Here is a 55,443-nt window from a genome sequence, read left to right as displayed (position 1 = left end):
GCCTGGTCATTGGCGGCCAGCGGATCGGTGGCGTGCGCGAACAGCCAGCTGCGCGGGCGGTCCAGTACATGCAGCAGCAGCAGTTCCGCCTCGTGGCGGGCGTCGATGCTGCCCAAGCGAGCACTGGCGTCGGCTACGACCTGACGCAGGGTGGGTTGGGCTTGAAAGGACATGCTGCAATTGTAGAGCCGAGCCTGTGCTCGGCTGCTTCTGGAGCAGCCGAGCACAGGCTCGGCTCTACAAAACCAGAATCGGTTCAGGTTCCGCAGGGCGGGATAAGGACGGACTATCGGCCCCAAGCAGCGGTCTGCCGAGATTTCCCTTGTCACACAGGCAATTGCAGGATGGCGATGGCCAGGTTCAGTGCCTGCTAAGGGTTCTTCGATAGACTCCATCTATCGAATGGATGCAATCAATGGATTGTTCTTATCGCGAGCGAATGGGTAACCTAGCTCCTGTCGATTCACCCACTCCCCTTCACCAAGAGGAAAAATGATGTCCCTCATCAATACCCAGATCCAGCCGTTCGAAGCCAACGCCTACCACAACGGCGAGTTCATCAAGGTTTCCGACGCCAGCCTGAAGGGCCAGTGGTCCGTCCTGATCTTCATGCCGGCCGCCTTCACCTTCAACTGCCCGACCGAGATCGAAGACGCAGCTGACCATTACGCCGAGTTCAAGAAGGCCGGTGCCGAGGTTTACATCGTCACCACCGATACCCACTTCTCGCACAAGGTGTGGCATGAGACCTCGCCGGCCGTCGGCAAGGCCCAGTTCCCGCTGGTCGGCGACCCGACCCACCAGCTGACCAACGCCTTCGGCGTGCACATTCCGGAAGAAGGCCTGGCCCTGCGCGGCACCTTCATCATCAATCCGGAAGGCGTGATCAAGACCCTGGAGATCCACTCCAACGAGATCGCCCGTGACGTTTCCGAAACCCTGCGCAAGCTGAAGGCTGCCCAGTTCACCGCCGCCAACCCGAACCAGGTGTGCCCGGCCAAGTGGAAGGAAGGCGAGAAGACCCTGACCCCGTCGCTGGACCTGGTCGGCAAGATCTAAGCCCTACCGCCCTGCCGTGTCCCCACGCCACGGCGCGCCCTTCATCCCCGTGCCGGCCCCCCCGCCGGCGTGGGGGTGAACCCAAGACAGCCAACGCTCGCCCGCCTTGGCCAGCCAGCCCCTTCCACGGTCGCTGTCTTGGGTTCACCCCTACCCCCAGCTGGTCCGCTACCTTCTATAGCGGTGCCACGCCCCCTGTTTGCCTGAAGCCAGGAGATGACCCGATGTTGGACGCCAACCTGCAGTCGCAGCTGAAGACCTATCTGGAACGCGTGACCCGCCCGATCCAGATCACCGCGCACGCCGACGATGGCGCCAAGTCGCAGGAAATGCTGGACCTGCTGCAGACCCTGGAGAGCCTGTCGGACAAGATCTCGCTGCAGGTGCTGCGCGATGGGCAGGGCCGCGTGCCGTCCTTCGACCTGGGCACCCCGGGCCAGGACATCCACCTGACCTTCGCCGGCCTGCCGATGGGCCACGAGTTCACCTCGCTGGTGCTGGCGCTGCTCCAGGTGGGCGGTCATCCGTCCAAGGCCACCGCCGAGCTGATCGAGCAGGTGCAGAACCTGGAAGGTGAATACAAGTTCGAAACCTACTTCTCGCTGTCCTGCCAGAACTGCCCGGACGTGGTGCAGGCGCTGAACCTGGCCGCAGTGCTCAACCCGCGCATCCAGCACGTGGCCATCGATGGCGCCCTGTTCCAGGACGAAGTCGAGAAGCGTGAGATCATGTCGGTGCCGACCGTGTATCTCAACGGTGAAGTGTTCGACCAGGGCCGCATGACCCTGGAGCAGATCGTGGCCAAGCTGGACACCAATGCCGGCAAGCGCGATGCCGAGAAGATTGCCGCCAAGGACGCGTTCGACGTGCTGGTGGTGGGCGGTGGCCCGGCCGGTGCGGCAGCGGCGATCTACGCCGCGCGCAAGGGCATCCGCACCGGCATCGCCGCCGAGCGCTTTGGTGGACAGGTGCTGGACACCATGGCCATCGAGAACTTCATTTCGGTGAAGGAGACCGAGGGTCCGAAGCTGGCCACGGCGCTGGAACAGCACGTGCGCGAGTACGACGTGGACATCATGAACCTGCAGCGTGCCAGCGCGCTGGTGCCGGCCGGCGAAGACGGCCTGGTGCAGGTGCAGCTGGAGAACGGTGCGGTGCTCAAGTCCCGTTCGGTGATCCTGTCCACCGGCGCACGCTGGCGGCAGATGAACGTGCCGGGCGAAGACCAGTACCGCAACAAGGGCGTGGCTTACTGCCCGCACTGCGATGGCCCACTGTTCAAGGGCAAGCGCGTGGCGGTGATCGGCGGCGGCAATTCCGGCGTGGAAGCGGCCATCGATCTGGCCGGCATCGTGTCGCATGTAACCCTTCTGGAGTTCGATTCCAGCCTGCGTGCCGACGAAGTGCTGCAGAAGAAGCTGCGCAGCCTGGCCAACGTGACGGTGCTGACCAGCGCACAGACCACCGAAGTGCTGGGCGACGGCAGCAAGGTCACCGGCCTGGTGTACAAGGACCGCATCGGCGGCGATGCCCACCGCGTCGAGCTGGAAGGCATCTTCGTGCAGATCGGCCTGCTGCCCAACACCGAGTGGCTGAAGGATGTGGTGGCGCTGTCGCCGCGCGGCGAGATCGTCATCGATGAGCGCGGCCAGACCAACCTGCCGGGCGTGTTCGCCGCTGGCGATTGCACGACGGTGCCCTACAAGCAGATCATCATCGCCATGGGCGCCGGCTCGACCGCCGCACTGAGTGCGTTCGACCACCTGATCCGCTCGTCGGTGAGCAACAGCAGCGGTGCCGTTGCTGAAGCAGCCTGATCCACCGTTCCCAGATCACCGGGAACATTGTCTGCCTGTCGGGTAACCACGCCGTCAGCCGGTCCGTTACCCCTGGGGTGTAAGGATGAACCTACGTGATCTGAAGTACCTGGTAGCCCTGGCCGACCACAAGCATTTCGGCCGGGCTGCCGCCGCCTGCTTCGTCAGCCAGCCCACGCTGTCGACGCAGATCCGCAAGCTGGAAGAAGAGCTGGGCCTGCCGCTGGTGGAACGCGCACCGCGCAAGGTGATGCTGACCCCGGCCGGTCAGGAAGCGGCGGCACGGGCGCGGGTGATCGTGTCCGAAGTGGAACAGCTGAAGGAAGCGGCGCGACGCAGCCGCGATCCGGAAGCCGGCACGGTGCGCCTGGGCATCTTCCCGACCCTCGGCCCGTACCTGCTGCCGCATGTGATCCCGCGCATCCGCGAGCGCTTCCCGGAGCTGGAACTGCTGCTGGTCGAGGAAAAGAGCGACGTGCTGCTGGACCGCCTGCGCGAAGGCAAGCTGGATGCTGCGTTGCTGGCGCTGCCGGTGGTGGACGACCAGCTGCATGCCGAGTTCCTGTTCGAGGAGCCGTTCCTGCTGGCCGTCTCCGGGCGCCACCCGTTGGCCCGTCGCGAACATCTGGACGTGCAGGAGCTGGCGACGCAGAAGCTGCTGCTGCTGGAAGACGGGCATTGCCTGCGCGACCAGGCGCTGGAAGTGTGCCGCCTGTTCGGCGCCAATGAGAAGTCCGAATTCCGCGCCACCAGCCTGGAAACCCTGCGGCAGATGGTCGCCGCCGACGTCGGCATCACCCTGCTGCCAAGTCTGTCGGTGCAGCCGCCGGTGCCGCGCTCGAACAACATCCGCCTGCTCGATTTCACCGGCGAGGGCCGTCCCAGCCGCCGCATCGCCATGATCTGGCGTCGCAGCTCGGCCATGAACGACTTCCTGATGGAGCTGGCCGACCAGTTCAAGCGCCTGCCGCAGGCGCTGTTCACCTTGGATGCGCTGAACGCCACGTCCGATGCGGCATCCCTGCCCGGCCCGGCGCTGAACGGCTGAACCCCTGCAGCATCGGCCCGGAATCGGCAGGAGTCGATTCCGGCCGCATTTGTCCCCACAATACAGACAGGCGGCGCCAGCAGGTGCCGCCTTTTGCATGGCTTTCAACCAAGGAGCTTCACCATGAGTACCGCCAGCGGCCTGCCGCCGTCGATCACCGTTTCTACTTTCGACATGGACCGCCTGGACGCCATGCTCGAATCCCCCGCGCTGAGCCAGACGCCTGCCGCGCTCGCGCTTGCTGAAGAACTCAACCGGGCCACCGTGATGGCACCGGACCAGATTCCCGAAGGCATCGTCATGATGCATTCGCGCGTGGAATGCGAAGATGAAGTGTCGGGCGAAAAGCACGTCCTGACCCTGGTCTTCCCCCGCGAAGCCAACGTCGATGAAGGCAAGGTCTCCGTGCTGGCCCCGGTCGGCAGTGCCCTGCTCGGCCTTTCGATCGGCCAGAGCATCGACTGGAACGCGCCCGGTGGCCGGAAGCTGCGCCTGCGCGTGACCGCGGTCCATAACGACCGCCCCTGATTACCGCTGCGCACCGCGCGCGATTCGATTCCCTTGCACCAGGAGCCGCAATGAGTACCCCGTCCAAACTGTCCCAGCTGCGTGAACTGTCCGTGGTCGTCGCCGATACCGGTGACTACGAGGCGATCAAGCGCCTGCAGCCGGTGGACTGCACCACCAACCCGACCCTGGTGAAGAAGGCGCTGGACCTGCCGGTCTACGCCGAGCTGATCGAACGCGAACTGGCCTGGGGCCGCCAGCAGGGTGGCGACCGCGAAGCCGTGGTGCACGCGGTGGCCGACCGCCTGACCATCGGCGTCGGCGCGCTGCTGAGCACGCTGGTGCCGGGCCGGGTATCCACCGAGGTGGATGCCGACCTGGCTCACGACACCGCGGCCACCGTGGCCAAGGCCCGCCAGTTCATCCAGATGTACGCCGACGCCGGCGTGCCGCGCGAGAAGATCCTGATCAAGATCGCCGCGACCTGGGAAGGCGTGGAAGCCGCGCGCATCCTGCAGGCCGAAGGCATCGACTGCAACCTGACGCTGATCTTCAACCCGACCCAGGCGCTGGCCTGCAGCGAAGCCGGCGCGTTCCTGATCTCGCCGTTCGTCGGCCGCATCCTCGACTGGTACGTGGCCAACGGCCAGACCCCGGCCACCATCGACGAAGACCCGGGCGTGAAGTTCGTGCGCGGCGTGTACGCCGAATTCAAGCGTCGCGGTTCGCCGACGGTGGTGATGGGCGCCTCGTTCCGTTCGACCGCGCAGATCGAAGCACTGGCCGGCTGCGACCGCCTGACGATCTCGCCGGACCTGCTGGAGAAGCTGGACGCCGACCACGGCGAGCTGCCGCGCAAGCTGGTGGCCGGTGCAGCGGACGGCGCGGCGGTGACCCCGATCGACGCGGCGAAGTTCGCGGCGGACCTGGCGGCCGATCCGATGGCCACCGAGAAGCTGGCGACCGGCATCGAGGCGTTTGCCAAGGATCTGGAAGCACTGCGCGATCGGATCCGCGCGGCACTGTGAGGATTCCGGCCAACGGCTGAGCCCCTCGTGGCGGGGGGCTTGGTCGCGAAGAGCGGGTCATGTGGTTGGCAGGGTGGGTAGGCCGTGCAGGGGACGCTGCAAGTACGTCCCTGTAAGCTCTGTCGCCCCATCCATGCGGCTCACGCCCCTGCACGGCCTACCCACCCTGCCTTCGACAGTTTCCTGCGGCCGCCCGCCACGGAAGAAAGAAAGAAGAGCAACAGCGGGTCGCGCGCTTCGCTTGCTCGGAGCCGAGCATGGCTCGGCTCTACAAGGGCAATGCAGAACCAAACAAAAAGGACGCGGCGAACGCCGCGTCCTTTTTGTTTTCCATCAGTTCGTCAGTAACCAATGCTCTCGCCCACCGTCACCGGGAAACTGTCGAAGGTGGGACGGGCGCAGATGGCGGGACCGTCCACGGCATGGATGCCGTGGCCGAGCCCCCAAGGACGGGTTTACGGCGTGTCCCGCCATCTGTACCCGTCCCGCCAAACTCACAGCAAACCAGAGCCGCTTTGGCTTTGGCTTTGGCTTCTGCCCGCCGCAGGCGGACCACCGCGCGTCAGCGCGGCGCCTCCACATCCAATCCGATCGGGCAGCTCACGCCGGTGCCGCCGATGCCGCAATAGCCGTTCGGATTCTTCGCCAGGTACTGCTGGTGGTAGTCCTCGGCGTAGTAGTACGCCGGTGCCGGGTACACGATCTCGGTGGTGATCGGGCCGTAGCCGGCCGCATCCAGCTGCGCCTGGTAGGCCTCGCGACTGGCCAGCGCGGCCTTGTACTGGCCCTCGTCGGTGGCATGGATCGCCGAACGGTACTGGGTGCCGGTGTCGTTTCCCTGGCGCATGCCCTGCGTCGGGTCATGGCTTTCCCAGAACAGCTGCAGCAGCCGTTCCAAGCTCACCACCGCCGGGTCGAACACCACCTGCACCACTTCGGTGTGGCCGGTCAGGCCCGAGCAGACCTCTTCATAGGTCGGGTTCGGGGTGATGCCGCCGGCATAGCCCACCGAGGTGCTGTACACGCCCGGTTCGGTCCAGAACTTGCGCTCGGCGCCCCAGAAACAGCCCAGCGCGAAGCGGATCTGCTGCAGGCCGGCGAAGCGGTCCTTCAGCGGATGGCTGTTCACGAAGTGCTGGTTGCTGTGCAGCGGCAACGGCTGCTCGCGTCCCGGCAGCGCCTCTTCCGGGCGCGGCAGGCGCTGCTTGAAGGCCCCGATGCCGAGGATGCCCTGGCCAATTCCCAACATGATGCGCTCCTACGCCGGAAGGCCGGCTATGTCGTCTGCATCTGAAATGGGGGCGTCCGGCGCGTGGCCCAAGTCCAGCGCGGCCACGATGTCCTCGGCCTGCGGGCGTGCCGCATCGGGGATGCCGACCCGCAACACGCCAAACAGCGGCAGCTCGCCCATCCCGCCCAGCAACTGCTCTCCGAACACAAACGCGGGGATACCGGCGTCTTCCAGGGCGTGCTTGACCAGATGGGCGTCGAACAGATTGTCGGCCTTGTACACGATGTGCATGCGGCGGCTCCGTGGGACAGGGTTCCAGCATACGCCCGCCCCGTCCCGGTAGCGCCGGGCAATGCCCGGCGGGTTGCCGCCGCGCTCGCCGGGCGTGGCCCGGCGCTACCGATCCGGACCGGGCAACCCCGCCCGGTACGCGCTAGACTGTTGGTCTTTCTGCCCTTTTTCGCCCCAGACTCATGTCCGAGCACACCCCCGCCAGCCCCGAGACCCCCGCCGACAGCCACGAAAAGCGCGATTTCATCCGCCAGATCGTGCGCGAGGACCTGGCCAGCGGAAAGCACCAGGCGATCAAGACCCGCTTCCCGCCGGAACCGAACGGCTACCTGCACATCGGCCATGCCAAGTCGATCTGCCTGAACTTCGGCATCGCCGGCGAATTCAGCGGCGTCTGCAACCTGCGCTTCGACGACACCAACCCGGCCAAGGAAGATCCGGAGTACGTGGCCGCGATCCAGGACGACGTGCGCTGGCTGGGCTTCGAGTGGAACGAGCTGCGCCATGCTTCGGACTACTTCCAGGCCTATTACCTGGCCGCCGAGAAGCTGATCGAACAGGGCAAGGCCTATGTCTGCGACCTGTCGGCCGAGGAAGTGCGCGCCTACCGCGGCACTCTCACCGAGCCGGGCCGCCCGTCGCCGTGGCGCGACCGCAGCGTCGAGGAGAACCTCGACCTGTTCCGCCGCATGCGCGCCGGTGAATTCCCGGATGGCGCACGCACCCTGCGCGCGAAGATCGACATGGCCAGCGGCAACATCAACCTGCGCGATCCGGCGCTGTACCGCATCAAGCACGTCGAGCACCAGAACACCGGCAGCGCGTGGCCGATCTACCCGATGTACGACTTCGCCCACGCGCTGGGTGATTCGATCGAGGGCATCACCCACTCGCTGTGCACGCTGGAGTTCGAAGACCACCGCCCGCTGTACGACTGGTGCGTGGACAACGTCGATTTCGCCCATGACGATGCGCTGACCCAGCCGCTGGTCGATGCCGGCCTGCCGCGCGAAGCGGCCAAGCCGCGCCAGATCGAATTCTCGCGCCTGAACATCAACTACACGGTGATGAGCAAGCGCAAGCTGATGGCGCTGGTCACCGAACAGCTGGTGGACGGCTGGGACGACCCGCGCATGCCGACCTTGCAGGGCCTGCGCCGCCGTGGTTATACCCCGTCTGCGATGCGCCTGTTTGCCGAGCGCGTAGGCATCAGCAAGCAGAATTCGCTGATCGACTTCAGCGTGCTGGAAGGCGCGTTGCGCGAAGACCTAGACAGCGCCGCCCCACGCCGCATGGCGGTGGTCGATCCGGTCAAGCTGGTGCTGACCAACCTGCCGGAAGGCCACGAAGAGCTGCTGACCTTCAGCAACCACCCGAAGGACGAGAGCTTCGGCAGCCGCGAAGTGCCGTTCGCCCGCGAAGTGTGGATCGATCGCGAGGACTTCGCCGAAGTGCCGCCGAAGGGCTGGAAGCGCCTGGTGCCGGGTGGCGAAGTGCGCCTGCGCGGCGCCGGCATCATCCGCTGCGACGAAGTGATCAAGGATGCCGATGGCACCATCACCGAGCTGCGCGGCTGGCTGGATCCGGAATCGCGCCCGGGCATGGAAGGCGCCAACCGCAAGGTCAAGGGCACCATCCACTGGGTCAGCGCCGTGCATGGCGTGCCGGCCGAGATCCGCCTGTACGACCGCCTGTTCTCGGTGCCGAACCCGGACGACGAATCGGAAGGCAAGACCTACCGCGACTACCTCAATCCGGAATCGCGCCGCACCGTCACCGGCTATGTCGAGCCGGCCGCGGCCAGCGCCGCGCCGGAGCAGTCGTTCCAGTTCGAACGTACCGGCTACTTCGTTGCCGACCGCCGCGATCACAGCGAGGCCAAGCCGGTGTTCAACCGCAGCGTGACCCTGCGCGACACCTGGTCGGCCTGAGGACCTGCGCGGGCGCCTGGATGGCGCCCGCACGACCGCGACGATGATCACCGCCCTTTCCGTCCTGCTCTGGTTCATCTCGCAGCATCCGCTGCTGACGTTCTTTGCAGCGATGGTGCTGGCCGGGCTGGTCTCGTGGTGGCGGCGTTTTCCGGGCTACGCCATCGTGGTGTTCCCGCTGGCGATGCTCAACATGTTCCTCGGCCATTTCCTCAACGCCACCTTCCTCAACATGGTGGGCGAGCGCGGTGAAGCGGTGATCGTCAAGGCCGAGCGGACCAGCTCCACGCTCAACGAACAGTACATCTGGCGCTACGAGGGGGTGCTGCGTACCGCCGAGGGCCGCGATGTGGACGTGGTGTTCCACACCAACACCGCCTCGCTGTGGCCGCTGGAAAACGCCATCCGCATCCCGGCGCGCGACCAGCCGTTCGTGGTCAAGTACACGCCGGGTTTCCCGCGCAACTTCGTCATCCTCACCAACGAATCCCCGCACGGGCTGGCCCAGGCCCGGGCCAGCGCGCGCGAGCGGGTGGAGGTGGCGGCACGCAAGCTGCACTTCAGCCCGGGCAATGCCGAGTTCCGCGCCGACTATCGCCGCGAGCTGGAAAGCTGGCTGCGCGACCACGGCAACGATCCGCAGCAGCAACCCGACGCGCAGCGATATCGCGCCGAGCTCGACGCGCTCGACCATTAGATTTTCCAGGCCCTGCCTGGATGTTCCACCCCATCCACCGACAGGCCTGACATGACCACGACCTCCGCTGCCCTCCTCCCGCTGCTGCAGCAGGTCCTTCAGGACGCCGGCACCGCCAGCCGCGTCGACGGCAACGCGCTGCTGCTGGACAGCGGCCTGCGCCTGACCCCGCATGCAATGGCCGCACACGCGCGCGACAACGGTGGTTGGCAGACCTCCACCGTCATTGAAAGCCAGCATCCGCAGTTGTTCGCCGATGGCCTGTTCGAGTACCAGCACGCAAATGGTGCCGATGAGCAGGCATCGCTGTTGTCCGGCTTCCAGGCCTGGGCCCGGGTGGACCTGGTGACCCTGCAGACCGCGATCGGCGCCCAAGACGCGCAGGGCCTGCCGATGATGGGCCTGACCTATCCGGCCGGTGCTGACGGCCAGGAACTCGAACGCACCGTGGTGCTCGGTCCACTGGCGCATTACCGCGAGCATGAGATGGACACCGGCCCCCGCAGCGAAGACGATCATGGCTCCTGCCCCTGCTGCCTGTTCACGCGCAGCATTGATGCATTCGATGCGCTGCTGAAGACGCGTTCTTTCCTGGCCATCCGCCTGTTCGCCTCGCGCGATGCCGATGGCCTGTGCGAGGCCGATTGCCGGGTCAACGGCCACGACTTCGCCGCCGCCCTGCCCCTGCTGCGCGCCTACGCGGCCAGCTGGCCGCAGGCAGGGCTGGAATTCCGCAAGCAGTACGTGGTGGTCCGCACCGGCTCGCCAGGCTGACCCACGCCCACACCCGATACAGGCCGGTGCGGCTACACTGCGCGCCGGTTCCCCAAGCAACCGCACTTTTTTCCATCCCACACGAGGCACCCCCGCGATGCTGTACGCGCAAGTCCACCTGACCCTTCCCGCCTGGATCCACGACCAGATCGACCTGGATCGTCGATATCCGGGCGACGAGGCCAAGGTCGCGCTGGCGATCGAGCTGTCGCGGCTGAACGTCGAGCACGCCAGCGGCGGCCCGTTCGGTGCGGTGGTGTTCGGCCCGGACGACAAGGTCATCGCCGCTGGCGTGAACCGGGTGATGCCGCACGCGACTTCGCTGGCGCACGCCGAGAACATGGCCTACATGCTGGCCCAGCAGCGCCTGCAGACCCCGCGCCTGAACGCGGTGCTGTCGCCGGTCACCCTGGCCACCAGTTCGCAGCCATGCTGCCAGTGCTATGGCGCTACCGTGTGGGCCGGCATCGACCGCCTGCTGATCGGTGCCAGTGCGGCCGACGTCGAGGAACTGACCCCGTTCGATGAAGGCCCGCTGCCGGCCGACTGGGTCGGCGAGCTCAACAAGCGTGGCATCGAAGTGGTGCAGGGCCTGGACCGCGACGCCGCGCGCAGCGTGCTGCGAACCTATGGGGAAAGCGATGGCGCCCGTTACTGAGACCGGCATCGGCCTGCTGTGCCTGTGCCGGCAGGGCTTTGAACCCGAGCTGGCCGGCGAGCTGCAGTTCCGCGCCGGTGAAGCCGGTTTCGCTGGCTATGCGCGCACCCAGCGCAATGACGGCTATGTGCTTTTCATGTGCGACGACGCTGCAGCACTGGCGCCACGCCTGCGCTGGCGAGAACTGATCTTCGCGCGGCAGAAGCTGGTCGTGCTGGCCGAGCTGCCGCAGCTGGACCCGAGCGATCGCATCACCCCGATGCTGGAGGTGCTGGCCGATGCGCCGCGCTTCGGCGACCTGTGGGTGGAGCACCCCGATTCGGACGCTGGCAAGCCACTGTCCGGGCTGGCCCGTGCCTTCGGCAATGCACTGCGCCCGGCGCTGCGCAAGGCCGGCAAGCTCACTGATAAGCCAAACACCCGCCTGCCGCGCCTGCATGTGGTGTTCGTCGACGGTACCCATGCCTTCGTCTGCGTGGCCGACCCGGCCGACAGCGCGCCGTGGGCACTGGGCATCCCGCGCCTGAAGCTGCTGCCCGAGGCGCCTTCGCGTTCGGCACTGAAGCTGGACGAAGCACTGCTGACCCTGCTGGCGCCGGAAGAACGCGAAGCACTGGCCAAGCCCGGCATGCGTGCGGCCGACCTGGGCGCCGCCCCCGGCGGCTGGACCTGGGTACTGACCCGCCAGCACATGCACGTGCTGAGCATCGACAACGGCCCGCTGCGCCAGCACGTGCTGGACACCGGTCTGGTCGAGCACCTGCGCGCCGATGGTTTCCACTGGCACCCCGAACAGCCGCTGGACTGGATGGTCTGCGACATGGTCGAGCAGCCGCGCCGCGTGGCCGAACGCATGGCCACCTGGTTCCGCGAAGGCTGGTGCAGGCACGCCATCTTCAATCTGAAGCTGCCGATGAAGAAGCGCTGGGACGAAACCCGCCTGTGCCTGGACCTGTTCCAGGACCAGGCCGGCAAGCCGCTGGTGGTACGCGCCAAGCAGCTCTATCACGACCGTGAGGAGATCACGGTATTGGCCTCGCCGCTGCGCTGAGGAACATGCCCGCCGGGCATGGGCCCGGCGCTACCGAGGAAGGGAACCATGCGATACCACTCGCTCGCCATGTTGATCACCCTGCTGGCCGCCGCACCAGCGGTGGCCCAGCAATTGCCGCACACTCCTGCGCAGAGCCAGCCGCTGGGCCCCACCGGCGGCGCGATCCGCCAGCAACCGCTGGATGCGGGCCGGGTCAGCGGCAGCGTCGAGATTCCGCAGCAGGCCGGCGAGGCACAGGTGACCGTGCGTTCGCTGGAACCGAGCAGCGTGGTCGGCCAGTACCGCATCCACTTCGCCGCGCTGGATGTGAACGGCGACGGTTTCATCAGCCGCGAGGAAGCGCAGGCCAACCCGGCGCTGGCCGACGAATTCAATTCGCTGGACCGCAGGCATCGCGGCAAGCTGGACCGCACCGACCTGGCCGGCTGGCTGGTGGATTGAAAAAGGGGACGGAGGGGATTAAGTCGTATGTGCACAAACGACTTAATCCCCTCCGTCCCCTTTTTGCTTCAGACGCCGGCGGCGCGCTTCCAGAACGCCTGCACCAGCGGCGGCCATCGGCCGACGCAGCCCAGCGCACGGCCCCGGGCCAGGGTCAGGTGCATTTCGTCGTTGGAGAACAGGCGGTTGATCGCATCGAAGCTGTAGGCGGCGATGTGGTTGTCGCTGCGCCGTTCGCGTGCCCAGCGCTGCAGGCGCTGCGGCGACAGCCGCGGCTGGCCGCGGCGCTCGGCCGACGGCGCCAGCCACTGCTGCAGGGCAGCGACATCGCGCAACCCCAGGTTCACGCCCTGCCCGGCCAGCGGGTGCACCACATGCGCGGCATCGCCCAGCGCCAGCACGCGGCCGGCCACATAGTGACGGGCCAGCTGGCGGCGCAGCGGGAACGCCGCACGCGGCGAGGCCAGACGCAGTTCGCCCAGGCGCGCCGCGAAGGCGCGGGTCAGTTCGCGGTTGAAGCTGTCCTCGTCCAACGCCAGCACGCGAGCCGCTTCATCCTCGGGCAGGGTCCAGACGATCGAGCTGCGGCGCTCGGCCACCGGCAGCAGCGCCAGCGGCCCGCCCGGCAGGAAACGCTGCCAGGCCGTGGCCTGGTTGGGAAGATCGCTGTCCACGTAGGCCACCACGCCACGCTGGTGGTAGTCATGCTTTTCAACCTCGATCCCGGCCAGCTGGCGCAGGGTCGACTCGGCACCGTCGGCGGCCACCGCCAACGCCGCTTCCAGGCGGCGACCGTCATCCAGGCGCAGGCGCACGCCATCCTCGTCCTGCTCCAGCGCGTCCACCCGTGCCGGGCAGTGCAGCTGCACGCCCGCCGCCGGCAGCGCCGCCCACAGGCGGTCCTGCAGCAGGCCGTTCTCGACGATGTAGCCCAGTTCGCGACGGCCGAAGCGATCGGCATCGAACAGCAGATCTTCGCCACCGGCCGCATCCCACACCTGCATGCGCCGGTAGGGCCAGGCACGGGCCTGGGCGATCGCCGGCCACACGCCGAGGCGGTTCAACAGCTGCACGTTGTCGGCGGCAAAGGCGAACACGCGCAGGTCAGGCTGTGCGGCCTGCCACGGCGCCGGTTCACGGCCTTCCACCAACGCCACCGACAGGCCGGCATCGGCCAGCGCCAGCGCGCACGCGGCACCGACCACGCCACCACCGACGATGGCCACATCAAGACGCGTGCGGCGGCTCATGCGGTTTCTCCACGGCACAGCCGCGGTACTTCGCCACGGAAGCCCATCGCACCACCGACCAGCATCGACTGCACCGAGGCGCGTTGTGCGGCCACCAGACCGAGGCTGCGCAGCGGCCGCATCAGTGGCGCCGGGTTGCTGGTCAGCCGTGCCAGGCCGCCGGAGAACGCCACCGTCTGCCGGCGGTCTTCCTCGCGGCGTGCAACATAGGCCTGCAGCAATGCATCACTGCCGGCATCCTCATGCGCATTCTCCAGCAGTTCGGCCAGGGTCAGCGCATCGCGCAGGCCCAGGTTGAAGCCCTGCGCACCCAGCGGATGGATGGTCTGCGCGGCATTGCCCAGCAGCACCGTGCGTTCACCGGCCAATGCGCGCGCCAGCACCTGGATGAGCGGATAAGCGCTGCGTGGACCGGATTCGAGCAGGCGGCCGGCACGCCAGCCGATCGCGTCCTGCAGGCGCTGCAGCCAGGCCGCATCGTCCAGCGCCATCACCGCATCGGCCTGATCGCGGGCCACGCCATGCACGGTGCCGAAGTGGCGGTCACCGCGCGGCAGCAGGGCGGTCGGGCCGGTATCGGTGAAGCGCTCCCAGGCCGTGCCATCCGGCGCACGCTGGCTGCGCACGCGGGCGACGAACAGGGTCTGCTGGAAATCATGGCGGTCGACCTCGATGCCCAGCGCGCCACGCACGCCGCTGGTGGTGCCATCGGCCCCCACCACCAGACGTGCCAGCAGCACGCGTTCACCCGCCTCGTCAGCCACCCGCACCTGGCGGTAGCCGTCCACCACCTCGCCCAGTCCCAGGAACCGCATCGGCCGATAACGGCGCAGGCGCGGCAGCTCCTGAAGCCGCGCTTCCAGCGCCTGGCCGAAATCGCGCGCGACCACCACCTGGCCGAACCACGGCCGGTCGTAATCGGCCGCTTCGAGCTGCACACGGCCGAAATCGCCGGCACGACTGACATGGATGCGCCGGATCGGGCCCGGTGCCATCGCCAGCTTCTGCATCACCCCCAGCGCGGTCAGCGCATTGACGGTGGCAGCGGCGAAACTGAGATTGCGCTGGTCGAACACCGCAGGCAGCTCGCCGGCCGGGCTGGCCTCGAGCAGGCCCACGTCGCGGCCCAGCCGGTCCAAGGCGATGGCCAGGCTGGCACCCACCAGGCCACCACCGACAATCAGCACGTCATGTCGTTCACTCATGTGTTCATGATACGCGCTCGCCCCGACTGTACGCCGAACAAGCGGCGCCTGCGCCAACCGGCGCGGCGGGCTAGAATGAAACCTGAATCCGCTCCGGGCCCGCTGCCATGTCCGCCACCGCCAACCGCGCCTTCGTCCTGTCCGTCCTCGTGCTGTTGCTGGCGGCGACCCGGGTCAACCACTTCGCGGCCATTCCGGATGCCTCCTGGGCGGTGTTCTTCATCGGTGGCTTCTATCTGGCCACGTGGACACGCTGGGCGTTTCCGCTGCTGATGGTGTTCGCCGTGCTGGTGGACTGGATCGTGATCCGCAGCAGCGGCCTGGATTTCTGGCAGCACTACTGCGTGTCACCGGGTTACTGGCTGCTGCTGCCGGCGTACTTCTCGCTGTGGGCCGGCGGCATGCTGCTGGGCCGCAACTACCAGGGCGCGCGCTGGCCGGTGCTGGCCAAGGGTGCGCTGCTGCTGGTCGCGTCGGTGGCGATCTGCCACCTGCTGGCGCAGGGTGGCTTCTACTGGACCAGCCGTAACGTGGCCGAGCCGACGCTGGCCGGCTGGGCACAGAACTACGCGCAGTGGTTCGGGCCCTACCTGCGCACTACGGCGATCTATGTGGCGCTGGCCGCTGCCCTGCAGCTGGCCGTGGAGCAGGTGTTGAAGCTCCAGCAGGCCCGCCGCGACATCCGCCACTGAGCCGCGCGCCATGGGTCATCGCCTCTCGCGCATTTACACCCGCACCGGCGACGACGGCAGTACCGGCCTTGGCGACGGCCAACGCGTGGCCAAGGATGACGCCCGCGTGGCGTCCTTCGGTACCGTCGACGAGGCCAACGCCGCGCTCGGCCTGCTGCTGGCCGCGCCCCTGCCCGAGGATGTACGCGCGCTGGTGGTGCATCTGCAGCACCAGCTGTTCGATCTGGGCGCCGAGCTGTGCATTCCCGGCCACGCCGCGATCCATGCCGCCGACGTCTCGGCCCTGGAGCAGCAGCTGGACCATTACAACGCCAACCTCCCGATGCTGAAGGAATTCATCCTGCCGGCCGGCGGCGAAGCTGCCGCGCGCTGCCATCTGGCCCGCACCATCGTCCGCCGCGCCGAGCGCGAGACGGTCACCCTGGCCCGCCACGAGGCCGTCCGCAGCGAGGCGCTGCAATACCTCAACCGGCTGTCGGACCTGCTGTTCGTGCTGGCCCGGGTGCTGGCCCGCGCCGACGGCCATGGCGAAGCGCTGTGGCAGCCACAGCAGCGCCAGCGCTGAGTCGGCACGATGCTGGTCTATTCCCACCCGTCCTGCCTGCTGCATGACCCCGGTCCCGGCCATCCCGAATGCCCGCAACGGCTGCAGCAGGTGCTGGACGCACTGCACACCGCCTTCCCCGGCCAGCTGGACTGGCGCGAGGCGCCGCCGGCGAAGTTCGGCGAACTGACCCGGGTCCACGACAGCGCCCTGCTCGACTTCGTGCTGCAGCCGCAGACCGCACCGCTGCGCCAGCTGGACATGGACACCTGGACCTCGCCGGGCTCGGCCAGCGCCGCCGTGCACGCCGCCGGTGCCGGTGTGGCCGCAGTCGATGCGGTGATGCTGGGCGAGGACCCGCTGGCCTTCTGCGCGGTACGCCCACCGGGCCACCACGCCACCAGCAGCACCGCGATGGGCTTCTGCCTGCTGAACAACATCGCCATCGCCGCCGCCCATGCCCGCGACCGCCATGGCCTGGAACGGATCGCGGTGGTCGATTTCGACGTGCACCACGGCAATGGCACCCAGGACATCTTCCAGCATGACGCCCGGGTTTCGTACTACAGCACCCACCAGGCCGGGCTGTTCCCCAATTCCGGCCTGCGCCGCGACCGCGGTGCCGGCAACCTGATGAACATCCTGCTGCCGCCGGGAAGCGGCGGCTTCCGCTTCCGCAACGTCTGGGCCGACGAGATGCTGCCGGCCATCGACGACTTCCGCCCGCAGCTGCTGCTGATCTCGGCCGGCTTCGATGCCCACCTGCGTGATCCACAGGCGGATCTGATGCTGGAGACCGACGATTTCGCCTGGATCACCGGTGAGCTGCACGCGCTGGCACGCCGCCACGCGGCTGGCCGGGTGGTGTCGATGCTGGAGGGCGGCTATGACCTGCAGGCCCTGGCCGAGTGCAGCGTGGCCCATGTCCAGGCCCTGCTTGCGCCATCCGCCGGCACCTCCGCCGGATGAACCCGAACCGGCAGGCTCCGGCGTCCTTCATTGCCCCTATGCAAGGGATGGGGCAAGCTACCGTCCGTTTTCGCCCGAATCCGAACCGCGTGCGCCGAGCCCTCCGCCTGCTTCCCCTGCCTCTGAGCATCGCCATCAGCCTTCCGGCAATGGCTGATGATAAGCCGCTCAACTGGGGCCTGTGCCCGGCCACCGACGTCATTCCCGCGTTCACCGACGCCCCCACGCCGGTCCCGGGCCAGGACAAGGCTGCCGCTGCGGCCGCCCGCGAGAACCAGCCGACCGACATCGAAGGCGACCAGCTGCTGGGTACCACCACCGTGCCGCAGTACGAGGGCAACGTGGCGCTGCGCCGCGGCGACCAGTTCGTCGGTACCGACAAGCTCAGTTTCGACACCGAGACCGGCAACTACATCGCCGACGGCAATGTCCGCTACCAGGACGGGTCGATCCGGATGGTCGCCAAGCGCGCCGAAGGCAACCAGGAAAGCGACACCCACAAGATCACCGACATCAAGTACCAGCTGGTGTCGCGCCGCGGCAACGGCGATGCCGAGTCGGTCGACCTGCAGGGCGCGGTCGGCCAGATGCACCGCTCCACCTACACCACCTGCGACCCGTCACAGCCGGTGTGGAAGCTGTCGGCGCCGCAGATCGAAGTGGACAACGACGAAGGCTTCGGCACGGCCCGCAACGCCGTACTGCGCATCGGCAAGGTGCCGGTGCTGTGGGCGCCGTACTTCAAGTTCCCGATCGATGACCGCCGCAAGACCGGCCTGCTGTTCCCGCAGCTGGGCATGTCCGGCCGCAACGGTTTCGACTACGCGCAGCCGATCTACTTCAACCTGGCGCCGAACTACGACGACACGTTGACCCCGCGCTACATGAGCCGGCGCGGCCTGCTGCTCGACAACGAGTTCCGCTACCTCTACAACGGCGGCCGTGGCGAGGTGCTGACCAGCTACATGCCCAACGACAGGCTGCGCGACCGCGACCGCGGCCGGGTGATGTTCGACGGCTACCACAACGTGAACAGCCACTGGCAGGCCCGCGCCAACCTGGCCTGGGTGAGCGACGAGCGCTATGTCGAGGACTTCGCCAACCGCCTGGTGGGCGTGACCGCCTCCAACCTGCAGAGCACCATTGGCCTGTACGGCACCGGCCAGAACTGGACGGCCGGGATCATGGCCGACCGCTGGCAACTGACCGACTACACCCTCAACGAGAGCGCGCTGCCCTACAACCGCCAGCCGCGCCTGTATTTCAACTGGGACAAGCCGATCCTGCCGTGGCTGGAAACCGGCATTTACGCCGAGGCCGTGCGCTTCACCCACGACGACATCAACTTCAAGTACGGCGCCGATGCCGGTCCGGACCTGCAGTACACGCGCAATGGCGTCCAACAGAAATCCGGAATCGGTGTGAGCGGTGGTTCGCGCTTGGACGTGAAGCCGTACGTGTCGTTCCCCATCAGCGGCGCGGCCTGGTACATCACGCCGACCCTGGCGTATCGGTATACGGCCTACCAGCTCGATCGCGGCCTGGTCGACGGCGTGAATGGCATCCGTGGCCAGATTCTGCGCTCGCAGGGCATCGACCCGACCACCGCCACCCCGGAACAGCTGCGCGGCAACACCTCGCCCAGCCGCAGCCTGCCGATCGGCAGCATCGACGCCGGCCTGTTCTTCGACCGCGAGACCAGCATCCGCGGCAAGTCCTTCCTGCAGACGCTGGAGCCGCGCCTGTTCTACCTGCGCACGCCGTACCGCAACCAGGACGAACTGCCGATCTTCGACACCCGTGACTTCACCTTCAGCTGGGGCCAGCTGTTCCGCGATTCGCGCTACACCGGCGCCGACCGCCAGAACGATGCCAACCAGCTGACCCTGGCACTGAGTACCCGTTTCATCGACCAGACCACCGGCAAGGAGCGGTTCTCGGCCTCGATCGGCCAGATCCAGTACTTCGACGAGTCGCGAGTGACCGTCACGCCGGGCGGCGCGCCGGTAGAGAAGGGCAAGTCGGCGTGGATCGCCGACGGCAACTACATGATCAACGACCGCTGGACCCTGGGCGCCACCTACCAGTGGGACCCGAAGTACAAGCGCGAGGATCTGGCCAGCGTCCGCGCCCGCTACCTGATGCCCAACGATGGCGTGATCAACCTGAGCTACCGCTACCGCATCAACGCCGGCGCCCCGGCGACGGCCAACAAGCATGACCGCACCCTGCTGGAGCAGGCTGACCTGTCGTTCCTGTACCCGCTGAATGCGCGCTGGAGCCTGGTCGGTCGCTATTACTACTCGCTGCAGGACAAGGAGCCGCTGGAAATCATCGGCGGCGTGCAGTGGGACAGCTGCTGCCTGGCCGTGCGCGTGGTCGGCCGCCGCTACGTCCGCAATCGCGAGGGCGAGATGAACAATTCCATCCAGGTGGAGTTCGTCCTGAAGGGCCTGAGCTCCATCGGCCAGGACACGGACCGCACCCTGCGCCGTGCTATCCTCGGCTACAACCGCGACGACCTCTATCTCGTGCCGCCCAGCAACACCGGGGTGACCCGCGATGACTACGATCCGAATCAGATCCCATGACCAAGCGCTTCCCCGTTCTTCTCGCCTCCCTGCTGGCGGTGTCCAGCGTGTCCGCCCCCCTGCAGGTGCTCGCGCAGGAGGCGCAGCCGTTGGACCGCATCGCCGCCGTCGTCGACGAGGACGTGATCCTGCAGAGCGAGCTCCAGCGTGCGATCGCCAACATCAAGGCGCAGTACGCCGGCCGTGAAAACCAGCTGCCGCCGGAAGACGTGCTCAGCCGCCAGGTGCTCGAGCGACTGGTGCTGGTCAAGCTGCAGGTCGCCCGCGCCCAGGGCAGCGGCATCCGCGTCAGCGACCAGGAGCTGAACCAGGCGATGAATGCCATCGCCCAGCAGAACGGCTCGGACCTGGATGCACTGCGCCAGCGCCTGGCCCACGACGGCATCGATTTCAACGATTTCCGTGCTTCGGTGCGCGATGAAATCACTGTGCAGCGCCTGCGCCAGAGCTTCGCGCAGAGCCGCATCAGCGTCAGCGAGGGTGAAGTGGACGCCGCGCTGAAGCAGCAGGCCACGGTGGGCAACCAGTACCACCTGGCACACATCCTGATCGCCCTGCCCGACGGCTCCAACGCCGACCAGATCGCCACCGGCCAGAAGAAGGCCGAGGGCGTGAAGGCCCTGCTGGACAAGGGTGAGCTGGACTTCAACGCTGCCGCCGTGCGTTATTCGGACAGCCCGAACGCGCTGGAAGGCGGCGATCTGGGCTGGCGCAGCCTGGATGAAATCCCGCAGGCCTTTGCCCAGCTGATGGAAAAGATGAAGCCCGGCGAAGTGGTCGGCCCGATCCGCGGCCCCAGCGGCTTCCAGTTGCTGAAGCTGGTGGAAGTGCGTGATGCCAGCGCCGCCAGCGGTGGCGCGCACACGGTCACCGAATACCACGGCCGCCACATCCTGGTGCGCGTGGACGATCACCAGACCGACGCTGCCGCCAAGGCCAAGATCGATACCCTGCGCGCCCGCATCGCCGGCGGCGCGGATTTCGAAACCGTGGCCAAGGAATCCTCCGAGGACAACAACAGCAAGGGCCAGGGCGGCGATCTGGGCTGGTTCCCGGTCGACGCGTTCGGTCCGGCGTTTGGTCAGCAGGTGGCCGGCATCCAGGACGGCGGCGTCAGCCAGCCGTTCCGCACCGATGCCGGTTGGCACATCGTGCAGCGCGTGGCCACCCGCCAGACCGACGTGACCAACGACAACCAGCGCGCCCAGATCCGCGAGACCATCGGCCGCCGCAAGCTGGAAGACGAGTACAACCGCTTCCTGCAGGAACTGCGTGGCGAAGCCTATGTCAGCTTCCGCAGCGGGGACCGCGCGGAAAATACCGCCACGCCGCCGCAGTCCTGACCGATGCGCCCCGAGCTCGCTCTGGTACCGGGCGAGCCCGCCGGGATCGGCCCGGAGCTGTGTGTCCGCCTCGTCCAGCAGCCGCGTGAAGATTGCCGGCTGCTGGCCTTCGCCGACCCGGATACCCTGCGCGCGGCCGCCGTCGCGCTGAACCTGCCCCTGCAGCTGCTGCCCGAGGACGCCGAAGCCCGCGCCCCGGGCGACCTGCGTGTGCGCGCGGTGGCCAATGCCATGCCCAGCCACTTCGGCCAGGCCGACCCGGCCAATGCCGGGGCCGTCATCGGCGCCCTGCTCGCTGCCGGCCAGGCCTGCCTGTCCGGCGAACTGCACGGCGTGGTCACCGGCCCGGTGCACAAGGCAGTCATCAACGAAGGCGGCATCGCCTACAGTGGCACCACCGAACTGCTGGCCGACCAGGCCGGGGTGAAGGTGGTGATGATGCTGGCCAACCCCATCGTGCGCGTGGCCCTGGCCACCACCCACCTGCCGCTGCGCGAGGTGGCCGATGCGATCACCGCGCCCAGCCTGGAACACACCCTTCGCACCGTGCACGCCGCGCTGTGCCGCGAGTTCGGCCTGCCCGCGCCACGCATCGCCGTGCTCGGCCTGAACCCGCACGCCGGCGAAGACGGCCATCTGGGCCGCGAGGAACTGGACCTGGTCATCCCGCTGCTGCAGCGCCTGCGCGCGGAGGGCATGGACCTGGTCGGGCCGCTGCCGGCCGATACCGCGTTCCTGCCGGCCAAGCTGGCCGGTTTCGACACCGTGCTGGCGATGTACCACGACCAGGGGCTGCCGGTGCTGAAGTACTCCGGTTTCGAGCAGGCGGTGAACCTGACCCTGGGCCTGCCCTACCCGCGCGTGGCGGTCGACCATGGCACCGCGCTGGACCTGGCCGGCCGCGGCATTGCCGATCCTTCCAGCCTGCAGGCGGCAACGACGCTGTGTGCGCAGCTTGCGCGGCAACGTACACTGAGCGCATGAATTCCCCGCATTCCCCCTCCGGCCCGGTGTTCACCGCACCGGCCAAGAAGCAGCTTGGCCAGCATTTCCTGGCCGATCGCCACTACATCGACAAGATCGTGATGGCGGTCAACCCGAAAGAAGGCGATCGCCTGGTCGAGATCGGTCCCGGCCAGGGCGCGATCACCCTGCCGCTGCTGCGCGTGCATCCGAAACTGACGGTGATCGAGTTCGACCGCGACCTGATCGCGCCGCTGACCGCCGCCGCCGAGCCGCTGGGCGAGCTGACCATCGTCCACCGCGACGTGCTGCGCGTGGACTTCACCGAGCTGGCTGCCGGCCAGCCGATCCGCCTGGTCGGCAACCTGCCCTACAACATCTCCTCGCCGATCCTGTTCCATGCACTGGAACATGCCGCGGTGATCCGCGACATGCACTTCATGCTGCAGAAGGAAGTGGTCGACCGCATGGCCGCCGGCCCCGGCAGCAAGGTGTACGGCCGCCTCAGCGTGATGCTGCAGGCCTATTGCCAGGTGACCTCGCTGTTCGTGGTGCCGCCGGGCGCGTTCCGGCCGCCGCCGAAGGTCGATTCGGCCGTGGTACGGCTGGTGCCGCGTGACCCGGCCTCGATCAACATCAACGACCACGCCCGTTTCGCCGAGGTGGTCAAGGCCGCCTTCGGGCAGCGCCGCAAGACCCTGCGCAATGCGCTCAACAACGTCGTGACGGCCGAGCAGTTCGTCGCCGCCGGCGTGCGCCCCGATGCCCGCGCCGAACAGCTGGATGTGGCTGAATTCATCGCTTTGGCCAATGCCTCCTGATTACACTGCCGGTATGGAAGACGCTGACGTTTACGCCATTTCCGTCGAAGTCGCACCGCGCTTCCTCGACGACCAATCCGCGCCGGAAGACGGGCGCTATGCGTTCGCCTACACGATCCGCATCCACAACCAGGGCCGTGTTGCCGCGCGCCTGGTTGCACGCCACTGGCGCATCACCGATGCCAATGGCCGCGTCGAGCATGTCGATGGCGACGGGGTGATCGGCGAGCAGCCGCGCCTGCGTCCCGGTGAAGACTTCCATTACACGTCCGGTGTCATGCTGGGGACCGATCACGGGACCATGCAGGGCCACTACGACATGGTCGCCGACGACGGCACCGAATTCGCCGCGCCGGTCGCACCTTTCGTGCTGGCCATCCCGCGTACCCTGCACTGACACGGAGGCCGGACGATGAGTGTGTGGGCGATCGGCGACCTGCAGGGCTGCTACGACGTCACCCAGCGCCTGCTGGAGAAGATCCGCTTCGACCCGGCGCAGGACACCCTGTGGTTCTGCGGCGACCTGGTCAACCGCGGTGGCCAGTCGCTGGAAACGCTGCGGCTGGTGCATTCGCTGCGCGGGCACAGCGTGGTGGTGCTGGGCAACCATGACCTTTCGCTGCTGGCCGTCGGTGCACGCACCGAAGAGGAACAGCGCAAGGTCAATCCGGACCTGCTGCGCATCGTGCAGGCCGAGGACCGCGACGAACTGCTGGACTGGCTGCGCCTGCAGAAGCTGGTGCACGTGGATCGCGAGCTGGGCTGGATGATGGTGCACGCCGGCCTGGCACCGAAGTGGACCACGCAGATGGCCGAAAAGCATGCCGCCGAGGTCGAGGCGCAACTGCACGGTGCCGGCTACCGCAAGCTGTTCCGCAACATGTACGGCGACAAGCCGAGCTGGGCGCCGAACCTGTCCGGCTACGACCGTTCACGGGCGATCATCAATGTGCTCACCCGCATGCGCTACTGCACCCCGCGCGGGCGCATCGGCATCGAGGACAAGGGCACGCCGGGCACGCAGGAACAGGGACTGTACCCTTGGTTCGAAGTGCCAGGCCGGGTCGAGCGCGACCTGAAGATCGTCTGCGGCCACTGGTCGGCGCTGGGCCTGACCATCACCCAGGGCGTGCATGCCATCGACACCGGCGCAGTCTGGGGCGGCAAGCTGACCGCGATCCAGCTCGATACCGATGAACTGCGCGTGGTGCAGGTGCCGGGCCGCGATGTCCCCGCACCCGTGCCCAACGCACGCACGCCAGCGCGACCAGCACGCGAGCGCCCGGCTGCATCGGCGCAGGGCAGGGATCCGGGCGGGGCCAACGCCGCGGCCCCCAACCCGGGCAACCGTGGCCCGCGCCGCCGTCGTCGCCGTGGCGGCGGTGGGGGCGGCTCCGCAGGCCCTGGCAACAACGGGGCCCCGCCGCAGGCGTGACCTGATCGTTCCCGGCACCATGGACGGGTGCCGCTGCCCACTCCGGGCCCGGCCACCACCGGCGGTGGAAGCACCGCCCACGGTCCATCGCAGCCGTTGCGCGTCTTCGCCGCTGGGCGCAGCACGCGCGAAGAGGACCCGCGGTTCCAGCACGCCATCATCGGGCATTACCGGATGCCGTAGCGACAGCCCAGGCAGAGTCGACTGTCAGTCGACTATCGCGCGCAGCGCGGGTTTTTCGGGGGGCCGCCGAGAGCAGTCGACTAACAGTCGACTCTACCCCGTCGATATCCCCGTCGATATCCCCGTCGGTGTTTTCGTTGGTATTTGCGCGATCAGCGGCGCACGTAGTGCGCGAAGCGGAACGCGTAGACGTGGCGTTCGTCGGCCGGGTGCGGCTCGCTGCTGACTTCCCGCCAGTCCCGCATGTCGACTTCGGGGAAATGGGTATCGGCAGGCACTTCGGCATCGACCCAGGTCAGGTACAGGTCGCTGGCTTGGTCGAGCAGCTGATGGAAGATCTCGCCGCCGCCGATGATGCACAGCTCGCGGGCGCCCTCGCCTTCGGCAATCGCCTTGGCCTCGTCCAGCGACGCCACCGCGCGCATGCCCGCGAACGGCACCTGGCCGCTGCGGGTCAGCACCAGGTTGGTGCGCCCCGGCAGTACGCGGCCGATCGACTCGGCCGTCTTGCGCCCCATCAGGATCGGCTTGCCCAAGGTGAGCGCCTTGAAGTGCTTGAAATCATCCGGCAGGTGCCAGGGCATGGCATTGCCCTGGCCGATGCCACGGTTGCGGTCCAGCGCCACGATCATCGACAGCTTCATGGCACTCACACCGCCACCGGCGCCTTGATCGCCGGGTGCGGGTCATAGCCGTCAATGCGGATGTCATCGAACCGGAATCCGAACAGGTCGGTCACCTCCGGGTTCAACCACAGCTTGGGCAGCGCGCGCGGTTCGCGCGCCAGCTGCTCGCGGGCCTGCTCGAAGTGGTTCGAGTACAGGTGCGCGTCACCCAGCGTGTGCACGAAGTCGCCCACTCCCAGGCCGGTGGCCTGCGCCACCATGTGGGTCAGCAGCGCATAGCTGGCGATGTTGAACGGCACGCCGAGGAAGATGTCACCGCTGCGCTGGTACAGCTGGCAGCTGAGCTTGCCGTCCACCACGTAGAACTGGAACAGGTTGTGGCACGGCATCAGCGCCATCTGCGAAAGCTCGCCCACGTTCCAGGCGCTGACCACCAGCCGGCGCGAATCGGGGTTGCGCTTGATCTCGTCCACCAGCCACTGCATCTGGTCGATCTCGCGGCCATCGGCGGTGGCCCAGCTGCGCCACTGCTTGCCGTAGACCGGGCCGAGATCGCCGTTCTCGTCGGCCCACTCGTCCCAGATGCGTACCTGGTTGTCCTTCAGGTAGCCGATGTTGGTATCGCCCTTCAGGAACCACAGCAGCTCGTGGATGATCGAGCGCAGGTGCAGCTTCTTGGTGGTGACCAGCGGGAAGCCTTTGTTGAGGTCGAAGCGCATCTGCCAGCCGAACACGCTGCGGGTGCCTGTGCCGGTACGATCACCCTTCTCCGCGCCATGTTCCAGCACATGCGCAAGCAGATCCAGGTAGGCCTTCATGCCTTGCCCTCCGCAGCCATCACCGGTTGCGGCTGCAGCACGGGTGCGCGGCGCGACATCACCAGCAGCACCAGGCCGAAGGCGATCAGCGGCAGGCTGAGGATCTGGCCGCGGGTCAGCCAGTCGAAGGCCACGTAGACGCCGTTGTCGGGCATGCGTACGAATTCGACGGCGAAGCGGAACAGGCCGTACATCAGCGCGAACAGGCCGCCGACCAGGTAGCGGTGGCGCGGCCTGGCCGAGACCGTCCACAGCACCACGAACATCACCAGGCCTTCCAGCAGCGCTTCATACAGCTGCGAGGGATGGCGCGCGAACTGGTTCAGCGCGCCGGTGGCGAACTGCGCCTGCAAGGTGGCGTGGTCCAACTGGTTCAGCGGCGCCGGCAGGCCCGACGGGAACACCACGCCCCAGGTACCGTCGGTGTACTTGCCCCACAGCTCGGCGCCGATGAAGTTGCCGATGCGACCAAAACCCAGGCCCAGCGGCACCAGCGGCGCCATGAAATCCATGGTGTCGAAGAAGTGCAGGCGGTGCTTGCGCGACCACCACCAGCAGGCGCCCAGCACGCCCAGCAGGCCGCCGTGGAAGCTCATGCCGCCATCCCATACCTTGAACAGCAGCAGCGGGTTGTGCAGGAAATCGCCCAGCGCGTAGAACAGCATGTAGCCGATGCGCCCGCCCAGCACCACGCCGAGCATGGCGTAGAACAGCAGGTCGGAGAAGCCGTTGGCGTCGACGCCCGGCAGGCGACCGGCGGCGATGCGCGTGCGTCCCAGCAGCCAGGCAGCGGTGAAGCCCAGCAGGTACATGATGCCGTACCAATGCACCTTGATCGGCCCCAGCGAGAGGGCGATGGGGTCGATGTCGTGGAAATAGATCATGGAAGGTGCCTTGCGGTTGAACGCCTATTCTCGGGCCAGTGCCGCCCCGGCTCAACCAAGAAGCTGGGGCGAGTTCGGCAACGCGTCATCGTTCGACCGCGTCGAGGCCGGGAAGTGCCCTTCGATCAGGCTGGAAACCTCGTCGATGGCATCCTGCAGCGCTTCCACCGGATTGGAACCACGCAGGCCCTCGCGCAGATGGGTGCAGACCCGCTGCCACTGCGCCGGGCTGACCCGGCCATGCAGGCCGCGGTCGGCGACGATCTCGATGGCATGGTCGGCCAGCAGCAGGTAGATCAGCACGCCGTTGTTCTGGGCGGTATCCCAGGTGCGCAGGCGTGCGAAGGCATGCTCGGCGGCCTGCCTCGGGGTGACCTTGTGCCACAACGCGGACAGAGGCAGATCGGCCTCCACAGCGAACATCACCTGACCGCCGTGGCGCTGCTCACCGGCGGCGATGGCCTCGGTGATCGCCTGCAGCGTGGCTGGCGGGAACGCGCGACGTACCGACGGCGAACATACATGGCGGAACAGACGTTGGATCATCACCAGCCTCCCGAAGCACCACCGCCACCGGAACGGCCACCGCCGCCGCCCCAGCCGCCTCCGCCGCCGAATCCACCGCCTCCGCCAAAACCGCCCCCGCCGCCCCAGCTGCCACCGCCCCAGCCTCCGCCACCGGCGAAGCGCCCCGGATGCCCGGAGAGCATCGCCACGATCAGGCCGACCACGCCGGCCAGGCCACTGGCCAGCAGGGTGGAGGTGAACAGGAACGCCGCCACGGCTGCGCCAGCGCCGCCGAGCAGGCCACGCAGCGGGCGCGGCACGCGCGCGAACACGCCGCGCAGGATGCTGCCGGCGAACACGCCGATGAACAGCGCCAGGAACCAGGTGTCGCCGCCACCGCCGGGCTCGCGCCCGCGATGACCGCTGACCGGTGCGGGCAGCGTTTCGCCATCGATCAGCTTGACCAGCACGGCGGTGGCATCGGTGATGCCCCCGGCGTAGTCGCCGCTGCGGAAGCGTGGCACCAGGTACTCCTGGATGACCCGGTTGGCGATGGCATCGGGAATCGCGCCTTCCAGGCCGTAGCCCGGCTCGATGCGCACGCGCCGGTCGTCCTTGGCCACCACCAGCAGCACCCCGTCATCCACGCCCTTGCGGCCGATCTGCCACTGGTCGAAGACCCGCGTGGTGTACTGGGCGATGTCTTCCGGCTGGGTGGTGGGTACCACCAGCACCTGCAGCTGGCTGCCCTTGCGCTGCTGAAGGTCAAGCGCCTGCTGTACCAGCGCCTGCTTCTGCGCGGCATCCAGCGTGCCGGTGGTGTCGACCACCGGCGAATCCAGCGCCGGAACCGGCGCCAGCTGCTGGGCGTGCGATGCCAGCGGCAGCCATAGCAGCAGGGCCAGCAGCGCAGTGGCCAGGCGCATGGGTCAGTGGCCCGGCTGCGGTGCCGGCTGCTGCTGCGGCGCGCTGCCGAAATCGACCGCCGGCGCGTTGGAGATCTGCGCTTCGTTGTCCACGGTGAAGTTCGGCTTGGTCTTGTAGCCGAAGATCTTGGCGGTGATCACCTGCGGGAACGAGCGGATGTAGGTGTTGTAGTCCTGCACCTGCTGGATGTAGCGGCCACGGGCGACGGTGATGCGGTTTTCAGTGCCTTCCAGCTGGGCCTGCAGGTCGCGGAAGTTCTGGTCCGACTTCAGCACCGGGTAGTTCTCGGTGACCACCAGCAGCCGCGACAGCGCGCTACCCAGTTCGCCCTGGGCCTGCTGGAACTGCTTGAGCGAGGCTTCGTCATCGGCGTTGACGTTGATCTGGCCGACACGCGAGCGGGCGTTGGTGACTTCGGTCAGCACGCGCTCTTCCTGGCTGGCAAAGCCCTTCACCGTCTGCACCAGGTTGGGCACCAGGTCGGCGCGCCGCTTGTACTGGTTGAGCACTTCGGACCAGCTGGCCTTGACCGCCTCATCCTTCTGCTGGATGGCGTTGTAGCCGCAGCCGGACAGCAGGGAGGCCAGCAGCATCAGGGGCAGGACACGGGTGAACAGGCGCATGGCGGCGGTTCCGGGTGGGCTTGGCGCCGAGCATGCCATGGTTCGGGTGAAAGACCGGCCATCGGGCGCCGCCCCCTCCGCGGTGTGGTCCAGCCAGCTCGGGGTGGGCCGGGAGGGTGGGTCGGCTGGGGGCCGCTGCAAGTACGTCCATGTAAGCTCGGTCGCCGCATCCATGCGGCTCACGCCCCCAGCCGACCCACCCTACCGGCCACGGACAATTTCCTGCGCACCGCGGGAAGATCAAAAGAAAAATCAAAAGCAAAAGCCGGTTCTTCAGGCATTCGTGTCGACCAAGGTCGACACCTACCAAAGCAGAACGCCGTTCCGACCGATCGCGGCAATCTGTCGGAGGTGGGGCGGTGCGGGTTGGCAGGACCGTTGGCGCCATGGATGGCGCCATCGAGCCCCCATGGATGGGTTCACGGCATGTCCTGCCAACCCACACCGCCCCGCCCAACCCTCAGAAAACCAGCGCCGGCTGTTGCGGTTGCTGTCGCTTCGGCGGTTGCCTTCGCCTTTAGCGGGTGCAGGGCTGCAAGCCCTGCCGGAACCCCATATCACTCAGCAGGCCTCAGCCACCGCAGTGCGGCTACGCCCCAGCCATGCCAGCAGCAGGCCCGACGCGGCCAGCAGGCCACCGGCCACCGGAATCGCGGCGTAGCCCAGTCCCAAGCTGATCACCGCACCACCCAGCGCAGCACCTACCGCATTGCCCAGGTTGAATGCACCCACGTTGATCGACGACGCCAGGCCCGGCGCCTCGCTGGCCACCTGCATCACCCGGATCTGCAGCGGCGGCACGAGGGCGAAGGTCGCCGCGCCGAACAGCAGTACACCCAGCGCCGCGGTGGCGTGGCTCATGAAAGCCAGCGGCAGCACGAACATCAGCACCGCCAGGGCAGCCAGCAGGATACGGGTGGCGCCATCGAGCGACCAGTCGGCCATGCGCCCACCGATGCCGTTGCCGAAGGTGAAGCCGATGCCGATCAGGGCCAGCGCCATCGCGATGAAGGCATTGGAGGCGCCGGTCAACTCGGTCAGTACCGGTGCGACGTAGGTGTACAGCGTGAACATCGCACCCGCACCAAGCACGGTGGTGGCCATGGCCAGCAGCACCTGCGGCTGCAGGATCGCCTTCAGTTCGCGGCGCACGTCCGGGCGCGGTCCCGGTGCGGACGCGGGCAGCGCGAAGCCCAACGCAGTGATCGCGACCAGGCCCAGCGCCGCAGTACCGGCGAAGGACAGGCGCCAGCCCAGCTGCTGGCCGACCCAGGTCGCCAGCGGCACGCCACCGATGTTGGCGATGGTCAGGCCCATGAACATGGTGGCCACGGCCGCAGCCTGCTTTTCCTTCGGCACCAGGCTCGCAGCGACCACCGCACCGATGCCGAAGAAGGCACCGTGGTTGAGGCTGGTGACCAGGCGCGACAGCAGCAGCATCCCGTAGTTCGGCGCCAGCGCAGACAACAGATTGCCGGCGACGAAGATCGACATCAGCAGCATCAGCGCGGTGCGCTTGCCGAAACGCCCCATCAGCAGGGTCATCACCGGCGCGCCCAGCATCACGCCCACGGCATAGGCGGTGATCAGCATGCCCGCAGTGGGGATGCCAACGCCGACGCCGTCGGCGATGACCGGCAACAGGCCCATCGGGGCAAACTCGGTGGTTCCGATGGCGAAGGCGCCAACGGCAAGCGCCAGCAAGGCGGCTCTGGAATTCATGGGGGAGTCCTGGGGGGCGGGAATCGGGAGTGCGTAGCCTGCGCGCTTTGCTGCGCCGGATTAAGCCTCGCCCCGGGAAAACACTGTTGATCCTGATTCACAAGTGGAGGCCGGAACGCAGCCAAAAGTGCAAAAACCGCAGTGCCGTTGCAGAGCCAACCTCCCCCACAACGCAGAACCCCCGGCATGCCGGGGGTTCTGAGGGACTCACACGCCTGTGGCGCGCTTACCAGTTGCCGGCACCCGGCACGTTGTGCTCGCGGGCGCGGCGGCGCATCAGCAGATTCAGCCACTCCACCAGCACCGAGAAGCCCATCGCGGCGTAGATGTAGGGCTTGGGCACGTGCACGTCCAGGCCGTCCAGGATCAGCACCGCACCGATCATCAGGATGAAGGCCAGGGCCAGCATCTTCACGGTCGGGTTGGCATCGATGAAGCGGCCCAGCGGGTTGGCGGCCAGCAGCATCACCATCACCGACAGCAAGATCGCGGCGACCATCACCGGGATGTGGTCGGCGATGCCGACGGCGGTGATCACCGAGTCCAGCGAGAACACGATGTCGATCACCGCGATCTGCGCGATCACGTAGCCGAACACGGCCGAGGCCTTGGTGGTGCTGGGATCTTCATCCTCGCCGCCGCTGATCAGCTCCTTGATCTCCATGCAGCCCTTGATGATCAGGAACAGGCCACCAACGATCAGCACCAGGTCGCGGATGGAGATGCCCATGCCGGCCACGGTGAACAGGTTGGCCGCCATGTGCGCCAGGTAGGCCAGCGACACCAGCAGCGCGATGCGGGTGATGCAGGCCACCGCGATGCCGAGCTTGCGGGCGAACGGGCGACGCTCTTCCGGCAGCTTGCTGACCGCGATGGAAATGAACACCAGGTTGTCGATGCCGAGCACGATTTCCAGCGCGCTGAGCGTGAACAGGGTTACCCAGGCATTGGGGTCGGCGAGGAACTCAAAGGACATGGAAACTCTTCAAGGCAGTGGGGGAATGGGGTTTCAGCCGTAGTTGCCGGCCAGCGCGTGCGGAACCACGACCAGCGCCCAGCACAGCAGCACGTTCATCATCAGCACGAAGACCGCCGCCGAGCCCATGTCCTTGGCGCGGCCGGCCAGTTCATGGATCTCGCTGCCGTAACGTTCGATCACCGCTTCGATGGCCGAGTTGGCCAGCTCCATCGCAAGCACCAGCAGCATCGAGCCGATCAGCAGCGCGCGTTCGACCGGCGTCTGGCCCAGCCAGATCGCGAGCGGCGTCAGCAGGATCAGCAGGTAGACCTCGAGCCGGAACGACGACTCGTGCAGCCAGGCAGCGCGCAGGCCCTGCCAGGACCAGCGGGCGGCCTGGAAGATGCGGCGCGGGCCGCGCGGCAGATGGCCGAACTGATCAGCCACGGGGCGAACATCCAGCAACAGGGACGCGGCGCAGCGACCGCTCAGACGCACGGCAGGGGATCATGGGCGCACAGGAATAGGCAGATGGCCGCCATTTTGCCACAAGGCCGCCCGCCGCCGCCCGGCACCGGCCCGGTGAACGGACTGCCAGGGGCAAGCTTCGACCTGCCCCAGCTTCTATCATGGTCGTCCCTACCCTGCCGGAGCGCCTGATGTCCCATCGCCGTACCTGCCTGCTGATGCTGGGCCTGCTGACCGCCGCCCCCCTTGCCCAGGCCCTGGGCCCGGCCAAGTCACCGCGGGTACCCGAACAGGTCTCCAACGTGGCCTGGGCCAGCGACATGGCCCACTTCGCCAGCGCCGACCAGGCCAGCCCGCCGCCGCGTGGCGGTATCGAGTTCATCGGCAGCTCCTCGATCCGCATGTGGGAGAGCCTGGCCACCGACTTCCCCGGCCAGCCGGTGTTCAACCGCGGCTTCGGGGGTTCGGAAGTGCGTGACAGCACCTGGTATGCCGATCGCATCGTGGTGCCGTATGCACCGTGCAAGGTGTTCTTCTACGCGGGCGACAACGACCTCAACAGCGGCCGCAGCGCCGTGCAGGTGCGCGACGATGTGGTTGCCTTCGTGCAGCGCGTGCATCGCGACCTGCCGAAGACCCGGGTCGAGTACCTGTCGATCAAGCCGAGCCCGTCGCGTGCGCATCTGCTGCCGGCGATCAACGAGGCCAATACGCTGATCAAGGCCGCCCTGGCCACGCTGCCCAACACCGGCTTCACCGACATCTACACGCCGATGCTGGGCACCGATGGCCAGCCGGATGCAACGCTGTTCCGCGAGGACATGCTGCACATGACCCCGGCCGGCTATGCGATCTGGACCAAGGCGCTGGCGCCGAAGGTCAACTGCAACTGAGGGACTGCGGACGCCGGGCATGGCCCGGCGCTACCGCAACCCCATCCACGCATGGCGTGGATCTACTGAATCACGGGCAATGGGGTCGGAGGATCAGCGGAAGATGACCGTGGCCTCCGTGCCCTGCCCTGGCTCGCTGGCCAGCCTGACCTTCCAGCCGAAGCGGTCGCACAGCCGGCGCACGATCGACAGGCCCAGGCCGGTGCCCTGCGGGCGGCTCGGCTCGGCGCGGTAGAACGGTTCGAAGGCCCGCGACAGGGCGTCGGCAGACATGCCGATACCGGTATCGCGCACTACCACCCGGTCGTTGTGCACATGCACGTCGATGCGCCCCTCGTCGGTGTAGCTGCAGGCATTGCGCACCAGGTTGCTGATCACCACCTGCAGCACCCGCGGCGGCGCATGCAACTGCACCGGGCCGTCGCTGTGCAGGTGCACCGACACCGGGCGAGACCCCAGCAGTTCGTTGGCATTGTCCACCTCGTAGCGGACGATGTCGTTGACGTCGAACAGCTCGATCTGCGGTTCGACATCGGCCTCGCGGGCCAGGATCAGGAACGCATCGATCACCGCCTCCATGTCGCGGCCAGCCCGCTGGATGCGCTGCAGGCTGCGGCGCAGGCGCGGCTGCAGGGTTTCATCGCCAAGGGCCATGTCGCTGGCGACGCGGATGACGGTCAGCGGTGTGCGCAGTTCATGGCTGGCGTCGCGGGTGAAATTGCGCTCGCGCGCCACATGCGCGCTGACCCGGTTGGCCAGCGAATGCAGTGCGGCCGCCAGCTGGCGGGTCTCGCCCTGCATGTCCGCCGGCAGCTTGTTCGGCTCCAGATCGGCCGCTTCGGGGTGGCCCGGGTCCCAGCGCGAGACGCGCCGTGCCAGCCAGTTCACCGGCGACACCAGGCGCTTGGAAGCCCGATAGGTCACCCAGCTGGCGCCATACACCGCCAACAGGGTCAGCAGCACCGGCACGATGCCGAACCAGAACGCCAGCATCTCCGCACGCGAACGCAGGAACACCAGGTACAGGCGACCGGCGGGGCGCACATCGACCAGCACCAGCTGGTCATCCTGAGGCAGTTCGTGGAAGCCGGGCTCCAGGTTGCGCAGGTTGGCCGGCAATGACAGCGCCGACTGCCCGCTTTCCAGCAGGTAGCCGCGGATGTTCTGGGTGTTGGGCGGCGGCTGCACCGGCGACGCCTCGTGCAGCGTCCAGTAATAGGCCGCTTCCTCGCGCAGGGCGGCGCCGACCAGGCTGTGCTTGATGACCAGCGACACCAGCCAGGCACCGAGCAGGATGCCCAGGCTGGCCAGGACTGCCTGCAGGATGAAGGCGATACGGATCTTGCGCGGCAGGCCGTGCGGCATTGCGGGGTCCCGGTCAGAGCGCTGCGATTATAGGCAGCGCGCTGCGCCGTAGTCGTGCACGGACGCTGACCGGCGGCAGCGCCGGCCGGTCATCCGTGCCCGATGCGGGGTCGTTGCCCGGCCGGGCCTGATGCTGCACCGGCCCGGCCCCGATCAGGCCATCGGCTGTGCGATATCGGCAATGCGGTAGCCGGCGCTCTGCACGGTGTGCAGCAGCGGACGGTCGAACGGCTTGTCGATGATCTTGCGCAGGTTGTACAGATGGCTGCGCAGCGTGTCCGAGTCCGGCAGGCCATTGCCCCAGATCTCGCGTTCGATCTCCTGGCGGGTGACCACGCGCGGCGATTCGCGCATCAGGATGGTCAGCAGGCGCAGGCCGATCGGCGACAGCTGCAGCTCGGTACCGGCACGGGTGGCCCGCATGCTGACCGGATCGAGCACCAGGTCGGCGACCTTCAGCACCTCCGAACCCACCTGGCGACGTTCGCGGCGGATCAGCGCGCGCAGGCGGGCTTCCAGCTCCTGGATCGCGAACGGCTTGGTCAGGTAGTCATCGGCGCCGAACCCGAGGCCGGTGAGCTTGTCGTCCAGCGTGTCGCGTGCCGTGAGCATCAGCACCGGGGTGGACTTGCGCGCATCGTTGCGCAGGCGACGGCACACTTCGATGCCATCCAGGCGCGGCAGCATCAAGTCGAGCACCACGACGTCATAGCTGTTCTCCGCCGCAAGGCGGTAGCCATCCAGGCCGTCCTGTGCATAGTCGACTTCGAAGCCGCGACCTTCCAGGTATTCGCCGATCATCTCGGAGATGTTGCGGTTGTCTTCGACCACCAGCACCAAGCCGGAGGTCTCCTTCGTCTGACGCATGTGATTCCCTCTAACTTCAGCTTTGTGAAACATGCCGGATCGACGGTGGACGCGATGTGAAGTTCCGTCAAGAGGGTTGTAAATCGTTCAGAGCAGGGGCCGCAGGAGCGGCCAGACGTTGTCCAGCACCCTCGGTTGCGCCTGCGCCGTGGGGTGCAGGCCGTCGGCCTGCATCATGCCCGGCTGCAGGGCCACGCCCTCCAGCAGGAAGGGCAGCAGCGGCACCTCGTACTGCGTGGCCAGCGCCTTGTAGGCCGCAGCCAGGCGCTGGCGATAGGCCGGCCCGTAGTTGGGCGGTACGTCGATGCCCAGCAGCAATACCTTCGCGCCGGCCTTCTGGCTGGCCTGCACCATCTTTTCCAGGTTGCCCTGCACCTGCGCCGGGGTCAGCCCACGCAATGCGTCATTGCCGCCCAGCGCGATCACCACCACCGTCGGCTTTTCCTTCGCCAGCAGGCCCGGCAGGCGGGTCAGCGCGCCGGCGGTGGTCTCGCCGCTCATGCTGGCGTTGACGATGCGCGCCGGGGTTTTCGACTGCTGCCTGACCCGCTGTTGCAGCAAGCTGACCCAGCCGGCGTCGGCAGGGATATTGTGGGCGGCACTGAGGCTGTCGCCGAGCACCAGCACGGTGCGGGCCGGACCTTTGGCACAGGCCAGCCCCGGCAACAGCAGGAACCCTAGCAGCAGCACCACCATCGCGCCGGCTCGCCGGCTCCATCCCGTCTTGCGCATTGGAGTCTCCTCATCGACAGCCTGTCCCCCCGCAGCGCGCCCGTCGCCATCGCCGTCGACCAGGTCGGCAAATCCGTGCAGGGCCCGGAGGGTGAAGTCCACATACTGGACAACATCACCCTGACCGTCCATGAAGGCACCAGCGCGGCCATCGTCGGCGCCTCCGGTTCGGGCAAGACCACCCTGCTCGGGCTGCTGGCCGGGCTGGACCTGCCCAGCCGCGGCCGCATTGCGCTGTCGGGCCAGGACCTGGGCGACCTCGATGAAGAAGCGCGGGCCCAGCTGCGCGCGCGCGAGGTTGGCTTCGTGTTCCAGAGCTTCCACCTGCTACCGGCGCTGACCGCCGCCGAAAACGTCGCGTTGCCACTGGAACTGGCCGGGCGCGAAGACCGTGCGCGGGTCGATGAAGTGCTGGCCCAGGTCGGGCTGGCCCATCGCGCCCGCCACTATCCGCGCCAGTTGTCGGGCGGCGAGCAGCAGCGCGTGGCATTGGCGCGTGCGTTCGTCACCCGCCCGCGCATCCTGTTCGCCGACGAACCGACCGGCTCGCTGGACCAGGCCACCGGCCAGCACATCAGCGACCTGCTGTTCGAACTCAACGCCGGCAGCGGCACCACCCTGGTGCTGGTCACCCACGACCTGCGCCTGGCCCAGCGCTGCCAGTACATCCACCGCATCGACAATGGCCGCCTGCTGCCGGTCGAGCGTGGGGCGCAGGCATGAACCTGCTGCGGCACGCGTGGCGCGCGCTGCGTCGCGAGGCCCTGGCCGGTGACCTGCTGACCGTGTTCGCCGCACTGGTGCTGGGCGTAGCGGTGATGACCGCCGTGGGCACGCTGGTGAACCGGGTCAACCTGGCGCTGACCGGCAGCGCGGCGGAAATGCTCGGCGGCGACCTCGGCATCGCCGGGCGCGATGATCCGCCGCAGGCATTCGCCGACGAAGCGCAACGGCGTGGCCTGGCGCATACCCGCATCGCCAGCTTCGGCAGCGTGCTGTTCAACGGTGATGCCAGCCAGATGGCCAGCATCAAGGTGGTGCAGGCGGGCTATCCGCTGCGTGGCACGCTGCGGGTGCGGGCCACACCCGGCGGCGCCCTGATCGCCGATGCCGGCATGCCGCCCAAGGGCCAGGCCTATGCCGACCCGCGCCTGTTGCAGGGACTGGGGCTGAAAGCCGGCGATGACCTCGAATTCGGCGCCGGCACGCTGCGCATCGCCGGCATCATCGAGGCCGAACCGGATACCGGTGGCGACCTGCTGACGCTCTCCCCCACCCTGCTGGTCAACCGCGCCGATGTGGAAGGCACAGGCCTGCTTGGCCCCGGCAGCCGCATCAACTACCGGCTGATGTTTGCCGGACCGGCCGATCAGGTTGCCGCCCTGCGCCAGTGGCTGCTGCCGCAGGTCAAGGGCCTGCGCCTGCTGAGCGTGGACGACACCCAGCGCGGCGTGCGCCAGGCGTTCGATCTGGCCGGGCGCTTCCTCGGCCTGAGCGCGCTGCTGGCGGTGCTGCTGGCCGGTGTGGCCACCGCGCTGGCGGCCAACCGCTTCGCGCTGCGCCGCATCGACCAGGTGGCGATCCTGCGCTGCCTGGGCGCGCGCCAGCGCGACATCCTGCTGGGCCTGGCGCTGCAGCTGCTGATGCTGGCGGTGCCGGCCTGCGCGCTCGGCATCGGCCTGGGCATGGCTGCGCAGGAAGGCCTGGTGCAGGTACTGGGCAGCCTGGTGCCGCAGCGGTTGCCGCTACCCGAGGCAATGCCGGCGCTGACCGGCGCCGGCATCGGCCTGTTGCTGCTGTTCGGTTTCGGCCTGCCGCCGCTGCTGCGCCTGCGCGGGGTGCCGCCGATGCGCGTGCTCAACCGCTCCTTCGCCGCCCTGCCCCCGGCCTCGCTGCTGGCCTACGTAGCAGCGCTGGCGGCCAGCCTGCTGCTGGCGGTGCAGGTGACCGGTGATCTCAAGCTGGCGCTATGGGTGCTGGGCGGCCTGGCCGCGTTGGCGGTGGCGGCCGGCGTGGTCGGTTTCGTGCTGCTGCAGCTGCTGCGCGGCCTGCAGCACCGTCTGCACGGCCACTGGCGGCTGGGCCTGGCGGCGCTGACCCGGCGCCGGATGCTGGCGGTGATGCAGCTGGTCGGGCTGTCGCTGTCGCTGTGCGCGCTGTTGCTGCTGGCGGTGACCGGCCCCGGCCTGCTGCAGCAGTGGCGCGAACGCCTGCCCGCGGATACGCCGAACTACTTCCTGATCAACATCCAGCCCGGACAGCGTGACAGCGTGCTGGCCGCGCTGCGCGGACTGGGGGCCAACGACGCCAGCATCGAACCGATGGCGACCGGTCGCCTGATCGCGATCAACGGCAAGCCGCCGCTGCGCGTGGATCGCTCGCCGGACCAGAGCGGGCAGCCGGCGTCAGGCGAAGCCCAGCGCGATGACGACGACGAGAACCGGCCGTTGAACTTCAGCTGGCGCAGCAGCTTCCCGCCGGCCAACACGCTGATGAACGGCACCTTCTGGACGCCCGACAGCACGGCGGCGGAGGCGTCGGTTGAAATCGGCTGGGCCAAGCGCTACGGCGTGTATCCGGGCGACCGCATCACCATTTCAGTAGGCGAGCAGGAGCGCGAGTTCACCGTCACCAGTGTGCGCAAGGCCGACTGGAACACCTTCCGGCCGAACTTCTTCGTGCTGTTGAACCCCAATGCGGTGGGCGATACGCCGCACAACCTGCTGTCGGCCTTCCATCTGCCGTCCGGCAACGCGGCCGGGTTGGGCGAGCTGGTGCGCGCGCAGCCGAACCTGTCGCTGCTGGACGTGGACGCGGTGATCTCGCAGGTGCGCGACGTGATGGAGCGCGTGGCGCAGGCGGTGCAACTGGTGATGGTGTTCAGCCTGCTGGCCGGCGTGCTGGTGCTGCTGGCGGCGCTGCAGGCCACGGCGGGCGAGCGCCGCTACGACAGCGCGGTGCTGCGCACGCTGGGCGCGACCCGGCGCCAGCTGCGTGGCGCGGTGCTCGTTGAGTTCGGCGCACTGGGCACGCTGGCGGCGATGCTGGCGGTGGGCGCGGCCGCAGCGATCGGTGTGGCGGTGTCGCAGAAGGTGTTCGAGCTGCCGTTGCTGCCGCCGTGGCCGGGCCTGCTGATCGGCGGCGTGGTCGGCATCGGGTTGAGCCTGCTGGCGGGCTGGTGGGGTACGCGGGCGATCCTGCATACGCCGCCGGCGTTGGCGCTGCGCGAGGCCTGAGGCGACCGTGACACGCTGCGGGTGGGGCCGGCTGTACGCTGCGCGCCCCACCTGAGCGCATCCACACATGGCGTGGGTCTACTAACGAGTGGCCGGGATGATGGACGCCTGTTGCTGCGCCCAGGCCACGGTCGCGCTCATCGCGCGCTGCACGCCCAGAAGCGTTATGAACAGGCAGAGCTCGTCCTTCTCCTCATTATCCCCTACCCGCTTACGGACTTCGCTGTATTCAGGCGGGCTGCCGAAAATGACGACCCGGATGATGTTGCCGCTGGGCAGGTGCTTGGCGGAGAAGATCGGGTTGGCACCGCGATCCTTAGTGCCATCGACGAAGAACGTGTTGTAGTGCGGGCTGCGGAAGTCTTCAATGCGCAGGCTTGCCGCGTTGATTCCCGTCATGAAGTGGTCGTGGATATGCTGTTCAAGACGATCGTAGACCTGCGGGTCGGACAAATAGGTATCGAACATCTGGCGTTCTGGCACGACCATCAGCAAGCCTCGTTTCCATGCATTGGAATCGCAAAGACACGAACAACTTCGTAACCGGGAGGGCCATCAGTGCGGCTTTCGCAGAAGCGAAAACCCGCGAGCAGGCCAGCATCTTCGACAACGGAGCGCACGGCGTCGATTTCCGTCGAGGTGTTGCTGCCACTTTCGTGCCAGCGCCGGGCTCCAAATGCGACCCCCTCCGAACCTGGATAGTAGAAAACGTTGGGGAGCAGCACGCCCTCTTCCGCATACAGCTCGAAATCGGTGAAGCTCAATGCCAGAAACATCTTCGCTCCGGCTGGATCGCGTGCGCTGCCGGCAATACGAACGGTCGCCAGAACATGCATGCAGAGACTGAACAGATAAGCCGATGTCCATCGAGGCCCAAGACGCGCGAGCAGCCCGTCTATCCGCTGGGTTCGCGAAACAAGTGCGGCTTCCTCGAAGTCATCGATTTCGAGAAAGAAGCTGTCGATATCATCGCAGGCTTCGCCGGACAACATCTGACTGCACAAGGCGGAAAGCTTCATCTGCGGCGACGTTCAATGACTGCGTGGGCGGCCACCCTACCCCATGCGCAGAAGCCGGAAAGCGGACTCGGACAAAATACAGCGAAATGCGTCATGTTTATACGCACAAGGCACCAATCCGTCCGGCGACGCGCGCAGACACCGAATCGCGTCACCACCGAAAGCGTGCCGAGCAAGCTCGGCACCTACCAAGAGCACATGGACGGACCGCCAAAGCCACGCCATGAGTGGATGCGGTTGTGGAGTCGAGCACAGCTCGACTCCACACGCGGCCTCAGTTCGGCGCCTTTTCCACGTACTTGGCGAACACCTCGTCGATCTGCTTGTCCTTCACCTTTTTGCCGGACTGAATCGCTTCGGCCTGGGTGAACAGCGGAATGATCATCGCCATGCCATCGATCCTGGTCTTCAGGTGCACGCCCGGGGCCTGGCCGAGGAAGCCGTCCCAACGCTGGCGCACCTTGGCCCAGTAGCCGGCAGTGGCCTTCCAGTAGTCACGCGCCGGGGTGAAGTCGACCTCGGTGGTCTTCACGTAGTCGTTGAAGCCGAACTCGCGGGCGATCTCCACCTGGCTGCCGTCGGCGTTGCGCTGCACCTTGGTGTTGAACTGTTCGTGGGTCCAGCCGTTCGGGGTCAACGTGTGGCGGTTGATCACGGCCAGCGCGTTGTAGTCGCTGCGCTTGGTGTACTCACGGCGCGGCAGCGGGCGCCAGCTCAGGTCGCTGGTCCAGCTCGGCACGTTGTTGGTGTAGGTCCAGGTGCCGGTGCCGCAGTAGCGCGGTGCGTCGCTCACTTCGTACACGCACTGGGTCCAGGCGCCCTGGTTCACCGCCGACGGAATATTGCGCACCTTCCAGGTCTGGTCGGCGCTGAACTCGAAACGATTCGGTGCTTCGTACACCCAGTCCTGGCGCCAGTGCTTGGTGATGTGGCCGCTCTTTTCATCCAGCAGCAGGTGCTGCAGCACGATGCGCTTCGGGGTGTCCTCAACCACGATGACCACTTCGCTGCCGCCGCTGCGCATCGCCGGTGCACGCTCGTAGCCCGGCTTCAGCAGCACGGTCTCGTCGAAGGCGAAGTCCACGGTGTACTCACCCTGCATGGCGAGGATGCTGTCGTGGTCGCGGGCGATATCGGAGGGCTGCGCGCTGGCCACGCCGCTGGCGGCGAGCAGCAGCATGGCGCTGGCTGTCTGGAGCTTCATCGGGGTCTTCCTTCGGGGTTGCAGATTCATTGAGGGGCCATCCGTGGCCAACGGGCGTTCCATCAGGAGAGGGTCACAGGCGGATCAGCGGCAGGTCGCCGGGAATCTGGGGCGCCGGACGCCGGGCGGCGTCGGCACAGCAGCAGTCGTCGATCACCAGCTCGCCTTCAGCACCTTCCAGGCGTGCGATGCGGCGCGCGGTGGCCGCGCCCAGCGAGGACAGGGTCGACAGACTGGCGGCCAGCGTGCGTCCGTCGTCGGCGGCATGCAGGCGCAGCGCGCACAGGCGCCAGCGCTGGCCGCCAAGATGGCCGGCCAGGCGCCGCCACAGGCGTTCGCCAACGCTCGCCTCGCTGTCGTGTTCCGGTCCCGGCGGCAGCGGCGCGACCAGACGGTCCCAGGCCAGGAAATCACTGTCGGGCAGCAGGTACAGGCGCCACACGCAGCGGCCGCGGCCATCAAGGAAGCACAGGCTTTCGCGCAGGCCCTCGCTGTCCACGCCCTGGCAGGCGTGTACGCGTACGGCCTGGCGCCAGCCGCCCAGCTCGTTGCCGTCGGCGTGGTACAGGCACAACACGGTGCCGAGCGTGGCCAGCTGTGCCGGGGTCGGCCAGGCCGCGCTGTTCGGCGCGGCGATGGAGTCATTCCTGCGTGCGGACAAGGCTCGGCTCATGAGATCACCAGGAAACGGCAAGGCTGGCGGAGAAGGTGCGGCCCGGGCTGCTGAAACGATCGCTCAGTGCGCGATCGGTGATCAGGCTCGGGGTGATCGACGACCATTCGATGTAGCGCTTGTCGGCCAGGTTGAACACGCCGACATTGAAGGTGGCACCCGGCGCGAAGTTCCAGTGCGCCATCAGGTCCAGCACGCCGTAGCCGGCCGGCTGGTAGACGAACGGTGCCGGTGCGTTCGGATTGGTCTGCGCCGCAGGCGGCGGCAGGCGCTTCTTGCGCTGCACGAAGGTACCGGCCAGTTCGACGCCCCAGGTATCGGTGTCGTACATCAGGCCCAGCGTGCCACGCAGCGGATCGACCGAGGCCAGCGGTTCGTCATCGGTCCGGTTGTCACCACGCGACCATGCCAACGCACTGCGCAGCGCCCAGCCCTTCAGCGCCGGGCTGAGTTCGCCAAACTCGATGCCGGCCTTCATTTCCGCGCCATAGATGCGCGCGTCGGCGATGTTCTGCGACTGGAACACGGTCAAACCCTGTGCGTTGCGACCGGTATCGACGTTGGACTCGATGAAATCCTTGTAGTCGTTGTAGTAGCCGCTGACGCTGACGTACGCCGCCGGCGCGATGAAGCGCAGGCCCAGTTCGTAACCGTCGCTGGTTTCGGGCTTCAGGTCCGGATTGGCGATGGCGGTATAGCGGAAGGCGACATTGGTTAGGCCGATGTTGACGTCGTTGTACGGCGGCGAACGGAAGCCACGCGCATAACCGGCGAACAGCGACCATTCGTCGGTAAAGCGCCAGACCATGCCCAGCTTCGGCGACACGCTGGTCTTCTTTAGCTGCGCCACGGCCGTGGTCGGGTTGTCTTCGGCGAAGACGCTGTCCACTTCCGGCTTCAGCTCGTAGCGGTCCACGCGCACGCCCGGCACCAGCGACAGCCTGCCATCGGCAAAGCGCATCTCATCCTGTGCATACAGGCCCAGCTCGGTAGTCTTGCTGATCGGGAAGTCACGCACCGGGAAGGTGTCCGGCAGCACCGTGTTGCTGACCACGCCCGCCTTGCTGACCTGATAGCCGTCGCGCTTCTGGCGGATCTCGGTACGGGTGCCTTCGAAACCGTAGGTCAATGCGTGCTCGACGCTGCCGGTGGTGAACGCCTTGTTGAACTGCGCCTGCAGGCCATAGGCATGCTGGTCGAAGGAGAACACGCGGTGGCGGCGGGTGCCGTCGGTGCGCGTTTCGTCGGTCTGCTGCCGGGTTTCGCTGTTCTGCGCGTACACCTGCCAGTGCAGGCTGTCGGCGAACGGCTGGTCCAGCGCATCCATTTCGTGGGCGAAGGAGACGCGGTTGCGCTTCTGGGTGTCGTGGGACTTCATGCCAGTGGCCGCAGCCATCGCGCCGGGGCGCGGTGCAACGCTGGCGATCGCCGACAGCACATTGGTATCGGTGGTGTCTTCGTTGCCTTCCACGGTCAGGCGGAAGCGCTGGTCCTCGCTGGGTGCATAGACCAGTTTGCTGAGCAGGCTGCGGCCGTCGCGATCCTGCGGATTGGACGCGGTGCGGGTGTCGTTGTCGCTGCGAACCGTGCCCTTGTTGTCCGTTTCCTGGCCCTGGTGGTGGTTGACGTTGACCAGGCCGCTCCAGTGGTCGCCACCGAAGGCGGCCGTGGCACCGCCGAGCAGGCCCTTCCACTCACCGTCGTAGCCGAACTTCAGGCCGAAGTAGCTGTTCTTGCCGTCCTTGAGATAGTCGGCCGGGTCTTTGGTCACGAACGCGACCACGCCACCGAGTGCATCGGAGCCGTACAGCGGGCTGGCCGGTCCACGCACGATCTCGACGCGCTTGAGCGTATCGAGGTCGGTGAAGTTGCGGTTGGAACTGGCGAACGAACCGATGTCGAACCGGGTCGGCATGACGATGCCGTCGGTCTGGATGCGCACGCGGTTGCCGTCCAGGCCACGGATGCGGAAACCATCCAGGCCGAAGCGGGTCGCGCTGCGGGTGACCGACAGGCCCGGCTCGTAGCGCACCAGATCCTTGATGTCCTGCACCAGGTGCCGGTCCATCTGCTCACGGTCGATGACATCCACGGTGGCCGCCACGTCGCTCAGCGCCCGCTCGGTGCGGGTGGCGGTGACCTGCACCCGATCGAATTCGCGCGCATCGGGGGCAGCAGTGGCAGCAGCGTGGGCGGACAGCGGCAGCGCCATCCAGACAGCAAGGCAAAGGGCGGTATGGCGGGTCATCGGGTTCGTTCGGTCAGGCAGGGGAACCCCCGGTTACCGGCGCACCCGGAAGGTGCACGCGGTAGACCGAGGGGGAGAGAGCGGGAGCGGACGGGTCGCCCACCCTGTCGGCGCTGCCGGCAGGAGGGAGGGAGGCGGGCGACCAAGCCGCGATTACTTGGTCAGGATCAGCTTGTCGTTGCTGGTGTGCCGCAGGCGATAGAAACGGTCGCCGTGCTGGATCAGGATTTCACGACGGCCCTTGAGCAGGGCTTCGCTGTCGATGACCTCTTCCGGCGGAACGACACGGACCGGACGATCGCGGAGGGTCAGCGTTTCGGGGCGCAGCAGTACAGGTTGAGCATTCATGAGCATCTGGACTCGTGCGAGGGACGAGTTAAATGATAATGATTCTCAGTTGACAATCAACAACCATTCTCAATTTCATTGGTGAGATTAATGATCGAATTCCGTAATTCGATAGATCGCATCAATTAAATGGCGAAGCAGGTGTGTAGAGTCGACTGTTGGTCGACTGCTGTTGCTCGAAGCAGTCGGTTATTCGAAGCAGTCGACTAACAGTCGACTCTACCGTTCCCGTTCCTGTTCCCGTTCCTGTTCCCGTTCCTGTTCCCTCGGCCAAGCCGGCCCGACCGAGGCCCCCGAGGCCCGGTCGGCCCCGGGGTTCAGGCGAAGACGGCTTCGACCTGCGCCCAGCCGGCGGCGTCGACCTGCTCCAGCACCTCCAGTGCCTGCAGGTTCTGCAGCAGCTGGCTGACCCGGCTGGCGCCGAGGATCACGCTGGAGACATTCGGGTTGCGCAGGCACCAGGCGATGGCCAGCGTGGCCGGCGCCTGCCCCAGCGCACGCGCCACCTCGCTGAAGCGGCGCACCTGGGCCAGGCGGGCTTCGGCGTCGGCACCCAGCACCAGGTCCTGCAACCACTGCATGCCTTCCCGGCCCAGCCGCGCATCGGCCGGAATGCCCTGGTCGTACTTGCCGGTGAGCAGGCCCGAGGCCAGCGGCGAGAAGATGGTGGTGCCCAGTCCGGCGCCGGCATACAGCGGCGCGTACTCGACCTCCACGCGCTCGCGGTGCAGCAGGTTGTACTGCGGCTGCTCCATCGACGGGCCCTGCAGGTTGCGCGCCTGCGCGATGTCCAGCGCCTGCTGGATCTGCACGGCCGACCACTCCGAGGTCCCCCAGTAGAGGATCTTGCCCTGCCGCACCAGGGTGTCCATGGCATGCACGGTCTCGGCGACCGGTGCGTCCGGATCCGGGCGGTGGCAGTAATAGAGGTCCAGGTAATCCACCCGCAGGCGCTTGAGCGCGGCGTGGCAGGCATCGGTCACATGCTTGCGCGACAGGCCGCGCTGGGTCGGCCGCGGGTCCTTGGCGCTGCCGAAGAACACCTTGCTGGAGACGCAGAAACCGTCGCGCGGCAGGCGCAGGTCGGCGATCACATCGCCCATCACCTGTTCGGCGCGGCCGTTGGCATAGCCCTCGGCATTGTCGAAGAAGTTGACGCCATGATCCCAGGCGGCCGCCACCAGGTTGCGGGCCTCGTCGCGCGGGATCTGGTCACCGAAGGTCACCCAGGCGCCGAAGGACAGGGCGGAAATCGGCAGGCCGGTGGAGCCCAAGCGACGGTATTGCATGCGAATCTCCTGCTGCGGGCCCGCATCCGGGCCGGGATCGAACTCCATTCTACCTGCCGCCGCCGGCCGCAAGCCCTTGCCGTTGCTGGCCCGATCGGTACCGTTGGGTGCGCGCACGCTGCTTTTTCTTGCCCCGGCCCCTGCCCTGCACTAGGCTTCCCGTTTTTCGCGACGCCCCAGGGGAGTCACTCACATGGTCGAAGGTTTGGGCAGGATCGGCTTCGGCCTGTTCGGGTTGGCGGTGCTGATCGGCATCACCTGGTTGTTTTCCAACAACAAGCGTGCAGTTGACTGGAAGCTGGTTGCCACCGGTATCACCCTGCAGATCGCCTTTGCGGCGCTGGTGATCCTGGTGCCGGGCGGGCGCGACGTGTTCGATGCGCTGGGCAAGGGCTTCGTCAAGATCCTCAGCTTCGTCAACGAGGGCTCGGGCTTCATCTTCGGCTCGTTGATGGACACCAAGAACTACGGCTTCATCTTCGCCTTCCAGGTGCTGCCGACCATCATCTTCTTCTCGGCGCTGATGGGGGTGATGTACCACCTCAACGTCATGCAGGCGATCGTGCGCGTGATGGCCTGGTCGATCACCAAGGTGATGCGCGTGTCCGGCGCGGAAACCACCAGCGTCTGCGCCAGCGTCTTCATCGGCCAGACCGAGGCGCCGCTGACCGTTCGCCCGTACATCGCCAGGATGACCCAGTCCGAACTGCTGACCATGATGATCGGCGGCATGGCGCATATCGCCGGCGGCGTGCTGGCGGCCTACGTGGGCATGCTGGGCGGCGGCGATCCGGCGCAGCAGGCTTTCTACGCCAAGCACCTGCTGGCGGCCAGCATCATGGCGGCCCCGGCCACCCTGGTCGTGGCCAAGCTGCTGATTCCGGAAACCGGTACCCCGCTGACCCGCGGCACGGTGAAGATGGAAGTCGAAAAGACCTCCAGCAACATCATCGATGCCGCCGCTGCCGGCGCCGGTGACGGCCTGAAGCTGGCACTGAACATCGGCGCGATGCTGCTGGCCTTCATCGCCCTTATCGCGCTGCTGAACGCGCCGCTGACCTGGGTGGGCGAAGTGACCGGCCTGGCCGCTGCCATCGGCAAGCCGACCAACCTGTCGACCATCTTCGGCTATCTGCTGGCCCCGATCGCCTGGGTGATCGGCACGCCGTGGGCCGACGCCACCACCGTCGGCTCGCTGATCGGCCAGAAGGTCGTGATCAACGAGTTCGTCGCCTACACCGAACTGTCGCAGATCGTGAACGGCCAGATCCCGGGCGTGAGCCTGTCCGCCGAAGGCCGCCTGATTGCCACTTACGCGCTGTGCGGCTTCGCCAACTTCAGCTCGATCGCGATCCAGATCGGCGGTATCGGTGGCCTGGCGCCGGAGCGCCGCCACGACCTGGCCAAGTTCGGCCTGCGCGCGGTGCTGGGCGGTACCATTGCCACCTTCATGACGGCGACCATCGCCGGCGTGCTGACGCACTTCAGTTGAACCCCTGGTTGAGAAAAGATTTCCTATGAGCAGCAGTGTCGTTGTCGTCGGTTCCTTCAATGTCGATCACGTGTGGCGGTGCGAAACGCTGCCGGCACCGGGTGCGACCATTGCCGGCCGCTACAGCACCGGCCCCGGTGGCAAGGGCTTCAACCAGGCCGTGGCGGCCTGCCGCGCTGGTGCGGACACCCACTTCGTGTGTGCGTTGGGCGATGACGCCGGTGGCGCCACTGCGCGCGAACTGGCTGCGCACGATGGCTTCGCGCTGATCGCCGAGGCCAGCAGCGAGCCGACCGGCACCGCCGGCATCTACGTCGATGCCCGTGGCCGCAACACGATCGTGATCGGCCCCGGCGCCAATGCCGCGCTGGGCACCGATTTCCTGCAACAGCAGCAGGCCCTGCTGGCCGGTGCCAAGGTGGTGCTGGTGCAGCTGGAATCGCCGGTGCAGACCATCGAAGCGGCGCTGGCCACGGCCCGCGAGGCCGGTGTCACCACCGTGCTCAACACCGCGCCGGCCGATGCGCCCTCGACCATCGGCCTGCTCAAGCTGGCCGATGTGATCACCCCGAACGAGACCGAGTTCGCCGCCCTGCTCGGCCGCCATGTCGGCGAGCGCGTGGATGCCAACGACGTCGCGGCGCTGGATGGCGCCAGCCTGCATGCGCTGTGCCGCAAGCTGGTCGGCAACGGCACGGTGGTGGTGACGCTGGGTTCGGTGGGCGTGTTCGTCTCTCACGCCGACGAGAACCTGCGCGGCGATACCCAGCCGTACTACCGCGTCGGTGCCGAACAGGTGCAGGCCATCGACACCACCGGTGCTGGTGATGCCTTCAACGGTGCGCTGGCTGCGTCGCTGGCACAGGTGGCCGATGCACCGTTCGCCCGCCACGTGCGCTTTGCCAACCAGTTCGCCGGTCGCTCGACCGAGAAGGAAGGCGCTGCAGCGGCGATGCCGCGCTTCACCCCGGCCGACGCCGAAGCCAAGTAATTCCACGCCACGCGTGGATGACAAGGCCCGGGTGCACAGGCACCTGGGCCTTTCTTTCGCCCATTGCCCAGCCCCTGCGACCGCCTGTCGCATTGCCCACATCCTGCCCCTCGCTCACGATCCGCGCAGCTTCCTTGCACGGGCAGGACATGGACGGATTCCCCTGGTTGCTGGTCGCGGCCGCAGGCAGTGCCGCTGCGGCGCTGCTGCATATCGGCTGCATCGCCTTCGGCGCCGCGTGGTACAGGTACTTCGGTGCCGGCCAGCGCGTGGTCCGGCTGGCACAGGCCGGGCATTGGTGGCCACCGCTGATGACCGCCGGCATCACGGCCGTGCTGGTGGCCTGGACGCTGTACGCACTGGCCGCTGCGGGCTGGCATTCGCCACTGCCGGCCAGTCGTCTGGTCCTGTCGGGCATCGCCCTGCTGTTGCTGCTGCGCGCCGCGATGGGCTTCGGGCTGGCGCTGCTGCGGCCCGGCCACAACGGCCGGCGCTTCTGGATGGTCAGTTCACTGGTCTGCCTCAGCCTGGGGCTGGCCTTCGCCCTGGGTACCCGCCAGGCCTGGCAGCGCCTGGGGTAGCCGCCCACCTTCGCCCGCCCTTGGGGGCGGCGGAAGCAACCGGCAAGCATCTGCTGATGCCGGTACGGCATGAGGTCGGTGCCGATCGGCCTGAACCGGGGCGCAGCCGATACGGCCGCGTCGCTGTCGGCGCCCTACAATGGGCGCATGCAGATCGGCCCGTACACCATTGCTCCGAACGTCGTGCTGGCGCCCATGGCCGGCGTCACCGACAAACCCTTCCGCCTGCTGTGCAAACGGCTGGGCGCGGGCCTGGCCGCCTCGGAAATGACCATCAGCGACCCGCGCTTCTGGACCACGCGCAAGTCGATCCACCGCATGGACCATGACGGCGAACCGGCACCGATCAGCGTGCAGATCGCCGGGACCGAGCCGCAGCAGCTGGCCGAGGCCGCGCGCTACAACGTCGACCACGGCGCGCAGATCATCGACATCAACATGGGCTGCCCGGCCAAGAAGGTGTGCAACGCCTGGGCCGGCTCGGCGCTGATGCGCGACGAGCAGTTGGTGGCGCGCATCCTCGAAGCCGTGGTCAACGCGGTGGACGTGCCGGTCACGCTGAAGATCCGCACCGGTTGGGACTGTGACCACCGCAATGGCCCGCTGATCGCGCGCATCGCCGAGGACAGCGGTATCGCTGCACTGGCCGTGCACGGCCGCACCCGCGACCAGCACTACACCGGCCAGGCCGAGTACGCCACCATCGGCGAGATCAAGGCCGCACTGCGCATTCCGGTGATCGCCAACGGCGATATCGATTCGCCGCAGAAGGCGGCCTACGTGCTGAAGGAAACCGGCGTGGACGCGGTGATGATCGGCCGCTCCGCACAGGGCCGGCCGTGGATCTTCCGCGAGGTGGCGCACTACCTGGCCACCGGCGACGAACTGCCACCGCCGTCGTTGGCGGAAGTGCGCGACATCCTGCTCGGCCACCTGCATGCGCTGCATGCGTTCTATGGCGAGCCGCAGGGCGTGCGCATCGCGCGCAAGCACCTGGGCTGGTATGCCAAGGACCGGCCGGAGAACGCCGCCTTCCGCGCCGTGGTCAACCGTGCCGAAGACCCACAGAGCCAGATCGCGCTGACCACCGAGTACTTCGACCGCCTGATCGCCGGGGAACCGGCGCTGCCTTCGGCCGCCTGACCGCCCTGCCGCGTCGCAACGTCGAGCCTGCTCGACCGAATTGAACTCCGAGAGCCCGCCTCCATGACCCCGCCGATCTCCTCTCCCACCTACCTCCACGGGTTTTCCGGCACCGAGCAGCAGCGCCTCATGACCCAGGCCCGGCTGCTGGAATCGAGCATCTTCGGCCAGATCGACTACAGCGGCGCGCGGCGCCTGCTGGAAGTCGGCAGTGGCGTTGGTGCACAGACCGAGATCCTGCTGCGCCGCTTTCCCGAGCTGCACGTGACCGGCGTGGACCTGAGCGAAGCGCAGCTGGCTACCGCACGCGAAAACCTGGCGCGTACGCCATGGTGCAGCGACCGCTACACCCTGCAGCAGGCCGATGCCGGCGAGCTGCCGTTCGAGGCCCGCAGCTTCGACTCCGCGTTCCTGTGCTGGGTGCTGGAACACGTGCCGTCACCGGCGCGCGTACTCAGCGAAGTGCGCCGCGTGCTGGCACCGGGTTCGCCGGTGTACATCACCGAGGTGATGAACGCCTCTTTCCTGCTCGATCCGTATTCGCCGCACATCTGGCGCTACTGGATGGCGTTCAACGATTTCCAGTACGACCATGGTGGCGACCCGTTCGTCGGCGCCAAGCTGGGCAACCTGCTGCTGGCCGGCGGCTTCCGCGACGTGCACACCGAGATCAAGACCATCCACCTGGACAACCGTGAACCGGCGCGCCGCAAGACGATGATCGCGTTCTGGGAGCAGCTGCTGCTGTCGGCGGCCGACCAGCTGCTGCAGGCCGGCTCGGTGGACGAGGAAACCGTGGAAGGCATGCGCCGCGAGTTCCGCCTGGTGCAGAACGACCCGAATGCGGTGTTCTTCTATTCGTTCGTCCAGGGCCGCGCCACGGTGTATTGATCCGGTGTTCTGCTGCCGATCGAGGCCGCAGAGCCACGCCATGCGTGGATCCACTGATCAATGCACGGCGGTGTGGTCGGCCGCGCCCGGCGCCGCCGCCGGCTCCTGCCAGATCCGCTGCCACATCGCCGCCAGGCGGCGACCGGCGTCGGCACGCGCGGCGGGACTGCTGTAGTCCACGCGCACCTGCTCGGGAACGATCGCCCGCCACTGCCCGTCGGCCTGCTCGGCCACGACGAAATTGAAGGTGTAGTCCGGCTCCAGCCCCATGCGCAGGTCGCTCAGCACCAGCCGGCCGTCCACGACCTGCGCACGCATGAAGCCACGGTTGAACCACTGCAGGCGCCGCACTGCCGGAATGCCCCCCGCTTCGCGCAAGGCCTGCACGTTGGACGCATGGCCTTCGAACCGCATCGGCCCGTGGTCGGCCACCAGCGAGCGATCACCCACCACGTAGCCGTTGGGCGTCATCGCCACCACCCGCCACAGCAGGGTGTTGAACGGCATCGGCACCGAGAAGCGCGGCGCATCGCCCAGGCCCATCGCGGACAGGCTCTGCTGCGCGGCACGGTCGACCAGTGCCTTGGCGATCAGGCCCCAGCCCAGGTAGCCACTGCTGATCAGCAGCGCCACGCCCAGCACCTTGCCCACCCAGGACCGGGCGCGACCGAACCAGGCCAGCACGCAGCCCAGCAGCAGCCATACCGTGTAGCCAGGATCGATGATGAAGACACTGGAACCCATGGTCGGATGTGGCCGCAACGGCCACCACAGCTGGGTACCGTAGACGGTGAACGCATCCAACAGCGGATGGGTGACCAGCGCCAGCTGGATCGCCCAGAACCAGCGCAGCGGTGACTGCGCGACGCGGCCGGTGCCGAAGCGCTTGAACAGCCACCAGATCAATGCGGCCACCCAGGGCAGCACCAGCAGCGAATGACTGAAACTGCGGTGCTCGATCATGTTCGCCACCGGATCGGCTGCGGTGAAACCGAGCCACAGGGCGTCGAGGTCCGGCAGGGTGCCAAGCGCGGCACCGGCCAGCAGGGCCGCGCGGCGGTGGCCAGGCGGGGCGATGGCAGCAGCGACGGCGCCACCGAGCACGATCTGGGTCAGGGAGTCCATGGGCCGATGCTAGCGGCTTGCGGGCGGTGCATGTAGAGCCGAGCCCATGCTCGGCTGCTCTTCATTGCGTGTAACGGCAGCCGCGCATGGGCTCGGCTCTACAAGGGTACAGACGCGGGCGGGTTACGCCGCCTGCGACATGCGTGCGCCCGGCAGCTCCGCCAGCGTCTGGCCGTTGTGGTCCAGCAGGCGCAGCGCGCCATCATGGTCTTCGGCCAGCGCGGTCAGGCTTTCCACCCAGTCGCCGTCGTTCGCGTAGACCAGGCCATCGCGTTCAATCAACGCAGCTCGGTGGATGTGGCCACAGACGATGCCATCCAGCCCGCGACGGCGGACATCGTCCAGCCCGGCCTGCACGAAGCGCTCGATGTAGCGTTCGGCGGCGCCGCTGCGCTTCTTCAGGAACTCCGACAGCGACCAGTAGCGCATGCCCAGCCGGCGCCGCACTGCATTCAGGGCCTGGTTGCCGGTGAGGATGCGGTAGTACAGCCAGTCGCCGAATTTCTCCTGCAGGCCACCGAAGTGGGTCACGCCGTCGTACTCGTCGCCGTGTGCGACCAGCAACCTGCGGCCATCGGCGGTCACGTGGATGGCACGGCGGCGCACCTGCATGGCCGGCAACATCACCCCGCATATGTGGCGCAGCGATGCGTCGTGGTTGCCGGGAATGTAGATGATCTCGGTCCCTGCGCGGCGCAGGGCGTGCAGGGCCTGGATGACTTCACTGTGCGACTGCCGCCAGTTGGCGCGGCGATGTGCCATCCACCACAGGTCGATGATGTCGCCCACCAGATACAGCCGTTCGCAGCGCAGCTGCGAGAGGAACCGCGCCAGCTCGGGGGCATGGCAATGACGTGAACCCAGGTGCACGTCGGAGACGAACACTGCGCGCCGGTGCGGCGACAGGTTCGCCAGCGTGCTCATGCCGGCGTCCCCGCGTCGCGCAGGTAGCGTTTGCGCTTGTTCGGCCGGATCGCACACAGGTCCACTTCGATCAGGCCGTCGATCGAATCGCTGAAGTCCGGGTCGACACCGAAGGCGAGGAAGCGGGCACCACCGGGTTCACACAGATCGGTGTACTGGCGGTACAGCGTGGGTACGCCGGTACCGAGCGCAGCCAGGTTGGCCTTGAGCACCTCGAACGCGGCGCCTGCATCCAGCTCACCGAAACTGGGCGGTGCGGCGAAGTACTGGAACGGGCGGTTCGATTCGGCCATGCCAGCGGTACCGCTGTAATAGCGCTGGTAGTACGCCACCAGCTGCTCGCGCGCTTCACGCGGTAGCGCCGCGCTGATCGACACGGCGCCGAACAGGTAGCGGATGCCCGGCCGGCACTGCAGGTAGGCGCCGATGCCCTGCCACAGATAGTCCAGGCTGCGGCTGCCCCAGTAGTCGGGCACCACGAAGCTGCGGCCCAGTTCCAGGCCCTCGGCGATGTGGGTGATGGCATCGTCGGAATAGCGGAACAGCGACGCGCTGTAGAGCCCGGACAGGCCGTGCCGGGCCAGTGCGTGGGCGCCGCGCATGATCCGGTACGCGCCGGCGATGCGCTGCGCGGCGGCGTCCCAGATCACGATGTGCTCGTACTGCGGGTCGTAGTTGTCGAGGTCACGGCTGCGCCCGGTGCCCTCGCCCACCTGGCGGAAGGTCAGTTCGCGCAGGCGGCCCAGCTCCAGCAGCAGCGGCGAATCGGCAGTACAGGCGGCCAGCAGAATCTGCTTGCCATCGGCGGTCTGGCCCAGCTGGGTCGCTGCGGCAATCCCTGCGGCAACCTGCGAAGGGGGCACCGGGGCGGCCAGCGGCTCAGGGCCTGCGCAGGCAGCGGCATTGCCGGCCGCGCCATTGCGGCCCAGCGCATACAGCGCGCGACGTACCGCCAGCAGCTGTGCGCCCGGGTCACCGCCATCGCCCAGCCGCATCGGCTCGCCGATGCTCAGCCGCAGCGGGCGGCCACGACGGGTGAACATCTCGCGTGCCAGCAGGGCGGTGCCGGCCGGCTTGAACAGGGTTGATGCGCCGTAGAACAGCGCCGAGTTGCGCGCTTCCACCCGCACTGGCAGCACCGGCGCCCCGGCGGCGCGGGCAAAGCGCACGAACCCGCGCTGCCAGCGACCATCGCGGATGCCTCGCAGCGAGAGGCGCGAGACCTCGCCGGCCGGGAACACGATCACGCACTGCTCGGCGGCCAGCGCCTCCTCCACCGCGTGCAGACTGCCGCGCTGGGCCTTGCCGCCAAGGATGCGCACCGGCAACAGCAGATCCTGCAGTGGCGCGATAGCCCCCAACAGATCGTTCGCCACGATCCGCACGTCACGGCGGATGCGGCCGACCGCGTCCAGCAGCGCCAGCGCGTCCAGCGCCCCGGACGGATGATTGGCAACAATCAGCAGGCGGCCGGTGGCCGGGATCTTCGCCAGCGCGGCCGGATCCACCTGGTACTGGCCATCGACGAATTCCAGGGCGGCGGCGACGAAGCCGAATCCGCGCAACCCTGCACTGCGCTTCAGGAAGGCCTCGATCTGGTCCAACCGCGACCAGCGACCGACGCTGCGCAGCAGCGGCCGTGCCAGCTGGCCACGACGGCCATGGAACCAATCGGGGAAGCGTTGCTGGAGACGCTGTTTGAGTTCCTGCATGGCGGATCCACTCATGCCCGGCGGCCGGATTGGCCGACAGCCTGCGCCCGGCAGGCGGCAACCAGATGGCGGTTTCGGGGCAGAACGATGACGGCCGGCCCGGCAGGGTCGCGGCCTGCGTGGTCCGGGGTTGGACAGCCCCGTCCGTCGTCACGCTGGTGGAACACTGGGCCTCGAGGCCGGGCCCCAATCCCGTCACGACGGCCCCTGCCAGGCCTACGCGGGCTTAACCACCGGCAACCGGTACCGGTTCACAATGCACAGGCGGCGCACCCCGTGTATCATGCGCGCCCATCTTTCCATCCGAATCAAGGGATATTACGCCTGATGTCCAGCTATCTCTTCACCTCCGAGTCGGTCTCTGAAGGCCATCCGGACAAGGTTGCCGACCAGATCTCCGATGCGGTGCTGGACGCGATCCTGACCCAGGACCAGCGTGCCCGCGTGGCCTGCGAGACCATGGTCAAGACCGGCGTTGCCATCGTGGCCGGTGAAATCACCACCAGCGCCTGGATCGACCTGGAAGCGCTGACCCGCAAGGTCATCACGGACATCGGCTACGACAGCTCCGACGTCGGCTTCGACGGCGCCACCTGCGGCGTGCTGAACCTGATCGGCAAGCAGTCGCCGCACATCGCCCAGGGC

56 protein-coding genes (2 of these 56 cut by a window edge) are annotated in these 55,443 nt (G+C 67.4%); 29 read left to right on the top strand and 27 right to left on the bottom strand.

From position 1 onward, the window contains the following. On the bottom strand, positions 1 to 173 hold the beginning of the coding sequence (gene prmC / locus AC5P65_RS04915) for a peptide chain release factor N(5)-glutamine methyltransferase (protein WP_021203201.1). 685 nt of this gene lie to the left of the window's left edge; the window shows 173 of its 858 coding nt (coding positions 1–173); the start codon lies at positions 171 to 173; the stop codon falls past the left edge of the window. 322 nt (positions 174 to 495) lie between these two features. On the opposite strand from prmC, the gene ahpC reads away from it, so the two are divergent. The 5 genes from ahpC to AC5P65_RS04890 all read left to right on the top strand — a co-directional run bounded on the left by ahpC (position 496) and on the right by AC5P65_RS04890 (position 5,459). After that, entirely contained in the window at positions 496 to 1,059 is a 564-nt protein-coding gene (gene ahpC, locus AC5P65_RS04910; RefSeq protein WP_005408159.1) for an alkyl hydroperoxide reductase subunit C, read from the top strand. A gap of 224 nt (positions 1,060 to 1,283) precedes the next feature. Continuing rightward, positions 1,284 to 2,876 (top strand): alkyl hydroperoxide reductase subunit F, encoded by a 1,593-nt coding sequence (gene ahpF / locus AC5P65_RS04905; protein ID WP_111099044.1) that lies wholly within the window; start codon positions 1,284 to 1,286, stop codon positions 2,874 to 2,876. A gap of 85 nt (positions 2,877 to 2,961) precedes the next feature. Continuing rightward, positions 2,962 to 3,924, top strand: a complete 963-nt coding sequence (locus AC5P65_RS04900; RefSeq protein WP_021203199.1) for a LysR substrate-binding domain-containing protein — start codon at positions 2,962 to 2,964, stop codon at positions 3,922 to 3,924. 123 nt (positions 3,925 to 4,047) lie between these two features. Next, entirely contained in the window at positions 4,048 to 4,452 is a 405-nt protein-coding gene (rnk, locus tag AC5P65_RS04895; protein WP_019661134.1) for a nucleoside diphosphate kinase regulator, read from the top strand. A 50-nt stretch (positions 4,453 to 4,502) separates the two neighbouring features. Further along, positions 4,503 to 5,459 (top strand): transaldolase, encoded by a 957-nt coding sequence (locus AC5P65_RS04890; RefSeq protein WP_111099043.1) that lies wholly within the window; start codon positions 4,503 to 4,505, stop codon positions 5,457 to 5,459. A 562-nt stretch (positions 5,460 to 6,021) separates the two neighbouring features. Here AC5P65_RS04890 and msrA read toward each other — a convergent pair. Together msrA and AC5P65_RS04880 are read right to left on the bottom strand one after the other, a co-directional pair. Then, a complete protein-coding gene (gene msrA, locus AC5P65_RS04885) occupies positions 6,022 to 6,687 on the bottom strand; it encodes a peptide-methionine (S)-S-oxide reductase MsrA (protein WP_031270096.1) in 666 nt (221 codons plus the stop codon). Positions 6,688 to 6,717: 30 nt separating this feature from the next. Beyond that, positions 6,718 to 6,981: a putative signal transducing protein gene (locus AC5P65_RS04880; RefSeq protein WP_005408153.1), complete on the bottom strand. Its 264-nt coding sequence runs from the start codon at positions 6,979 to 6,981 to the stop codon at positions 6,718 to 6,720. Between the two features lie 182 nt (positions 6,982 to 7,163). Here AC5P65_RS04880 and AC5P65_RS04875 point away from each other — a divergent pair, with 182 nt between their 5' ends. The 6 genes from AC5P65_RS04875 (at position 7,164) to AC5P65_RS04850 (ending at position 12,536) form a co-directional block, all read left to right on the top strand. Next, entirely contained in the window at positions 7,164 to 8,912 is a 1,749-nt protein-coding gene (locus AC5P65_RS04875; protein ID WP_021203196.1) for a glutamine--tRNA ligase/YqeY domain fusion protein, read from the top strand. 43 nt (positions 8,913 to 8,955) lie between these two features. Then, positions 8,956 to 9,609: a membrane protein gene (locus AC5P65_RS04870; RefSeq protein ID WP_021203195.1), complete on the top strand. Its 654-nt coding sequence runs from the start codon at positions 8,956 to 8,958 to the stop codon at positions 9,607 to 9,609. A gap of 51 nt (positions 9,610 to 9,660) precedes the next feature. Beyond that, positions 9,661 to 10,383: a DUF6348 family protein gene (locus AC5P65_RS04865; protein ID WP_021203194.1), complete on the top strand. Its 723-nt coding sequence runs from the start codon at positions 9,661 to 9,663 to the stop codon at positions 10,381 to 10,383. A 97-nt stretch (positions 10,384 to 10,480) separates the two neighbouring features. Beyond that, on the top strand, positions 10,481 to 11,041 hold the full coding sequence (locus AC5P65_RS04860) for a nucleoside deaminase (protein ID WP_019661129.1): 561 nt from the start codon (positions 10,481 to 10,483) through the stop codon (positions 11,039 to 11,041). Next, positions 11,025 to 12,092, top strand: coding sequence for a 23S rRNA (cytidine(2498)-2'-O)-methyltransferase RlmM (gene rlmM / locus AC5P65_RS04855; protein WP_111099042.1), 1,068 nt, complete (start codon positions 11,025 to 11,027; stop codon positions 12,090 to 12,092). Before AC5P65_RS04860 ends, rlmM begins: the two co-directional genes overlap by 17 nt. Before the next feature lie 48 nt (positions 12,093 to 12,140). Further along, positions 12,141 to 12,536, top strand: coding sequence for an EF-hand domain-containing protein (locus AC5P65_RS04850; protein ID WP_111099041.1), 396 nt, complete (start codon positions 12,141 to 12,143; stop codon positions 12,534 to 12,536). Between the two features lie 68 nt (positions 12,537 to 12,604). Here the strand turns inward: AC5P65_RS04850 and AC5P65_RS04845 are convergent, their stop codons facing one another. Further along, complete coding sequence (locus tag AC5P65_RS04845) at positions 12,605 to 13,786, bottom strand: UbiH/UbiF family hydroxylase (RefSeq protein ID WP_111099040.1); 1,182 nt, start codon at positions 13,784 to 13,786, stop codon at positions 12,605 to 12,607. Continuing rightward, a complete protein-coding gene (gene ubiH, locus AC5P65_RS04840; RefSeq protein WP_019661125.1) occupies positions 13,783 to 14,991 on the bottom strand; it encodes a 2-octaprenyl-6-methoxyphenyl hydroxylase in 1,209 nt (402 codons plus the stop codon). Before ubiH ends, AC5P65_RS04845 begins: the two co-directional genes overlap by 4 nt. Before the next feature lie 107 nt (positions 14,992 to 15,098). On the opposite strand from ubiH, the gene AC5P65_RS04835 reads away from it, so the two are divergent. The 9 genes from AC5P65_RS04835 to AC5P65_RS04795 all read left to right on the top strand — a co-directional run bounded on the left by AC5P65_RS04835 (position 15,099) and on the right by AC5P65_RS04795 (position 24,349). Then, positions 15,099 to 15,683, top strand: coding sequence for a hypothetical protein (locus tag AC5P65_RS04835; RefSeq protein WP_019661124.1), 585 nt, complete (start codon positions 15,099 to 15,101; stop codon positions 15,681 to 15,683). Between the two features lie 10 nt (positions 15,684 to 15,693). After that, entirely contained in the window at positions 15,694 to 16,248 is a 555-nt protein-coding gene (locus AC5P65_RS04830) for a cob(I)yrinic acid a,c-diamide adenosyltransferase (RefSeq protein ID WP_019661123.1), read from the top strand. A gap of 9 nt (positions 16,249 to 16,257) precedes the next feature. Then, on the top strand, positions 16,258 to 17,196 hold the full coding sequence (locus tag AC5P65_RS04825; RefSeq protein WP_021203189.1) for a histone deacetylase family protein: 939 nt from the start codon (positions 16,258 to 16,260) through the stop codon (positions 17,194 to 17,196). A gap of 89 nt (positions 17,197 to 17,285) precedes the next feature. Continuing rightward, positions 17,286 to 19,787, top strand: coding sequence for an LPS-assembly protein LptD (gene lptD, locus AC5P65_RS04820; RefSeq protein ID WP_111099055.1), 2,502 nt, complete (start codon positions 17,286 to 17,288; stop codon positions 19,785 to 19,787). Further along, positions 19,784 to 21,130 carry a peptidylprolyl isomerase gene (locus tag AC5P65_RS04815; protein WP_019338102.1) on the top strand — a complete coding sequence of 449 codons (1,347 nt, stop codon included), beginning with the start codon at positions 19,784 to 19,786 and terminating at the stop codon, positions 21,128 to 21,130. The genes lptD and AC5P65_RS04815 overlap by 4 nt, the downstream gene beginning before the upstream one ends. A 3-nt stretch (positions 21,131 to 21,133) precedes the next feature. Continuing rightward, entirely contained in the window at positions 21,134 to 22,114 is a 981-nt protein-coding gene (pdxA, locus tag AC5P65_RS04810) for a 4-hydroxythreonine-4-phosphate dehydrogenase PdxA (protein WP_019661120.1), read from the top strand. Continuing rightward, positions 22,111 to 22,914, top strand: a complete 804-nt coding sequence (gene rsmA, locus AC5P65_RS04805; RefSeq protein ID WP_021203187.1) for a 16S rRNA (adenine(1518)-N(6)/adenine(1519)-N(6))-dimethyltransferase RsmA — start codon at positions 22,111 to 22,113, stop codon at positions 22,912 to 22,914. Before pdxA ends, rsmA begins: the two co-directional genes overlap by 4 nt. A gap of 13 nt (positions 22,915 to 22,927) precedes the next feature. Next, positions 22,928 to 23,311: a Co2+/Mg2+ efflux facilitator ApaG/CorD gene (apaG, locus tag AC5P65_RS04800; protein ID WP_005412297.1), complete on the top strand. Its 384-nt coding sequence runs from the start codon at positions 22,928 to 22,930 to the stop codon at positions 23,309 to 23,311. 15 nt (positions 23,312 to 23,326) lie between these two features. Next, entirely contained in the window at positions 23,327 to 24,349 is a 1,023-nt protein-coding gene (locus tag AC5P65_RS04795) for a symmetrical bis(5'-nucleosyl)-tetraphosphatase (protein WP_021203186.1), read from the top strand. A gap of 335 nt (positions 24,350 to 24,684) precedes the next feature. On the opposite strand, the gene AC5P65_RS04790 is transcribed toward AC5P65_RS04795, so the two are convergent. From AC5P65_RS04790 to AC5P65_RS04750, 9 genes are all read right to left on the bottom strand, one after another. Beyond that, positions 24,685 to 25,176: a dihydrofolate reductase gene (locus tag AC5P65_RS04790; RefSeq protein ID WP_111099038.1), complete on the bottom strand. Its 492-nt coding sequence runs from the start codon at positions 25,174 to 25,176 to the stop codon at positions 24,685 to 24,687. A gap of 5 nt (positions 25,177 to 25,181) precedes the next feature. Continuing rightward, the gene (locus tag AC5P65_RS04785) at positions 25,182 to 25,976 is read right to left on the bottom strand and encodes a thymidylate synthase (protein ID WP_111099037.1); all 795 of its coding nucleotides are present in this window, start codon (positions 25,974 to 25,976) and stop codon (positions 25,182 to 25,184) included. Continuing rightward, positions 25,973 to 26,860, bottom strand: coding sequence for a prolipoprotein diacylglyceryl transferase (gene lgt, locus AC5P65_RS04780; protein ID WP_134732206.1), 888 nt, complete (start codon positions 26,858 to 26,860; stop codon positions 25,973 to 25,975). The genes AC5P65_RS04785 and lgt overlap by 4 nt, the downstream gene beginning before the upstream one ends. 51 nt (positions 26,861 to 26,911) lie before the next feature. Then, positions 26,912 to 27,406 (bottom strand): TPM domain-containing protein, encoded by a 495-nt coding sequence (locus AC5P65_RS04775; RefSeq protein WP_134732208.1) that lies wholly within the window; start codon positions 27,404 to 27,406, stop codon positions 26,912 to 26,914. After that, the gene (locus AC5P65_RS04770; RefSeq protein WP_021203181.1) at positions 27,406 to 28,293 is read right to left on the bottom strand and encodes a TPM domain-containing protein; all 888 of its coding nucleotides are present in this window, start codon (positions 28,291 to 28,293) and stop codon (positions 27,406 to 27,408) included. The genes AC5P65_RS04775 and AC5P65_RS04770 overlap by 1 nt, the downstream gene beginning before the upstream one ends. A 3-nt stretch (positions 28,294 to 28,296) precedes the next feature. Continuing rightward, a complete protein-coding gene (locus AC5P65_RS04765; protein ID WP_012510094.1) occupies positions 28,297 to 28,917 on the bottom strand; it encodes a LemA family protein in 621 nt (206 codons plus the stop codon). Positions 28,918 to 29,478: 561 nt separating this feature from the next. Continuing rightward, positions 29,479 to 30,639, bottom strand: coding sequence for an MFS transporter (locus AC5P65_RS04760; protein ID WP_111097998.1), 1,161 nt, complete (start codon positions 30,637 to 30,639; stop codon positions 29,479 to 29,481). Between the two features lie 226 nt (positions 30,640 to 30,865). Then, positions 30,866 to 31,615: a TerC family protein gene (locus AC5P65_RS04755; RefSeq protein ID WP_019661110.1), complete on the bottom strand. Its 750-nt coding sequence runs from the start codon at positions 31,613 to 31,615 to the stop codon at positions 30,866 to 30,868. A 33-nt stretch (positions 31,616 to 31,648) separates the two neighbouring features. Further along, on the bottom strand, positions 31,649 to 32,044 hold the full coding sequence (locus tag AC5P65_RS04750) for a diacylglycerol kinase (RefSeq protein WP_019661109.1): 396 nt from the start codon (positions 32,042 to 32,044) through the stop codon (positions 31,649 to 31,651). A gap of 212 nt (positions 32,045 to 32,256) precedes the next feature. Here AC5P65_RS04750 and AC5P65_RS04745 point away from each other — a divergent pair, with 212 nt between their 5' ends. After that, positions 32,257 to 32,958 carry an SGNH/GDSL hydrolase family protein gene (locus tag AC5P65_RS04745; protein WP_019661108.1) on the top strand — a complete coding sequence of 234 codons (702 nt, stop codon included), beginning with the start codon at positions 32,257 to 32,259 and terminating at the stop codon, positions 32,956 to 32,958. A gap of 93 nt (positions 32,959 to 33,051) precedes the next feature. On the opposite strand, the gene AC5P65_RS04740 is transcribed toward AC5P65_RS04745, so the two are convergent. From AC5P65_RS04740 to AC5P65_RS04730, 3 genes are all read right to left on the bottom strand, one after another. Further along, positions 33,052 to 34,323 (bottom strand): sensor histidine kinase, encoded by a 1,272-nt coding sequence (locus AC5P65_RS04740; RefSeq protein ID WP_019661107.1) that lies wholly within the window; start codon positions 34,321 to 34,323, stop codon positions 33,052 to 33,054. 153 nt (positions 34,324 to 34,476) lie between these two features. Beyond that, positions 34,477 to 35,190 (bottom strand): response regulator transcription factor, encoded by a 714-nt coding sequence (locus AC5P65_RS04735; protein ID WP_002811889.1) that lies wholly within the window; start codon positions 35,188 to 35,190, stop codon positions 34,477 to 34,479. Between the two features lie 87 nt (positions 35,191 to 35,277). Continuing rightward, entirely contained in the window at positions 35,278 to 35,922 is a 645-nt protein-coding gene (locus AC5P65_RS04730) for an arylesterase (RefSeq protein WP_019661105.1), read from the bottom strand. 75 nt (positions 35,923 to 35,997) lie between these two features. On the opposite strand from AC5P65_RS04730, the gene AC5P65_RS04725 reads away from it, so the two are divergent. Together AC5P65_RS04725 and AC5P65_RS04720 are read left to right on the top strand one after the other, a co-directional pair. Then, on the top strand, positions 35,998 to 36,645 hold the full coding sequence (locus AC5P65_RS04725; protein ID WP_495215453.1) for an ABC transporter ATP-binding protein: 648 nt from the start codon (positions 35,998 to 36,000) through the stop codon (positions 36,643 to 36,645). Further along, positions 36,642 to 39,158 (top strand): ABC transporter permease, encoded by a 2,517-nt coding sequence (locus AC5P65_RS04720; RefSeq protein ID WP_021203456.1) that lies wholly within the window; start codon positions 36,642 to 36,644, stop codon positions 39,156 to 39,158. The genes AC5P65_RS04725 and AC5P65_RS04720 overlap by 4 nt, the downstream gene beginning before the upstream one ends. 81 nt (positions 39,159 to 39,239) lie before the next feature. Here the strand turns inward: AC5P65_RS04720 and AC5P65_RS04715 are convergent, their stop codons facing one another. The 7 genes from AC5P65_RS04715 to AC5P65_RS04685 form a co-directional block, all read right to left on the bottom strand. After that, a complete protein-coding gene (locus AC5P65_RS04715) occupies positions 39,240 to 39,653 on the bottom strand; it encodes a hypothetical protein (RefSeq protein WP_146256789.1) in 414 nt (137 codons plus the stop codon). Next, the gene (locus tag AC5P65_RS04710; RefSeq protein ID WP_021203454.1) at positions 39,647 to 40,177 is read right to left on the bottom strand and encodes a hypothetical protein; all 531 of its coding nucleotides are present in this window, start codon (positions 40,175 to 40,177) and stop codon (positions 39,647 to 39,649) included. Before AC5P65_RS04710 ends, AC5P65_RS04715 begins: the two co-directional genes overlap by 7 nt. 274 nt (positions 40,178 to 40,451) lie before the next feature. Further along, a complete protein-coding gene (locus tag AC5P65_RS04705) occupies positions 40,452 to 41,381 on the bottom strand; it encodes a DUF6607 family protein (RefSeq protein ID WP_111098001.1) in 930 nt (309 codons plus the stop codon). A gap of 73 nt (positions 41,382 to 41,454) precedes the next feature. Next, a complete protein-coding gene (locus AC5P65_RS04700) occupies positions 41,455 to 42,054 on the bottom strand; it encodes a ChuX/HutX family heme-like substrate-binding protein (RefSeq protein ID WP_019661101.1) in 600 nt (199 codons plus the stop codon). 4 nt (positions 42,055 to 42,058) lie between these two features. Next, positions 42,059 to 44,302, bottom strand: a complete 2,244-nt coding sequence (locus AC5P65_RS04695) for a TonB-dependent hemoglobin/transferrin/lactoferrin family receptor (RefSeq protein WP_495215452.1) — start codon at positions 44,300 to 44,302, stop codon at positions 42,059 to 42,061. A gap of 153 nt (positions 44,303 to 44,455) precedes the next feature. After that, the gene (gene hemP, locus AC5P65_RS04690; protein ID WP_005412278.1) at positions 44,456 to 44,650 is read right to left on the bottom strand and encodes a hemin uptake protein HemP; all 195 of its coding nucleotides are present in this window, start codon (positions 44,648 to 44,650) and stop codon (positions 44,456 to 44,458) included. Between the two features lie 317 nt (positions 44,651 to 44,967). Beyond that, complete coding sequence (locus tag AC5P65_RS04685) at positions 44,968 to 45,939, bottom strand: aldo/keto reductase (RefSeq protein ID WP_031270250.1); 972 nt, start codon at positions 45,937 to 45,939, stop codon at positions 44,968 to 44,970. A gap of 193 nt (positions 45,940 to 46,132) precedes the next feature. Between AC5P65_RS04685 and AC5P65_RS04680 the strand changes: the two genes are divergently transcribed. From AC5P65_RS04680 to AC5P65_RS04660, 5 genes are all read left to right on the top strand, one after another. Further along, complete coding sequence (locus tag AC5P65_RS04680) at positions 46,133 to 47,431, top strand: NupC/NupG family nucleoside CNT transporter (RefSeq protein WP_019661098.1); 1,299 nt, start codon at positions 46,133 to 46,135, stop codon at positions 47,429 to 47,431. Positions 47,432 to 47,456: 25 nt separating this feature from the next. Continuing rightward, entirely contained in the window at positions 47,457 to 48,422 is a 966-nt protein-coding gene (locus AC5P65_RS04675) for a ribokinase (RefSeq protein ID WP_019661097.1), read from the top strand. Positions 48,423 to 48,571: 149 nt separating this feature from the next. After that, on the top strand, positions 48,572 to 49,003 hold the full coding sequence (locus tag AC5P65_RS04670) for a hypothetical protein (protein WP_111098003.1): 432 nt from the start codon (positions 48,572 to 48,574) through the stop codon (positions 49,001 to 49,003). A 147-nt stretch (positions 49,004 to 49,150) separates the two neighbouring features. Further along, complete coding sequence (gene dusB / locus AC5P65_RS04665) at positions 49,151 to 50,146, top strand: tRNA dihydrouridine synthase DusB (protein ID WP_031270248.1); 996 nt, start codon at positions 49,151 to 49,153, stop codon at positions 50,144 to 50,146. A 63-nt stretch (positions 50,147 to 50,209) separates the two neighbouring features. After that, positions 50,210 to 51,037 carry a class I SAM-dependent methyltransferase gene (locus tag AC5P65_RS04660; protein WP_019661094.1) on the top strand — a complete coding sequence of 276 codons (828 nt, stop codon included), beginning with the start codon at positions 50,210 to 50,212 and terminating at the stop codon, positions 51,035 to 51,037. Between the two features lie 57 nt (positions 51,038 to 51,094). Here AC5P65_RS04660 and AC5P65_RS04655 read toward each other — a convergent pair whose 3' ends face one another. The 3 genes from AC5P65_RS04655 to olsF all read right to left on the bottom strand — a co-directional run bounded on the left by AC5P65_RS04655 (position 51,095) and on the right by olsF (position 54,798). Continuing rightward, on the bottom strand, positions 51,095 to 52,162 hold the full coding sequence (locus AC5P65_RS04655) for a metal-dependent hydrolase (protein WP_111098004.1): 1,068 nt from the start codon (positions 52,160 to 52,162) through the stop codon (positions 51,095 to 51,097). 123 nt (positions 52,163 to 52,285) lie between these two features. Continuing rightward, entirely contained in the window at positions 52,286 to 53,086 is an 801-nt protein-coding gene (locus AC5P65_RS04650) for a UDP-2,3-diacylglucosamine diphosphatase (protein ID WP_111098005.1), read from the bottom strand. Beyond that, complete coding sequence (olsF, locus tag AC5P65_RS04645; protein WP_111098006.1) at positions 53,083 to 54,798, bottom strand: bifunctional ornithine lipid synthase OlsF; 1,716 nt, start codon at positions 54,796 to 54,798, stop codon at positions 53,083 to 53,085. The genes AC5P65_RS04650 and olsF overlap by 4 nt, the downstream gene beginning before the upstream one ends. Positions 54,799 to 55,125: 327 nt before the next feature. On the opposite strand from olsF, the gene metK reads away from it, so the two are divergent. Continuing rightward, positions 55,126 to 55,443, top strand: partial view of a methionine adenosyltransferase gene (gene metK / locus AC5P65_RS04640; RefSeq protein ID WP_005408103.1) — the beginning only. The gene runs 894 nt beyond the window's last position; the window shows 318 of its 1,212 coding nt (coding positions 1–318); its start codon is at positions 55,126 to 55,128; its stop codon lies off the right edge, out of view.

Source organism: Stenotrophomonas sp. YJH_SMC_48-3, assembly GCF_059369375.1.
Note: the sequence above shows the minus strand (reverse complement) of the source record. Positions and strands in the feature narration are given on the sequence as shown.

Excerpts from the sequence above, each read along its gene's own strand:
- ahpC (WP_005408159.1), top strand. The coding sequence starts at position 496 with ATGTCCCTCATCAATACCCAGATCCAGCCGTTCGAAGCCAACGCCTAC.
- ahpF (WP_111099044.1), top strand. The coding sequence starts at position 1,284 with ATGTTGGACGCCAACCTGCAGTCGCAGCTGAAGACCTATCTGGAACGC.
- AC5P65_RS04900 (WP_021203199.1), top strand. The coding sequence starts at position 2,962 with ATGAACCTACGTGATCTGAAGTACCTGGTAGCCCTGGCCGACCACAAG.
- rnk (WP_019661134.1), top strand. The coding sequence starts at position 4,048 with ATGAGTACCGCCAGCGGCCTGCCGCCGTCGATCACCGTTTCTACTTTC.
- AC5P65_RS04890 (WP_111099043.1), top strand. The coding sequence starts at position 4,503 with ATGAGTACCCCGTCCAAACTGTCCCAGCTGCGTGAACTGTCCGTGGTC.
- AC5P65_RS04880 (WP_005408153.1), bottom strand. The coding sequence starts at position 6,981 with ATGCACATCGTGTACAAGGCCGACAATCTGTTCGACGCCCATCTGGTC.
- AC5P65_RS04875 (WP_021203196.1), top strand. The coding sequence starts at position 7,164 with ATGTCCGAGCACACCCCCGCCAGCCCCGAGACCCCCGCCGACAGCCAC.
- AC5P65_RS04870 (WP_021203195.1), top strand. The coding sequence starts at position 8,956 with ATGATCACCGCCCTTTCCGTCCTGCTCTGGTTCATCTCGCAGCATCCG.
- AC5P65_RS04865 (WP_021203194.1), top strand. The coding sequence starts at position 9,661 with ATGACCACGACCTCCGCTGCCCTCCTCCCGCTGCTGCAGCAGGTCCTT.
- AC5P65_RS04860 (WP_019661129.1), top strand. The coding sequence starts at position 10,481 with ATGCTGTACGCGCAAGTCCACCTGACCCTTCCCGCCTGGATCCACGAC.
- rlmM (WP_111099042.1), top strand. The coding sequence starts at position 11,025 with ATGGCGCCCGTTACTGAGACCGGCATCGGCCTGCTGTGCCTGTGCCGG.
- AC5P65_RS04850 (WP_111099041.1), top strand. The coding sequence starts at position 12,141 with ATGCGATACCACTCGCTCGCCATGTTGATCACCCTGCTGGCCGCCGCA.
- AC5P65_RS04845 (WP_111099040.1), bottom strand. The coding sequence starts at position 13,786 with ATGAGCCGCCGCACGCGTCTTGATGTGGCCATCGTCGGTGGTGGCGTG.
- ubiH (WP_019661125.1), bottom strand. The coding sequence starts at position 14,991 with ATGAGTGAACGACATGACGTGCTGATTGTCGGTGGTGGCCTGGTGGGT.
- AC5P65_RS04835 (WP_019661124.1), top strand. The coding sequence starts at position 15,099 with ATGTCCGCCACCGCCAACCGCGCCTTCGTCCTGTCCGTCCTCGTGCTG.
- AC5P65_RS04830 (WP_019661123.1), top strand. The coding sequence starts at position 15,694 with ATGGGTCATCGCCTCTCGCGCATTTACACCCGCACCGGCGACGACGGC.
- AC5P65_RS04825 (WP_021203189.1), top strand. The coding sequence starts at position 16,258 with ATGCTGGTCTATTCCCACCCGTCCTGCCTGCTGCATGACCCCGGTCCC.
- AC5P65_RS04815 (WP_019338102.1), top strand. The coding sequence starts at position 19,784 with ATGACCAAGCGCTTCCCCGTTCTTCTCGCCTCCCTGCTGGCGGTGTCC.
- pdxA (WP_019661120.1), top strand. The coding sequence starts at position 21,134 with ATGCGCCCCGAGCTCGCTCTGGTACCGGGCGAGCCCGCCGGGATCGGC.
- rsmA (WP_021203187.1), top strand. The coding sequence starts at position 22,111 with ATGAATTCCCCGCATTCCCCCTCCGGCCCGGTGTTCACCGCACCGGCC.
- apaG (WP_005412297.1), top strand. The coding sequence starts at position 22,928 with ATGGAAGACGCTGACGTTTACGCCATTTCCGTCGAAGTCGCACCGCGC.
- AC5P65_RS04795 (WP_021203186.1), top strand. The coding sequence starts at position 23,327 with ATGAGTGTGTGGGCGATCGGCGACCTGCAGGGCTGCTACGACGTCACC.
- AC5P65_RS04790 (WP_111099038.1), bottom strand. The coding sequence starts at position 25,176 with ATGAAGCTGTCGATGATCGTGGCGCTGGACCGCAACCGTGGCATCGGC.
- AC5P65_RS04785 (WP_111099037.1), bottom strand. The coding sequence starts at position 25,976 with ATGAAGGCCTACCTGGATCTGCTTGCGCATGTGCTGGAACATGGCGCG.
- lgt (WP_134732206.1), bottom strand. The coding sequence starts at position 26,860 with ATGATCTATTTCCACGACATCGACCCCATCGCCCTCTCGCTGGGGCCG.
- AC5P65_RS04775 (WP_134732208.1), bottom strand. The coding sequence starts at position 27,406 with ATGATCCAACGTCTGTTCCGCCATGTATGTTCGCCGTCGGTACGTCGC.
- AC5P65_RS04770 (WP_021203181.1), bottom strand. The coding sequence starts at position 28,293 with ATGCGCCTGGCCACTGCGCTGCTGGCCCTGCTGCTATGGCTGCCGCTG.
- AC5P65_RS04765 (WP_012510094.1), bottom strand. The coding sequence starts at position 28,917 with ATGCGCCTGTTCACCCGTGTCCTGCCCCTGATGCTGCTGGCCTCCCTG.
- AC5P65_RS04760 (WP_111097998.1), bottom strand. The coding sequence starts at position 30,639 with ATGAATTCCAGAGCCGCCTTGCTGGCGCTTGCCGTTGGCGCCTTCGCC.
- AC5P65_RS04755 (WP_019661110.1), bottom strand. The coding sequence starts at position 31,615 with ATGTCCTTTGAGTTCCTCGCCGACCCCAATGCCTGGGTAACCCTGTTC.
- AC5P65_RS04745 (WP_019661108.1), top strand. The coding sequence starts at position 32,257 with ATGTCCCATCGCCGTACCTGCCTGCTGATGCTGGGCCTGCTGACCGCC.
- AC5P65_RS04740 (WP_019661107.1), bottom strand. The coding sequence starts at position 34,323 with ATGCCGCACGGCCTGCCGCGCAAGATCCGTATCGCCTTCATCCTGCAG.
- AC5P65_RS04735 (WP_002811889.1), bottom strand. The coding sequence starts at position 35,190 with ATGCGTCAGACGAAGGAGACCTCCGGCTTGGTGCTGGTGGTCGAAGAC.
- AC5P65_RS04730 (WP_019661105.1), bottom strand. The coding sequence starts at position 35,922 with ATGCGCAAGACGGGATGGAGCCGGCGAGCCGGCGCGATGGTGGTGCTG.
- AC5P65_RS04720 (WP_021203456.1), top strand. The coding sequence starts at position 36,642 with ATGAACCTGCTGCGGCACGCGTGGCGCGCGCTGCGTCGCGAGGCCCTG.
- AC5P65_RS04710 (WP_021203454.1), bottom strand. The coding sequence starts at position 40,177 with ATGAAGCTTTCCGCCTTGTGCAGTCAGATGTTGTCCGGCGAAGCCTGC.
- AC5P65_RS04705 (WP_111098001.1), bottom strand. The coding sequence starts at position 41,381 with ATGAAGCTCCAGACAGCCAGCGCCATGCTGCTGCTCGCCGCCAGCGGC.
- AC5P65_RS04700 (WP_019661101.1), bottom strand. The coding sequence starts at position 42,054 with ATGAGCCGAGCCTTGTCCGCACGCAGGAATGACTCCATCGCCGCGCCG.
- AC5P65_RS04695 (WP_495215452.1), bottom strand. The coding sequence starts at position 44,302 with ATGACCCGCCATACCGCCCTTTGCCTTGCTGTCTGGATGGCGCTGCCG.
- hemP (WP_005412278.1), bottom strand. The coding sequence starts at position 44,650 with ATGAATGCTCAACCTGTACTGCTGCGCCCCGAAACGCTGACCCTCCGC.
- AC5P65_RS04685 (WP_031270250.1), bottom strand. The coding sequence starts at position 45,939 with ATGCAATACCGTCGCTTGGGCTCCACCGGCCTGCCGATTTCCGCCCTG.
- AC5P65_RS04680 (WP_019661098.1), top strand. The coding sequence starts at position 46,133 with ATGGTCGAAGGTTTGGGCAGGATCGGCTTCGGCCTGTTCGGGTTGGCG.
- AC5P65_RS04675 (WP_019661097.1), top strand. The coding sequence starts at position 47,457 with ATGAGCAGCAGTGTCGTTGTCGTCGGTTCCTTCAATGTCGATCACGTG.
- AC5P65_RS04670 (WP_111098003.1), top strand. The coding sequence starts at position 48,572 with ATGGACGGATTCCCCTGGTTGCTGGTCGCGGCCGCAGGCAGTGCCGCT.
- dusB (WP_031270248.1), top strand. The coding sequence starts at position 49,151 with ATGCAGATCGGCCCGTACACCATTGCTCCGAACGTCGTGCTGGCGCCC.
- AC5P65_RS04660 (WP_019661094.1), top strand. The coding sequence starts at position 50,210 with ATGACCCCGCCGATCTCCTCTCCCACCTACCTCCACGGGTTTTCCGGC.
- AC5P65_RS04655 (WP_111098004.1), bottom strand. The coding sequence starts at position 52,162 with ATGGACTCCCTGACCCAGATCGTGCTCGGTGGCGCCGTCGCTGCTGCC.
- AC5P65_RS04650 (WP_111098005.1), bottom strand. The coding sequence starts at position 53,086 with ATGAGCACGCTGGCGAACCTGTCGCCGCACCGGCGCGCAGTGTTCGTC.
- olsF (WP_111098006.1), bottom strand. The coding sequence starts at position 54,798 with ATGCAGGAACTCAAACAGCGTCTCCAGCAACGCTTCCCCGATTGGTTC.